The organism is Flavobacterium sp. GNP011 (assembly GCF_056428925.1).
The window spans coordinates 1-57,671 of sequence record NZ_JBWJVJ010000019.1 but is presented as its reverse complement, the minus strand read 5'-3'; the positions used below and the strand labels follow the sequence as shown (position 1 = coordinate 57,671).

Sequence of the window (57,671 nt, the reverse complement as noted above, 5' to 3'; positions counted from 1 at the left end):
GTGAATAATATCTGGATCAAGTCCAGCATCATTTACGGTTGTTAAACCATAATCAAACATTACTTTTTCAGCGTCTAATAAAGCTGCTATTTGAATTTTACGAGTTGGTTTAGGTATAATTTTAAAAATCAATTCCATCGGATTGTCTACTAAAATTCCTGTAGGCTCACCGTTTACAATTTCTATTTGACCACCTTCGGCATTCGTATCTTTTGTAATTCCTGCAAGTGCAAGAGCTTTACTGTTTACAATAATGGCGTGACTGTCTACTCGGTTTAAAACTACTGGAATATCAGGAAATGCAACATCAAGATCAGCCTTTGTTGGATATTTTTTTACGTCCCAATCGTTTTGGTCCCAACCATTACCAACAATAAACGCAGGATTTTTTTCTTTTTGAAAAGCTTTTAAACGACTTATGATGTCTGCCATACTCGTTGTTCCACGCAAATCAACCTCTTGTAAGCTCAATCCATAGGTGTAAAAATGGCAATGTGCATCTATTAATCCCGGATAAATGAACTTCCCATCAGCCTTTGTAATGTTTTTAGACTGGTATTTATTTTCAATATCAGTATCTGTCCCAATTGCAACAATTTTACCTTTATCAATTGCCATAGCGGTAGCTTTCTCAAAGGTGTTGTTTACGGTGTAAATGGTAGCATCAGTAATTATGGCATCCACCATAATTTTTTCGTTTTGGTTACATGAAATTAAAAATAGTGTAGAAAAAAGTAAAGCAAAAGCTCTCATAAGTTATAATTTAGTCACGCTAATATAAAAAACTGTCCTGAAATAGAGCGCATTAATTTAGAATTAAAACCATTTTAAGGTTTAATGTTATTTTTATACATAAAAAAACGCACTCCTTTCGGGTGCGTTTCCTTTACTAATTATTAAGCTATTTTGCTACACTTTTGCGTAAGCATCATCATGAACACTTGCTACAGCCCTACCCGATGGATCATTCATGTTCTTGAAAGCTTCGTCCCACTCTAAAGCTATTTTAGTACTACAAGCTACGCTGGCTTCTTGAGGTACACACAAGGCGGCGGCATCACTAGGAAAATGGTCGTGAAAGATAGAACGGTAATAATATTCTTCTTTTGATGTAGGCGTTTGCAACGGAAACTTATATTTGGCATTTGCCAATTGTTCGTCAGAAACCTCAACGGCAACAACTTCTTTTAAAGTATCAATCCAGCTGTACCCTACACCATCACTAAATTGCTCTTTTTGTCTCCATGCCACACTTGGAGGCAACATATCTTCGAAAGCTTTACGAACCACCCATTTTTCCATAGGATGTTCTTTGTTAATCATTTTATCTTGCGGGTTGATACGCATGGCCACATCCATGAACTCTTTGTCAAGGAAAGGAACACGGCCTTCGATTCCCCACGCCGCTAAACTTTTATTGGCACGCAAACAATCGTACATGTGCAGCTTACTTAGTTTACGTACATTCTCTTCGTGAAATTCCCTTGCATTTGGCGCTTTATGAAAATACAAATACCCTCCAAAAAGTTCATCAGCACCTTCACCAGACAACACCATTTTTATACCCATTGACTTAATAACTCTCGCCATCAACCACATAGGTGTTGAGGCTCTAATGGTAGTTACATCATAAGTTTCTAAGTTGTAAATGACATCTTTGACCGCATCTAAACCTTCTTGAATCGTGAATTTAATTTCGTGATGAATGGTTCCTATATGGTTTGCTACAATTTGCGCTGCTGCAAGATCTGGCGAACCTTCTAATCCTACTGAAAATGAGTGCAGTTGTGGGTACCAAGCATCGGCAGTATCACCAGACTCAATTCGTTTTTGTGCAAATTTTTTGGCTACAGCCGAAGTTATAGAGGAATCTAACCCGCCAGAAAGTAAAACACCATAAGGGACATCACTCATTAATTGTCTGTGAACGGCTGCTTCTAGAGCTACTTTTATATCTTGAATGTTTGTTTCGTTATCTTTTACAGCATCATAGTCAGTCCAGTCTCTTTTATACCATTGTACAAATTCTCCATCTTTACTAGTCATGTAATGTCCGGGAGGAAACAATTGTATTTTAGTACAATATCCTTCTAGGGCTTTCAATTCAGAAGCAACATAAAACGTACCGTGCTCATCCCAACCGATGTACAAAGGAATAATTCCCATGTGATCCCTTGCAATGAAGTATTCATCTTTCTCTACATCATAAATGGCAAAGCCAAAAATTCCGTTCATTTCATCAATAAAATGAGGTCCTTTTTCTTTATAAAGTGCCAAAATAACTTCGCAATCACTTTCTGTTTGAAAGTTGTATTTCCCTTCGAATTGTTTGCGCAATATTCTGTGGTTGTAAATCTCACCATTGGCAGCTAAGATAAGTTGTTTGTCTTCGCTAAATAAAGGTTGTTTTCCTGATGCTGGGTCCACAATTGCTAAACGTTCATGCGATAAAATGGCTTTTTCGTTGCTGAAGATTCCACTCCAGTCTGGTCCACGATGGCGAATTATTTTTGACATTTCTAAAACCTTAGGTCTTAAAACTTCTGCTTTTTGTTTCAGGTCGAAGGCACATACTATTCCACACATAATGCTATATTTTATAAATAAATTTATTTATTTTGATAAAGCAAAGATGTGATTATAGTTTCATCTGTAAAACACAAAGCCAATATCTAGTTACATATTTAAACCAAAAATAACTAAATACTATAAAATACTAATTAAAACCTAAATAAAAAACAGAATCTACTTGTAAAGTGTAAATAGCATAAAATTTTTATTGAATTGATTTAATCACATACTTTGAACCATTAATCTCAAAAGTAAATCCTTCTTGGTTTCCCATTAACTTCGCGCCCAATGGTGATTGCGGAGAAAGTGCAATCACATTGATACCATCAACAGCAATTTTAGGAAGTGCTGCACTTACATACAAATAAATCCCATTGGCTTTGACCAAGCTTCCCACAATAATAGTTTTAGCACTTGAACTGGAATCAATTTTATCTAAAATGGCTTTTTGACCCAATACTTCTTTCAATTTATGATTGAGTTTTTCTTGCTCAAGGTGCATCATCGATAAAGCCGTTTCGTGTTTATCGCCAGCGGAACCTTTGGCATCATTTTTTGAATCCTCAGTAAGTGCCGTAATCATGTCTTTGAAGACATCTATTCGGTCTTGAACCAATTGTAAATAATGAGTATGGATTTTTTGTTTGAAAGTCATAATTTAAAATTTAACCACAAAGTTCACAAAGAAAGCGCAATGTTCACGAAGTATTTTAATTATATTTTCTGTGGTCTCTGTGCATTCGTTATGAACCGTGTGCTTCGGTAAAAAAATTAAAAATCAAACTTATAATTGGCTCCCACTAAAAATTGAAAACCTTGCACTGGGAAATTCAACCATTTTTGATAGTTGTTATTGGTTAGATTGTTTAATTTTATAAAACCCGTTAATTGATCATTGTATTTGTAACCCACATTTGCATTCACATCAAAATATCCTTCTAATATAATCGGAGTAGTTGATGGTAAAAAAGTAGTACTGTTTTGAACATCTTTACGTTCTCCTACATAAAATACATTCGCGCCAGCATACCATTTCTCTGTGATATCCACGTCAAGATTTGCTTTAAACTGAATTGCTGGTAAGTTCCAAGCCTCTTGTTGAAAATCATTTGTAAAACTGCTAAAGCTTCCGTTTATTCCAAAAGAAACATCCTTTGAAAAATCAGCTTTAAGTTCTCCGAAAAAACGAAGGGTACGCATGTCATCATACACCACTTGAAATGAGTTCCCAAAACCATAGTTCATATTTGTACTGCTCTCACTATAATCATTGCTTTTAAACAAAGCCTTGTTGCGCTCATTGTTATACGAACCTCTCAAGGTATAACTCACAGTATTGCTCAACTTTCCTTTAAGACCTGCATAGATTTCATATTGATTATCGGTTGGATTAATCAGTAAGGTTGGAGATAAAAATGGGTTTTCGGTCACAAAATCTTGATAGGAATTTTGGTTTAAATTCCCTTCGGCACCAGCATAAAATATCATCAAATCGCCCACCACTTTGTAAGACGCATTAAATTTTGGATAGACATATAAAGAGCTATTGCTATTCTTGGTATCCAAACTATAATAAATAGTAGCACCAAGGTTTAAAGTCCAATCTTTCTCTTGCATCACAAAACTTGGCGAGAGTCCAAAATTTGTAAAACCATAATCAATGGCTGCTGTATTGCTGTTATTAGTGGCAAAATTTCCGCCTACATAATCCACAATAACATCTGTTTTTACAGCATAATCCATTACTTTAAGTTCTAGCGTAGGCTTTACTACAAAACGATTTTCGGCCGATTTATAAAGATCTGTAAATCTATTGAACTTCACAGTTGCTTTATCTAATATCCCCTCGGTAAGCACTACATTCCCTGAGAAAGATAAAGTATTATACGATTGTTTAGGATCAATACTAGAAAGCAAAATTCCTTTATCAGAATTAGTTAATGAATTTCCAAAATTCATTGGCAAACCATACCAATTATATATTTGGTTATTGTAACCCAAATCCAGATTGTACGAAAGTGTTTTTTGATTTGAACCGTACATAATATCGAATGCCGTATCATAAAAACTATTATCTAAATCTATCGTGTTAATCCCGCCTTGCGAGGAGTGGTGACTGAAAATTCCACCCACATAATCAGTAGCATTTAAATCATGATTCACAAACAGTTCTCCTACCAATGTTCCATAATTACCCGCACCAAATGTGGCATAATTTTTAAAAATATGAGGTTGTTTTTCCTTTTCAACCCCTTGTGCTTTTCCTTTTGAAGGTGTAAAAGTTGATGCCACTGGGAATGAAAAAATAGCATATTTAACCGCTTCTTTTTTCGAATTAGCTTCTTCCTCAAGTTCTGGAACTTCTTTGACTTTAAAGGCATCTGAAATTTTAGGAGTAAATGGCTTGACTACGTTCACCGTTTCTGTCCCTATTTGCTCTTTTTTTTGTGACCAAGAAATTGGAATTATACCCATAAACAAAAAGCCCAATACTAACGGCTTTAAAATTCCGATTTTGCTATGATTCTGTACGTTTATAATGGATGGATTCAATGTCATTTCTGTTGTGTTTACTTCTTGTTTTTTTAATGCTTTTTTACGCAAGCTTATACTTCCCAAACTCCTTTTGCAAGAAACTGAGACTTCCCTCCTATTTTAATTTCATAATTTTCACCACTTTTTATTCCGTCAAAATAAATTTGAGATGGCCTTTGTATAAAATGCCCTTGGTGATTGACAAGTTTTATTTTTGGATTGTGGTATTGTAATAAAAATGCTTGCAAGCATGTACTGGCACTACCTGTAGCTGCATCTTCAATTAATTGATTGTTCTCTATACACATCATCCTGCTAGATAATTTTTCATTTTCTAAACAAAAAAAATAAAAAGCCCTATGTGGTGTTTTACAATTTTGGCGCAACCATTGTTCTGCTTTATTTTTATCCAAAACAATCTTGCCCAGCACCTCTTCATTTTTTACTGGTACCATCACAAATGCGCTACCAGTAGTCACCTCTTGAATAGGGAAATTTGTATCAAAATCATCTTGTGACAAAGTACTAAATGAAGAAAAATCATCTTTCAAATAAACATCTAAAAAAGTAGGTTGTGCTGCCTGAAGCCATATAAATCCATCCTGTGAGGTAACAGGAATTACTCCCACAGGAACCTGCATTGTAATAGTTGATGGATTGTTATTGAAAATTTTATTCATTAAAACCCATGATGTCCCAATGATAGGATGACCTGCAAACTGCATTTCATGTTCAGGGGTAAAAATTTTAATTTCGGCAGTATTTGTTTCCGTATTTATGTGGGTAATAAAAGTACTTTCGGCAAAGTTTATTTCCTTTGCAATTTGTTGCATATTCTCTTTGCTCAAAGTTTCGGCACCCAAAAAAACAGCAAGTTGATTGCCTGCATACTTCGCATCCGTAAAAACATCTACTATATAAAAATCTAAATTCATTTTTCTGTTTTATTAAAAATCAAACAACATTTCCAAACAATTCTGTACAGCAATTATTTATTTACAGATGAGTTTGTTTTAGCCTCTTCGGTTTTGATAATATCTAATTCTTTTTGGGCATCAGCAACAACATCTGGGAAATCAGTGAAATTCTGAATAACATTCTCTAAAATATAAGTGGCTTGAAAACTATCTTTCAATCCATAAAAATTCTTAGCCATTAGCACCAATCCTTTAGCTCCAAAATATTTATAACTAGAATAACTTTTAGCTAATTTTTGTACCGCTGTATTCGAAGCTTCATAATTAGCCTCTTTGTTTTTAAAATAGGCATCATAATACAAGGCCTCTGCTGCCAGTTCTCCTTTGGCTGTAGTCATTAATTTTGCATAAGCGCTTTTCGCTTTTACTTCGTCTCCGTTAACGATTGCAGCGCGTGCAATGATAATTTGAGCATCACTTTTTACTCCATTATCCGTTTTAGGATTTAGCAATACTTTTTCGGCATAAACACCCGAATTAGGATAGTCTTTTTTATCGTAATACAATTTCATCAAATTAGACTGAGCAAAAGTTTTGTTTTGAGACGTTTCTGCTTCGTTTTCCAATCTAGTTAGCATTGCAATTGCTTTCTCTGAATCTTTATTTTTAAGATAAATTTGAGACAATCGAGACAAAGACTGCTCTGAAAATTCATTTCGAGGCTGAGCCACAACGTACTCATAATACGGAATGGTTTTATTTTCGGCACCATCAGTAAAATACAGTTGCGCTAAATAATAATTTGCAGGTAAAGCATGAAGTCCGCGTGGAAACTGATTTACATAACTTGCAAATCCAGCAATAGCTTGCTTTGTATTGTTTTGCTGAAATTGTTTTTCGGCTGCCTCATAACTATCATTGTCTAATTCTGCATCCGTTACTGCAACAAAGTCAAGTGTTTTAACCCAGGTTGCATATTCATTTACTCGTCCCGTGTCAACATAAATTAATCGAGCTGTTGCAACAGCCTCTAGTGCCTCAGGAGTTCTAGGAAAATCAGCAGCAACTTTTTTAAATTTGACTAATGCTTGATCATCTTTATCCGTGTTGTAAAAAATTAAACCTTGACGCAAAATTGACCTAGAAGTAAATGTTCCGTTCTTAAACTCGGTATTCAATCTGTCGTAGGTCTTAATTCCTTTGTCATTTTCGTTCTCAGCAACATAGGTATTTGCTAGTTCAAACAACGCATCATCTCTATAATCAGATTTTTGATAAGCCGCTAAAAATGAATTTAAATCATTAATTTTTTTATCATTTTTACCCATAAAACCATACGAAATAGCTCTTTGAAAATAAGCATAATCAGCATCTACACTTTTTGAGTCTACCACTTTTGAATACGCTTGTAAGGCCTCCGCATATTTTGAAGTTACAAATCGACAATCCGCAAGTCTTAAATAAGAATCTTGAAAACGAACTTTATCCGCAGTAGCGTTATCAATTTGTTTTTGAAAATAATTCCCAGCTTGTTCGTATTCTTTCAACTTAAAGAACGTGTATGCTATATTGTAATTGTGATTTTTAAACTCCGGAACCGTATTTGCCTGAGCCGCATTTGTAAACTGTTTGAAAGTGAGTAAAGCCTCTTTAAAATCATTTAAAACATATTCTGTTTCTGCTTTCCAAAAAATGGTTCTTGCAGTAAAAACAGGATCTTTTTGTTCGGTTAAAGCCTTAGTAAACATTTTCAAAGCTTCATTAAAATTTGCGTCCGTGTACAATTCTAATCCTCGGTAAAAAAGAACTTTTTGGTACGCTACTTTATTTTCGGGTGACTTATTTTTTTCTAATAATACGAGCGCTTCCTTGTAATTTTTAGAAGTAATATAGGAGTCTATCAATAATTTCTCGATTTCAGTTTTATTAGCATTTTCCGGATATTTCTTTAAAAAAGCTTGTAAAACGGCGGGTACACTTTGATAGGAATTACCTAATTCATAACTTAATTTAGCATAATTTAAACTCGCATCTTCTTGAATGGCGAGATCAAAATCCATTTCAGATGCATTCTTGAAAGCGTTTAATGCTTGTTGTTTCTTATCTGTATTCAAGTAACTTTCGCCCAAATGATAGTAGGCATTTTGTGCCACAAAATCTTTCCCTCCTATTATTTTATTAAACTGACTGATTGCATTTTCAAAATCTTTTTGCTTGTAATGCGCATAGCCTAACTGGTAAAAATCTGTATTTGTCCACTTCCCTTTTTTACCTTTGTATGCTTCTAAAAAAGGGATTGCGTTGCTGTATTGTTTTAAATTAAAATGGCTTTCGCCAATGATTTTATTCAGTTCTGATTTTTCTATAGCATTTGAACCAGCCATTGCTTTTTGCCCTAAATCGATAGCTTTTTGAAAATTACCAAGCTTAAAATTCATATCGGCTTGGTAATACGACAATTTTTCTTTGTACTTCTCCTCGCCCGAAACTTCATCAAAATACTTAGTTGCTTGCTTATAATCATCGCCCTCATAAGCCATAAATCCTAAATAGTATTTGGCTTGAGATCCATATTCTTGTGAGTTAATTACTTTGTTAAAATACGTTGTTGCCTCCTTGCGTTTCTTAGCATTGAAATTCCCATATCCTTTTTGAAAATTAAACTTATCTTGATCCTTTCTACTCAAACTAGACTCGTCTACTTTATCAAACCATTGCAATGCTTGAGGATAATTTCCTTGTTTAAAGTGAAATTGCGCTACCTCAATATATGCCTGATTTTGTTTTACACTCGTGGGATAATCTGTAACAAACTGTTCCATCAACTCATCTGCATTAGACTGGTTGGTTCTAATGGCACAGTTTGCAACATAATAAGTACAATCTGATTTTAGCTCTTCGGTGGTGGCTGTTTCTTTTACTTTATTAAAAATTAATTGGGCAGATGCATATTGATCATCTTTGAATAATGAAACTGCTTTGTCAAATTCCCTGGAGTCATGAGTATATATTGCTGTTTTTTGTGCACTAAGACTAGTGGCATAGATAAAAAGGCTACCTATAAAACATTGAGAAAGTTTACGCATTGTACTTTTATTTTAATAATTCAAATGTATTATATTCTAAGTCTATAACGAATTGAATACAGGATTTATTATGATTTTTTTACAATTGCTGTTGGTTCGCATACTGTTCGAGGCTTATTATTAAAAAACAGTGGGGTTGATTTTGTTCTTTGATTTTTATCGAATTCTAAGCATTAGAATAGAATTTATTTTGAATCGTTGCGTTAACTTCTTACTTTTACCCCATAAACAAATGTAAAACATGTCACAATCCGTACTATCCTTAAAAAATGTAACTATTTATCAAGAAAACAAATCGATTTTATCTGATGTAAACTTGGAGGTAAAGCATGGCGAATTTCTTTACATCATAGGTAAAACAGGTTCTGGTAAAAGTAGTTTGATGAAAACACTATACGCTGATTTGGCTTTGACAGAGGGAGAAGGAACAATTGTTGACTTTGATTTAGCAACTTTAAAAGAAAATGACATTCCGTTTTTACGTCGAAAAATAGGAATTGTTTTCCAAGATTTTAAGTTACTACCAGATCGCACCGTAAATGACAACATGTTATTTGTGCTTAAAGCTACAGGCTGGAAAGATAACGGTGAAATGGAAGCTAAAATTGAGGAAGTTTTAAATAAAGTAGGGATGGGTGAATTTGGCAAAAAAATGCCACATCAATTATCTGGTGGAGAACAACAGCGTGTGGCTATTGCTCGTGCATTACTTAATGACCCTGAGCTAATCCTTGCTGATGAACCTACCGGAAATCTTGATCCTCAAACTAGTGCCGAAGTTCTTGAAGTACTAAAAAAGATTAATGCAATAGGAAAAACAATCATTATGGCTACCCATGATTATGCTTTATTGATGAAATTCCCATCTAAAACTTTAAAATGTGAGGATTCTAAAATATTCGAAGTGATACAGCAACGCAATTCGTAATGCTTTCTATTCTTGTTCCAATTTATAATTTCAATGCATTTCCCACAGTTCAAGAACTGCATAGACAATGCGTAGAACAAGAAATACCATTCGAAATTATTTGCCAAGATGATGCTTCACAATCTGATTTGAATCGTTTTAATGAAAAAATAAACGACTTATATAATTGTAGCTTTGTTTCCTTAAAAAATAATATTAGCCACCGCGAAAATAGAAATAATCTAGCAGCACAATCAAAATACGATTGGCTGCTTTTTTTAGATGGTGATTCTATTATCACAAACAAAAACTTTATTCGCCACTACATCAAGCAAATAAACAATTTCGACATTGTATATGGTGGCCGATTACATCCTGAAAAGTGCCCTTCAAATAATCAAAAACTGCGCTGGAAATACGGTCGTTATATGGAAGACCAAAGTGCCCCTGAACGAGAAAAAAAAGGTTATTCTGCACTTCTTTTTAACAATACACTCATCAAAAAAAGTTGTTTTGACACGGTAAAATTTGACACGAACACTACAAAATACGGTCATGATGATACCCAACTTTCCTATCGCTTGAGTCTCAAACTTTTTACTTTAAAGCATCTTGAAAATCCTGTTGAACACGGTGATATTGACACAAACTATGATTATTTAAGTAAAACCAAGCAATCTCTGGAAAATTTGCAGCAATTGTATCAAACAAAAACAATTGATTCTAAGTTTGTCAAATTGCTTTCACTATATGATTTTTTAGTTAAAACTAAACTTAAATACGGTATAGCTGTGTTTTTCAAAATATTTTCGAAAGCATTAGAGCAAAATTTAAAAAGTAACAGTCCAAAATTATTCTTTTTTAATTGTTTTAGAATGGGCTATTTATGTTCTATTTCAAACCCAAAGTCTTTAAGTTAAGGACTTTATTAATTTTTTCCATTCAGGCATAACGTGTTCTATCTGGTAAGCATTACTTGTAGCTTGCGCTTTTTTGCCCATTTCTAAACGAAGCGTTTCATTGCTCATCAACAACTGCAATTGTTTTATAAATTCATCTTGATTACCATCTTCAACGAGCAATCCATCAACACCATGATTGATAATTGCTCTTGGACCACAAGGACAATCATAAGCAACACAAGGAACTCCAGCAGCCATTGCCTCCAGTAAAACCATAGGAAAACACTCGTACCGAGACGTCATAACGTAAATGGCTGCTTCTAAATACACCTCTTGAATTGTTTTGGTTGGGTCTAAAAAAACGACCAAATCTTGTATTCCTAACTCTCGAGCTAACAACTCAAGATCTTGGTAGTTGCCACAATATAATTCTAATTTCCAGGATGGGTATGATGCTACGACTTCTTTCCAAATAGGCAACAACCTGTCAAGCCCTTTCTCATAAGTATTTCTAGCTACAGCAAGTACCTTTCGCGATGAAAGCGGCGCAACAGAATGTACAGCAAAACACAATGGATTAGGAATTATTGCTTTCTTCCTAACATTCCATTCAAGTGCACTTTCATTGGATAAAAATACAACTTTAGTATACTTTTGAGCAGCATACTTTTTGAAATGATATTGCAAATTCAGTTTCAAGGAACTGAATACAGCATGCGGAGAGGGATGTTCTTGTACATGAATGGTACTGTGAATCTCTAAAAGAAGTGGAGTTTTGCGGCGAACTAAAAAAGGCATTAAAAAAGCTTTTAATCCATTATCGCAAACCAGAATGCAATTTGGTTTAATGAGGGAAATATATTGATTTAAAGCCTTATAATATTGAAAAGCAAACAAAGGAACAGCACCTTTTAATGGCATGTCATGAAACACAATATCCTCATGAAAAGAGTAAAACAAGGGAGTATTCCCCTTATTCTGAGTTAAAATATGAACCTCAAAACCGCATTGTGTGATAAAATAATTCGTTTTCAAGGATAAGATTCTTGCAACCCCTCCTTCGTTATTGATATTTGGAACTATATAAAGTAGTTTCATTTTTTTGAGTTGATGAAAGTATCAAAATCCCTGATATAATCCTCCTCATCAAAAGTGGCTGATGCCAAGACAAGACAAACGGCACCTGATGAAAAATTTTCAAGTTCGCGCCACGTATCATTTTTAATCAATAATCCCTTGTCAGGTTTATTTAAGGTAATGGTTTTTTCTGTACTTCCATCTTTTAAAACTACATCAAAACTCCCTGAAATGGCAATTAAAACTTGTTGGAGCTTTTTATGAGAATGCCCGCCTCTTTTTGAGGAACTAGGAATATCAAACAAGTAATATACACGTTTAATGTCAAACGGAATCACCTCATTTTCTATGACTGCAATATTCCCAAGCACATTTTCAATCTTGGGTATGTCTATAATTTCTATTTGCATCTTAACTCTTCGTATTTAAATAATCAAGCCATTTATTTCCAATTTTTTCTACTGAAAACCGAAGTGCACTTGGTACACAATTCGCTTTGCAAAATACTCTCAATTCAGCATCCGTATAAAGTAAATCTATGGCTTCAACCAGTTGCGCCTTATTTTGATTTTCAACTAGCAAACCATTGAATCGGTCTGTAATAATTTCACTTGGCCCAGCAAAACAATCATAGGAAATGGCAGGAGTTCCTACTAACAAACTTTCTATAATCACATTTGAAAGTCCTTCATATTCACTAGTAACTACTGTAAAAAGAGCGTTTTTTTGGTAACAAAAAGGATCTTTTTGATAACCCAAAAACTCTACTAAATTACCTAAATTTTTCTCAGCAACAAGCCTTTTTAAATCCTCAAGATAGATTCCAGAACCAATAATTTTTAATTTTATTCCATTTTGTGGCAATACCGTTTTGGAATACGCCTCAATTAAAACATCAAATTGTTTTACCTTTTCGTTCATTCGACCCACAGCAATAATATAGGTACCATCCATTGGCATACTAGCCAGAGCTAATTCTTGAATCTTTTCAATTTCAAAAGGATTGTAAATGGTTTGAGCTTTAATATTATACTGCTGGAGCAACGCCCTTTCCAGTGCTTTACTTACGGTAACAAAATTATGTTTTCCATAAATAAAACGGGCAATCCAGGGTTTCTTTGAAATGTAATTGTGTAAAATCCCACTATGAATGGTATAAATAACACTCGTTTGATAGACATAATGTGCCATCAAAAATTCATTAATCGTATTCACGCGATAGCGAAAATCAAGTACAAAATCAAAATGATGTTCTTTAAAATAACTTCGTAACTCGTGTAATCGTTGTAACTTTTTAAAGGTTGTCGCGGTATTTTTTTTACCTAAATTCAGCACAACTCCTTTGTAATCATAAACGATATCGTCAACAAAAATAATATTGTGAACTTCAATTCCTTTGCTTTCAAAAAAACAAGATAGCACCGCATGGACACGTTCTGCACCACCGCCACCCAGTGAATCGCCCACAAGAGCAAATGTTGTTTTTTTCGGAATCATTTTTAATTTACTAATTTAGCTTCAAATATAAACACTTCTTTGTTCAAATGAATTACAATCCACTAGTTTCCGTTATCTGTCTTTGTTACAATCATGAAAAATTTGTTCAAGAAGGACTGGAATCAATTGTAAATCAAACGCATAAAAACATTGAAATTATTATTGTAGATGACTGTAGCACAGATAATTCTGTGGCAGAGATTAAAAAATGGCTCATTAACTATCCCAATGTTATTTTTATTACCAATCGTGTAAACCAAGGGAATACAAAATCTTTTAATACTGCCTTCAAGCGCTCAACTGGCTCCTATATTATTGATTTTGCAACTGATGATTTACTCCATCCCGATTGTGTAGCCACGCAACTAGAGCAGTTTAAAAATAGCACGTATCCTAATCTTGGAATTGTATACGGCAATGCCGAAATGATCTTTGAAGACAACACACATTTTAGATATTTTTTTGAGGTAGACCAAAATAAAAAACGAATACAAAGCCAACCTACAGGCGACATTTATTTAGGATTATTGCGATTAAACAATAATGTTTGTTCCGTTTCGGCAATGGCAAAAAGAGAGGTTTATGAAAAGCTAAATGGCTATAATGAAAACTTGCATTATGAAGATTATGATTTCTGGATACGAGCAGCACGCAGCTACAACTTTGATTACATAGACCAAATCCTGTTACAAAAAAGAGAATTAAAAAATTCCTTGAGTACCTACCGTTTTCGAAGATTGAATTCAAAAACACGAAAATACAACCGGTCTACTTATAAAATTGTAATCCATGCTTTAAAAATGAATACCACTACCGAGGAAAACAAGGCCATTTTAAACATGATTCACCATGAAATAGAAATAGCAATGCGAACAATCGACCCAATTTTACTTCTCAAATATATCGTGTTAGAAGCCAAAGTATTAGCCTTAATCATACTTAAGAAAAGATACCGATAATTCTTAATTGCGTTTTATAAAAAAACTTTCGTGGTAAAAAAACATCCAAAACAAATATTAGTCTGACAAAAAAACAGTGTTCACAACACTTTTTTTGCAATAACTTCACACTCGTTTAGGCAAGAATTTAGCCGTAGAACCTTATTTTTGTTATCATGAGATATTTTAAATCGGGTATAGTGCCATTTGGAATTCTTTATTTTTTACATCATCTAAATCGAATACAATGGAAACCGATACTTTTATTTTCTGTCTAGAGGCTGTAGCCGATGTAGAGGAAAATCTAGATACCGAAGTTGTCAAACATCTAGAAAAACTGGCTTCAGATCAAGGATTGACTAGTATTTATAAAACATGTGACACCATAGAAGGACTAGAAGAAAGCTTAAACACCTTACTATATGACGATCATAATTTTACCAATTATGAAATCATTTATCTGGTAATTCCTGGCGAAGCCAATACGATTTGCATCAACGAATATTTTTACAGCCTTGAAGAAATAGCCGAATTATTTGAAGGGAAAATGAGAGGAAAAATTGTTCATTTTGCAAATTCAAAAATTCTTGACTTATCACCAGATGAGGCACAATATTTTATTGATGTTACGGGTGCAAAAGCTGTCTCGGGCTATGGCGCATTCCTGCCTAATGTGAGCAGTACTGCGCTAGACCGTTTGTTTTTTGGACTGTTTGAAGAGCAAGATGATATTTTTGAAATTGTTGAAGAACTGCATCAAAAACAGTATGCTTTGTGCAAATTACTTGATTTTAGAATGTATTATTAACGCGTTTATAGAATTTTAGATATTAAAACCAGTTCAAACAAAAAGTGACTACAATAGCTTCTTAAACTATTTTTATATGTTAAAATGGCGGCATAAAGACTAATTTTTTCACAAGAAGAGATTCAACATTACATAAAATCTTTATATTTGAAATACAAAATTCAAAAATCAAAACTCATGAAAAAAATAGTATCCCTAGCTGTAATTGCTTTTTTTACACTTCAAATGAATGCACAAGAAGTTAAAGCAGTAGCCAAAGAAAAAGCAAAAAAAGAGGCTTGTTGTTCTAAAAAAGGTGGAAAAGCAGCCATGTCAGCAGCTGAAATTGAAAAATGTATGGCAGCATGCAAAGCCAAAGGAAAAAAATGTGATGCATCAAGTGCCGGTAAAAAATGCTAAAAACCGATATGTATTATACAAAAACGCCTCTTTCTAGAGGCGTTTTACTTTTATAATAGTAGGTTATTATTTTACTCTCACACTCCACTCAAAGTCCATTTCTGAAACTTGCACTCCTTTTTCATCAGTGCCAATAGATTTCATCCAAAACGTTTGCCCCTCTCCTGTAGCAATAGTTTCCTGAATTGCTTTCTCGATTAAATGTCCGTCATTACACGTAAAAGTGATGCGACCCGTGGCTTTTTTGGTAAAATTTCCTTTGTTGTTTGCAACTAACATTGATATTTTACGACCACTTTTTTGAATTTGAAACATCACGAGTGCACCAGTGGCTAACTCTGCCGCCATAGCTTGAACGGCAAAATACATGGAGTTAAACGGATTTTGATTGATCCAACGGTGTTTTACAGATACAACACATTTTTTTTCGTCAATGTTTTTTACGCGAACTCCGCAAATAAAAGCCGATGGTAATTTGAAAAGTAAAAATTTATTAAGTTTTGATGCAGTAAGTAACATAGGCTTTCTAGTTTATGAATTTTAATTACAAATGGTAATACATGGGCTGTCAGGGGTATTGTCATTTGGTATTTGGCTAAAATACAAAAAAATACTATGCACGCCTATAAAATTAAATTGTTAATATTTTGTTAATATTTGGTACTATGCGATACAAGATACTTTCTTTTAGACATATATTTGTATAAGAAATTACTAGGTAGCCTAATTAATCAAAAAATCAAATCAGTTTCAATCATCATCAGAAATCAAAAAAATCAAAAAAAATGGAAACAACTACAGAAAAAAACATTGCCACATTTACACACTTGAGTACACTGACTCAATATTTTATTCCTTTTGGGAATTACATTTTCCCAATTGTATTGTGGAGCACTAAAAAAGGAGAATCGGAATTTGTGGATCACCACGGGAAACAAGCTATTAATTTTCAGTTGAGTTTATTACTCTATTCATTAGTTTTGTTAATGATAGCAATTCCTTGTTTTTTAATCACTGTATTTAAAAACATCCCGTTGAATACCTTGCATGAGAATCACAATTTTATATTGTCTGATTTTAATTTTAGTGACAATGCTGGATTTTTGACCGTAGGAATTGTGAGTCTTTTACTCTTTTTAATTTTAAAAGTTGTTGAGTTCTTTTACATTATTTATGCTTCGATGCAAACATCTAATGGCATAGCATATAAATACCCGCTTACCATTCCGTTTTTAAAATAGACATGAGAGCTCTAGAAGTTCTGTATAGCCCTGATTGCAACGGCATCCTTTTATGGTCTCGTTTTTTAGAGACCAGAAAAGATAGAGTGAAAAGCAGGAATAAAAGTTCTTAAAAAAACGGGAGTTGACTGCTCCTAAAAAATCATCATAATAATCAATCAAGCTGGAGTAAAATCCAGAAAATCAATCAAATAACGAACAGTTTTAATCACACAAAATCAAAAAAAATGAAATTATGAACATTGAAAACACAAAAGCACAAATGCGCAAAGGTGTTCTTGAGTTTTGCATCCTATCGGTACTAAAAGAGAAAGACGCATACACATCAGAAATATTAGACACTTTAAAAAACGCAAAATTACTAGTTGTTGAGGGCACTATTTACCCTTTATTGACTCGACTAAAAAATGACGGTTTGCTCAATTATCGCTGGGAAGAGTCTACATCAGGACCACCAAGAAAATATTATGGCTTGACCGAAATAGGACAAACTTTTTTAAAAGAACTTAGTGGCACCTGGACTGAATTATCAGATGCTGTAAACCTTATAACCAACCAAAAATAATAATCATGAACAAGACTGTAAATATAAACCTAGGCGGAATGGTTTTTCATATAGATGAAAATGCATACCAAAAATTGACTCGATACTTTGATGCTATAAAACGCTCTTTATCAAACTCCTCTGGACACGATGAAATACTAAAAGACATTGAAATGCGCGTGTCTGAATTATTGCATGAAAAACAAATAAGTGACAAGCATGTTATAGGGTTGAAAGAAGTTGATGAAATGATTGCGGTTATGGGGCAACCTGAAGACTATATCATTGAAGACGAAAATGCCGAAGCAAAACCATACCAAAACACGAGCAGAAGAACTAAAAAACTGTATCGTGATAAAGAAAAAGGGATGCTAGGTGGTGTAGCACAAGGATTGGGTTACTATTTTGGGGTTGATGCTGTGTGGATCAGAATAGTACTAGTATTGCTTGTTTTTGCTGGTTTTGGAACTGGTATTTTAGCGTATATTATTTTATGGATTGTAACACCAGAGGCCGTAACAACCTCTGAAAAGCTTGAAATGACCGGAGAACCCGTTAATATATCTAACATTGAAAAAAAAGTTAGGGAAGAGTTTGAGAACGTTTCTGGAAAGCTAAAAAATGTAGATTATGACAAATACGGAAATCAAATAAGAACTGGAGCAAACAAATTAGGAAGCTCGTTTGGAGATTTTATCATGACCGTTTTTAAAGTTTTTGCAAAATTCTTAGGCATATTATTGATCTTGTCTGGAATCACGGTTTTATTCTTCTTGTTGATTGGTATTTTTACATTGGGTTCTGGATTGTTTATCGATTTCCCTTGGCAAAATTTTATTGAAGCAGGCAATTTTACAGATTATCCTGTGTGGTCTTTTGGATTGTTGATGTTTTTTGCAGTTGGGATTCCGTTCTTTTTCTTAACGTTGCTAGGGTTTAAATTACTAGCCCCAAATATGAAATCAATAGGAAATATTGTAAAATATACCTTGCTTGCTATTTGGATTATTGCAGTTTCTATTGCTATCTCAATTGGGATTAAACAAGCTAGTGCATTTGCAGTAGATGGTAGAGATGTAAAAAAAGAAACCATCAATTTAAAACCTACAGATACATTGTACATCAAATTTAGATACAACGATTATTTTGCCAAAAACGTAGATGACAATAGAAATTTTGAGGTAACTCAAGACTCCACTGGAACTAACATTATTTACTCTAATGATGTGCGTTTTAAAATTGAAAAAACAGATGAAAAACTTCCTTACCTTCAAATAGAAAAAGAAGCTAGAGGTATATCATTATCCGAAGCTAAAAAAAGAGCTCAGCAAATAAAATATGCGTATACCATCAATGGGAATCAAATTGTTTTAGATAATTACATGATTACTGAATTAAAAAATAAATACCGTGATCAAAGTGTAGATATCACCTTATTTGTTCCGGTGGGCACGTTTATTAAGCCTGATACATCTTTACAAAACTACGACAGATCTGACGATGAATTCTTTAATTTACACTACAGATCAGATAATTACGTCTACAAAGTTACAACAGATAAAATAAAATGTTTAAATTGCCCTGCCAATGAAAATGAATACAATGACTCTGAAACATATGGTGAAGAAGTCTATCATTCTGAATTTTCAAGTGAAGTTGACAGTACTTCAGTAGAGAGCAATGTAGAAAACACAAACGAAACTAAAAAAGGCTCTGAAAAAGGGTTATCAATAAACAAAGATGGAATAATTGTAAAAAATAAATAATCATGCTAAAAATTATCACACTCATTACTAAGTTTATTGTAGGTGTACTTATTGCCTTATTTTGCTCCTCTTGCCATTTCAATTTTGACGCTGTTGAAGGAAACGGAAATGTAACCACAGAAAACCGAAAAATTACAGAGCGATTTAAAAGTATCGAAGTAAATAGCGGCATTGATGTTGAAATAGAACAATCAGACAAGGTTGAAGTCATTGTAGAAACGGACGAAAACTTACAAGAATATTTGACCACTGAAGTTGAAAATGGTACGCTTGTAATCACCTTTGACAAAAATTTAATCAGTGATGCAGATGTTAAAAAAGTAATCGTAAGAATGCCAGTTATTGATGAACTTGAGGCCACAAGCGGAGCAACCATTGTGAGTAAGAACACCTTAAAAGGAGAAAACATTAGACTTAATACCTCAAGTGCAGCAACGATGGACCTGAGCATAGAAGCTGATGTTGTAAGCTGTGACACTAGTAGCGGTAGTGAAATAAAAGTAAATGGAAAAGCATTAGAGACTAAAAATTCTGCGTCAAGCGGAAGCGAAATCAACGCTTATGACTTGTTAACAAATGTAGTTAGAGCTGATGTTTCAAGCGGTGCTAGTATTAATGTGCATCCCATTGTGAGTTTAAATGCAGAGGCCTCTAGCGGTGGTGTAATTCATTATGACATACAACCCAAGTCAATCCAAAAAAACACTAGTTCAGGCGGTAGCATTAGCGCAGAATAAAAGACTTTTTCAAACAAAAAAATCATCCCTAACTAGTGGATGATTTTTTTTATATTTGTAAGTAATAAATATCAAGACATGAAAAAAAATTTCCTCTTAGTGCTACTTATAGCCACAGCAAGTGTAGCAGTTGCACAAAAATCTGATAAAGTAAAAGGTTCCAAAATTGTTACAATCGTAGAACGAAAAATTGCAGACTTTGAAACCTTACAAATTGAAAACAATCTAGAAGTACATCTAGAAAGAGGAGAAAAAGCAGGCATAAAAGTTGAAACAGACGATAATTTACAGGATGTAGTGGCACTTGACGAAAACGAAAAAACATTACGTATTTACACCAGTAAAAAAGCTACAGCTTATAAAAAATTGATTGTTCGAGTAACCTATACGGAGAATTTAAAAACAATTCAAGCCAAAGATGAAACTACTTTAAACGCCATTCAAGAATTACTATTAGATAGCGTAATCCTAAAAGCAAGCGGCACTTCTAAATTATTTTTAAACATCAATTCTAAATCAGTGGTTTACCAAGCCGATGACAAAGCAAAAGGCGAGCTTAATATCAAATCAGAAAAAACTACTATTGAAATGAGTAAAAATTCTAGTTTGAAAGCGCTGGTTACAACCGTTGATTTAAAAACAGATTTGTACCAAAAAGCTGATGCCACTATTGAAGGTGATGCCTCGAATGCTATCTTGCGTTTAGACAACAACTCCAGCTTAACAGCGAATAAATTAACGCTGAAAAATACGGAACTAACCATTGAGGGATATGCTACATGCGCCATAAATACGAGCACAACATTAAGTATTGATGCAGCTAATAAAACTGAAATCCAGTTAGTAGGAAACCCTAAAATAACCATCAAAAAGTTTGCTGACGAGACTAAATTAATCAAGAAGTTGAAGTAACAGTAACTTTACTAAAGACAAAAAAACAGGCAATTGCCTGTTTTTTTGTGCTTTTGTTTTTTTGTGGATGTCCAATCGGGAGACTTACTTGTTTACCAGTTGCTTTATCTTAATTACCCGGGTTGCAAATGCTCTGTTTTATTTTCTAAGGAATAGCTTTCATATTCAAAATTATTATTAATCAACATATTCAGGAAGAATAAATTTAGTCAATTAAAAACACTGTAGATGGATTAAATAATAAAAGAAAAAATATATTTGCAAACCCATAATTCTAAAACCTAACCTATGAATCAAGTTCTAAAAAATGCAATGCATTGTTTTTTACTATTGGCTGTTTTGTCCTTATTCACAAATTGTGAAACCGAAGTAAACTACAAAAATTACCAGCCCAATTATTTATCAAGTATTGATGCTACCAATTTACCTGCTGGTAATAAACCCATGACACTTTTTGAAGACAATGAAGACCCAGCACGTATGTATGACAAAAAAGATCGTTGGTTTCGAGTTAACCAGCCACTTCAAGTAATACTAAGAGGAAAGGATTTTGTACAAGTTTCCTTGTATTCACCTGTTGCCTTAACAGATGTAAATATCTATGCTAAACTCCCAAATTACGAAAACAAATTCGTACTCTTTCACTTTAGTAAAATTCCTGCGTTTCATCGCTCGGTACATCAAATCCCTTTAGTAGTTGGCAAAAATGATTACTTGTTAGAAAATGGTAAAACGATAACGATTGATAAAATAGAAGGATTTTCATCGGGATCTATTGAATTTTCTGTTACATCAACAGATCCATTATTTGCCAAATTTAAAAAAATAAAATCCAATCATTTAGTGCAATTTCACGATGGTTACCATATCAATGAACCAGGAAAATTTCTTCCAATGAATCCTGTTTTGGCCAAAGAAGCTATCACAATGATCATCAATTACTCCTATGTTTTAAGTCACCCACTGTATTATCAAACCTTTACCAATTTTGATAAATACAAACAAGAACAAGCGACATTAGCAGGAACAGCAATAAATGGCGCTTTAAATTGGCACAGTAACACTGATGATGTCAATGGCATTTATGATTATTACACCAAGGAAGAAATAGAAAAAATTTACTGGAATTACTTAGATTCTAGAACGGTTAACCTTGCAATGGTAGGAGGTGGAAGTGCTTGGGGAGGGGGCGAGCTGGCTTCGCAATGGGAATCAGACTACATCACTGGACATTGGTTAGGCGAAATGTCCGTTTGGTCTCACGAATATTCTCATCATATTGGATTTAGCCATAGTAGCAATTTAGCTAATAGTGGTGAAGGTGGCGGACAACAAGAAATGCTTACACACTTTTACAAATATTTGATTTACCTAAACGATCTTCCGTTTATAGATCCTGAAATACTAAAAGGATGGACAAAAACAACCTACTTAAACAAAAAAGATTACAAAAAACCCGTTTTCAAAATCAGCCCTAATAATCATTTCCTACTTAAATACAAAGGAGAAGGAAAATGGAATTAATACCACTTAATATTATGAAAAAAATTTTATATATAGCTATCTTATTTATTTTAGCTTGTTGTACTAAAGATTCTGATGCGGTTTATGAGCCTACCAATTATCAATCTTTTTACTTGAGTAACGAAACGACTATCAAGGCCAATCAAATTACTGGAGGGAAAGGCACTTTAGAAGCTAACGCTATCACTATTGCCAATAATAAATTATACATCTGCAATGGTGATGTTCTTGAAATATTTGATGCCACAACTTTATCTTATCTTTCAAGTGTCAAAAGCTATACAAAAGGGGCAACTACAATTCCATTTACAAAACTATCCTCTATTTCTATTGACAATGACCGTATTTACCTTGGTAGTATTGACTCAAGAATTTTTGTTTTGGACGAAAAAACATTAGCTGGCATCAACACGATTGGTAATGGACAATGGTGGCAAACTTTTGTTCACGTATTTGGACTAAAAGCAAAAGATGGTTTTCTTTTTGTCAAAGAAAAAGAAAATTCAATTAAGGTATTCCAAACTGCACAAATTACTGAAACCAGCAATTGGAACTTAGCTCCAATAGCTAAATTAAATACCCTGAAAGGCTACACCGAAATCTATTCGATGGATATCTCCAATGGAAATTTAATCGTTGCTGGACAAAACGCTAACGGCTTTTTGAATTATAATTTAAAAGATATTGAGAAAAACGCAACTAGCTCGTTGACTGTTCCTATTTTACCTAATACTAAAACACTAACTGACAACCTTCCATTATCTGTAGTATTTAGCGATGACTGGGCTATAACAACTGAAAAAATAAAAGGTACTAACTATATTCGACTGTATCCCAAAAACATTTTTTTAGATCAAAATTACACCCCAACTATAAACAATTCGGATATAATGGGAGAAATTACTTTTAACTCAATTACTAATTGTGCATTGCTAAAAGACCGTTTGTTTGTAGCAGATAATACCAATCAAGTAATAAGAGTTTTAAAATTAAACAAGGTAACTATTGCGGAACAAAAATAAAATATATTGATTTTCAGTTACAGCATGACTCTATTAAGTATATTAGCACTTGGCTAAACATGAGCAGCCAGTTCTAACATATTAGTAATGCCCACAAATCCAAAATCAATTAAACTCAATTTCTACTGATATATAGTCATCGTTGGTATACTTTGATATGTAACTACATTTGAGGTCTTTGAGCTTATTATCGAATGCAACTGTACTAAAACCGCTTTACAAAAAGGAGTTCTATCGAGACCTAACAGGTTTTTAAAACCTGTTAGGTCTGTAACACCTTGTACAAGTTAACGATAGACTGAATAGCCAAAATGATCCAGATTTTAAACAGAATATTGATAAAAAAAAAGTCCCTTTTGAAATAAAAGAGACTTTTTTTGAATCATAGAAAGTTGTTATTCCCTAGCTGCCAAATATCTTTCAGCATCCAATGCAGCCATACAACCAGTTCCCGCTGCCGTAATAGCTTGACGGTATACGTGATCAGCAGCGTCACCAGCTACAAAAACTCCTTCAATGTTTGTAAGTGCAGAACCTGGTGTGTTAACGATATATCCTGTTTCATCAAGAGTAATAAACTCTTTAAAAATATCTGTATTCGGTTTGTGACCAATGGCAACGAAAAATCCAGTTGCTGGAATTTCAAAAGTTTCACCTGTAGTTTTGTTTAACGCTTTTACACCTGTAACTACTTGTTCATCCCCGAGTACTTCTACAGTATCGTGGTTCATCAAAATCGTGATATTTTCTGTTTTGCGTACGCGCTCCTCCATAATTTTCGAAGCTCTAAATTTCTCGCTACGCACGAGCATAGTTACTTTTTTACAAAGTTTAGACAAATAGTGTGCCTCTTCACAAGCTGAATCTCCCGCTCCTACTATGACCACCTCTTGATTTCTATAAAAGAAACCATCACACACGGCACATGCAGAAACTCCACCTCCCATTTTTAAGTAATGTTGCTCTGATGGTAAGCCTAAATATTTAGCCGAAGCACCAGTTGAAATGATTACGGTTTCGCAATGCAATTCTTTTGTGTCGTTAATCCAAACTTTATGAATATCTCCAGAAAAATCAACTTTTGTTGCCCAACCGTCACGCACATCGGCTCCAAAGCGCTGCGCTTGAGCTTGTAAACCTACCATCATTTCTGGTCCTGTAATTCCTTCTGGATTCCCTGGCCAGTTCTCTACTTCATTTGTGGTTGTCAACTGTCCTCCTGGTTGCATTCCTTGGTATAAAACTGGATACATATTTGCTCTAGCTGCATAAATTGCTGCAGTATATCCTGCAGGTCCAGAACCTATAATAAGGCATTTAATTTTTTCGATCGTATCTGACATGGTGTGATTATTAAAATTTTCTGGTACAAAAATAAGCTTTTATTACAGTACGTAATAAAGTACTACATCAGTTTTAATTATTTGGTAATAAAAAAATCCTTCTTGAATGAACAAGAAGGATTAAGATGGGGTGGCAGGATTCGAACCTGCGGCCTTCCCGATTTGCAATCGGGACGCGATAACTGCTACTTATTTTGTAATTAATTCGACTATTTTAGTTTTACTTTTCCATTTTTTAATTTCCTGCTCTCGTGAAATTGCTAAAGACTTTTGGTCAAATAACTCCGAATAAACTATTTCTCAATCTTTGGCTCTTGCTGTAAATCCTTTGTGTGAACTTAAATGTCGTCGCAGTCTCTCTTCTAAAACCATAGAAGTAAACCTATATAATACTTGTCTTGTGATATGGAAAAAAGAATGTAAACGTGAAAATAATTTTTTTAAATAAAAAAAGCCGAACGATATCGTTCGACTTTTGTCGGGGTGGCAGGATTCGAACCTGCGGCCTCCTGCTCCCAAAGCAGGCGCGATAACCGAGCTACGCTACACCCCGAAAGCGGGTGCAAATATACAACTCTTTTTGGCTTACGCAAGAGTTTTTTTGAGAAATATAAAGTGTGCTTATTTCCTGAGTACAAAAACAAACTTTCAAAGCATTACAATAATCATAATACGAATTTTCTAGCCCAGATGGAAGCGAAAAGCGTTTCGCAAGGCATCTCTTGCTTTTTTTAGTCCTAAAAGAGCGACTAAAAGAAGCTCCTTTTAGGGCGGTAAAAAAGCAGAGACGCCTGTGAGACCTTGAAGCGTAAAGCTGGAATAGCTTTTAAATAAAAAAATAAACTAAAAAAATGAGTACCTGTAGTTGCATGCAAATTGTAGTTTCACGATTGTTAACAAAATAGATTTTCAAAAACCATAAATAATCGTATTTTTACGGTTCAAAATTTAGAAAAACAAATGGGCAAAATCATCGCGATTGCTAATCAAAAAGGAGGAGTTGGCAAAACTACAACATCAGTTAATCTTGCAGCTGCATTAGGTGTATTAGAAAAAAAAGTTCTACTTATTGATGCTGATCCTCAAGCTAATGCATCATCAGGACTTGGGATTGATGTTGAATCAGTAGAAATAGGAACGTATCAAATTTTAGAGCACAGCCATACTCCGCAAGAAGCAGTTATTAAATGCTCTGCTCCCAATGTTGACGTTATTCCATCTCACATTGACCTTGTTGCTATAGAAATAGAACTAGTCGATAAAGAAAATAGAGAATACATGCTTAAAAAAGCATTGGCTAGTGTAAAAGATGAATACGATTTCATTATCATTGACTGTGCACCATCATTAGGATTGCTAACCCTTAATGCTTTGACAGCATCAGACTCTGTAGTTATTCCTATTCAATGCGAATATTTTGCTCTGGAAGGATTGGGTAAGTTATTAAATACCATAAAAAGTATTCAAAAGATACACAATCCAGATTTAGATATTGAGGGACTTTTGTTGACCATGTTTGATTCTCGTTTGCGTTTATCTAACCAAGTTGTTGAAGAAGTTCAAAAACATTTTAATGACATGGTTTTTGAAACCATCATTCAAAGAAATGTAAAACTGAGTGAAGCGCCTAGTTTTGGCGAAAGCATAATTAATTATGATGCAACAAGTAAAGGTGCTGTAAACTACCTTCACCTTGCACAAGAAATCATAAAGAAAAACAGTAAATAATTTTATGGCACAAGCAATTAAAAAACAAGCCTTAGGAAGAGGATTATCCGCGTTATTGAAAGATCCAGAAAACGATATCAAATCTGTTGAAGATAAAAATGCCGATAAGGTTGTTGGGAATATTATTGAGCTTGAAATTGCTGCAATCGAAATAAATCCATTTCAACCCCGAAGTAATTTTAATGAGGAATCATTAAGAGAACTAGCTACTTCTATAAAAGAACTGGGTGTTATACAGCCAATTACTGTACGTAAACTAGATTATAATAAATTCCAGCTTATATCTGGAGAGCGTCGTCTTAGAGCTTCTACACTTGTAGGACTTACTACAGTTCCTGCTTACATTCGTATTGCAAACGATAATGAATCACTTGTTATGGCATTGGTTGAAAACATTCAACGTCATGACTTAGATCCTATAGAAATTGCCTTGTCTTACCAAAGATTGATAGATGAAATCCAACTTACACAAGAACAAATGAGTGACCGTGTGGGTAAAAAAAGATCTACTATTGCTAATTATTTACGCTTGTTGAAACTTGATCCTATCATTCAAACAGGAATTAGAGATGGATTCATAAGTATGGGTCATGGTAGAGCCATCATCAATATTGAAAACCAAGACATTCAGGCTGATATTTATCAAAAAATTGTTAGCCAAAATTTATCGGTACGTGATACCGAGGCATTAGTAAAAAATTATCAAGAAAGCCTAAAACCAAAACCTGAAGGAAAACCAAAAGCTAATTCGTTTGAGGTTGAGGATGCTCATAAAAATACATTTACTAATTATTTTGGCACCAAAGTAGACGTAAAAGTAACGGGCGGCGGCAAAGGTAAAATAACCATTCCCTTTCATTCAGAAGAAGATTTTAAAAGAATCATTAATCTAATAAACGACTAGTGTTAAAATCATTTTTCATCATATCCATTCTCATGTTAATGAGTTGTGGTTCTGTTTTTGCACAAACCAAAAACAATACTGAACTCATAGTTAAGGATACCTTGAAATCTTCAAATATTGACCCACTTACACCTGCTAAGGCTGCTTTTTTCTCGGCAGTATTGCCTGGTTTAGGTCAAGCTTACAATAAAAAATACTGGAAAATTCCACTTGTCTATGGCGCCATCGGTACTAGCATATACTTTTATGTAGACAATAATAAAAAATACAGACAATTTAGAGATGCCTATAAAAGTCGTTTGGAAGGAGTCATAACCGAAGATTTAAAAAGATTTGACAACAATAGATTGATTGCTGCGCAAAAATTATATCAGCGCAATAGAGATTTATCCGCATTAGTGACACTTGCTTTTTACGCTTTAAACATTATTGATGCCAATGTTGATGCAGCTTTATTGCAGTTTAATGTTGATGAAAGTTTATCACTACGACCTGCTATTTATCAAAATGATGTAACGTTCAGGACAAATGTAGGACTAACGATTAGTTATACTTTTTGAAAGATATAATAGATTTGATTTTTCATCAATAAATAATTAAGCCTTCTTGAATTATAAATAATTAGTAATTCAATTAAACGAAGTTATTGCCACAAGCAAAAAATAAAATTGTCAAATTTAATTTGGCTTTAAATTATAAAATATTACAATGAAAATTGCATTACTAGGATACGGAAAAATGGGTCAAGTGATTGAAAAAATTGCTTTGGAACGAGGTCATGAAATCGTATTAAGAAAAGATGAAACAAGTACTTTTGAAGGACTTTCCACTGCTGATGTAGCCATTGATTTTAGTGTACCGTCAGCTGCTGTTGAAAATATTTCGACTTGTTTTCACGCCAATGTTCCCGTAATTTCAGGAACAACAGGATGGCTTGAACATTACAAAACTATTGAAGCACTTTGCCTTGAAACAAAAGGTGCCTTGATTTCCAGTTCCAATTTCAGTTTAGGAGTAAACTTCTTTTTTGAGTTGAACGAATACCTTGCAAAAATGATGTCAAAATTTGACAGTTACCAAGTAAGCATGGAAGAAATTCACCATACCCAAAAGCTAGATGCACCAAGTGGCACAGCAATTTCTTTAGCCAAAGGAATTATGGAGAATAGCTCATACACTAAATGGACTTTAGACAATCCTAATAAAGGTGAAATACACATTGATGCTAAAAGAATAGGAACCGTTCCTGGAACGCACACCGTACAATATAATTCGACAGTTGACAGTATCGAAATAAAACACACGGCACACAATAGAGATGGATTTGCACTTGGAGCAGTTATCGCGGCTGAGTGGATAGTAGGAAAGCAAGGAGTTTTCTCTATGAAAGATGTATTAGATTTAAAATAAAATAAACATTATTCTCTTTGTGAAATTGCATCACAATAATTAAACAAAAACAAAAGACTATGACTGTATATCAATGGTTTGTATTTTTCTTACTGGTACAAATAATTCACTTTTTAGGAACTTGGAAATTATATGAAAGTGCGGGACGAAAAAAATGGGAAGCAGCTATTCCTGTTTATAACGCAATCGTATTAATGAAAATAATAGGTAGACCTACATGGTGGACCGTTTTACTATTTATTCCGATAATTAACTTAATCTTATTCCCAGTAATATGGATTGAAACCCTGAGAAGTTTTGGTAAAAAATCTTCCTTAGATACTTTTCTAGGAATTGTTACTTTAGGTTTTTACATCTATTATATTAATTATACTCAAAAATTAAATTACATAGCTGACAGAAGTGTTTTACCACAAAACAAAACAGCCGATACCATAAGCTCTATATTATTTGCAGTGGTAGTAGCAACTCTTGTTCATACTTATGTTATTCAACCCTTTACAATTCCTACTCCATCCCTTGAAAAATCATTGCTGGTAGGAGATTTTTTGTTTGTAAGTAAGATGAATTATGGCGCAAGAGTACCTATGACAACTGTGGCGTTGCCTATGGTTCACGACTCAATACCTTTGACTCAAAAAAAATCATATTCTTCATGGCCTTTATTGCCTTACTTGAGATTACCAGGAATTCAAAATATAAAGAGAACTGATATAGTAGTTTTTAACTGGCCAGTTGACACGGTTTATAAATTTTTTGACACCTCAAAAAGAAGAGCCTACAAACCAATTGATAAAAAATCAAACTACGTAAAAAGATGCGTAGGAGTGCCAGGCGACAACCTTTCTATTGTTAATGGAGATGTGTATATTGACGGTAAGATCCTTCAATTACCAGAAAGAGCAAAACCTCAATTTTCATATAAAATTGCGCTTGATGGAAAAACACCTATTGATCTTGAATATCTTTTTAAAGAATTAGACATTACAGATAGAGCCTTCTTTACTAACGAAACTAAGCGAGACACTATTTACCTTAGTGCTTTAACAGAAGAAGGTGCTCAGGTTTTTAAAAATACTCCCGGCGTAACAGCAGTAGTGAAACAAATTGCCAAAGGCGTTGATCAGGCAAATTTTGGCAAAGGCGTTTTTCCTCACCTGAAAAAATGGAATAGCGATAATTACGGACCTATTTACATCCCAGAACAAGGAAAAACTGTTACTTTAAATATTGAAAACCTACCTTTCTACAAAACGATTATTGACGATTACGAGAACAATCAGTTGCAAGTAAACGGCAAAGAAATTCGTATAAATGGTAAAATTGCTAAAGAGTATACTTTTAAGCAAAATTATTACTGGATGATGGGAGATAACCGAAACAACTCTGAAGATAGCAGATACTGGGGATTTGTTCCAGAAAATCATATTGTAGGTAAACCAATATTTATATGGTTAAGTATAGATCCTAACGGTAAAGGAATTAATAAAATCCGTTGGGATAGAGTTTTCACAACCGTGAGTGGTGAAGGACAACCTCAATCTTATTTTCAACTATTCCTAATAGGACTAGTTGTATTTTTCATAGGAGATTATTTTTGGAAAAAAAGAAAAACAAACAAAGTTTAAATAAAAAAACTAGCGTTTAGTAGCACTAAAAACTCTAAACGCTAGTATATTACAACATCATGAATATTATCATACACCCCACCTATTTCCCATCCATAAGCCATTTTGTAGCCATTGCAAAAGCTGATTCAGTATTTTATGAGGTAGAAGATAATTTTCAAAAGCAGACCAACAGAAATAGAACTTACATTTACAGTCCAAACGGAATTCAACTTTTGAATATCCCTATAAAACATACTAAAATAAGCCATCAAAAAACAAAAGACATTCGAATAGAAAATGATTTTGATTGGCAAAAACAGCATTTCAAATCCTTAGAGGCAGCATATAGAAGCTCTCCTTTTTTTGAGTTTTTTGAAGATGATTTACAACCCATTTTCGAAAAAAAGCATGATTTCCTGATGGATTTAAACTTTGAAGTGTTGGAATTATTATCCAAGTGCATGCGCATGAAAATGGATTATTCAAAAACAACAAGTTATTTACTGGAGACCAATCCAGAACTTATTTTGGATTACAGAACATTGGTAAACGGAAAAAAAGACCAATCGCAATTTGAACCTTATCAACAAGTTTTTGATGACAAACATGGCTTTTTGAATAATTTAAGCATTTTAGATTTACTATTCAATGAAGGTAAGTTTACTGTGGATTATTTGAGAAATCAGACATTATAATCTGTTACCACGAACATCCCAAAAAAAATTCGTTTAATACCAAACATAATCTATTCATAGGATAAACGTGCCATTATAGGAAAATGATCTGAATTTATAAAATTAGAAAAGTTTTCGAATTTTTTTACCTTCATTCTTTCATCCGCAAAAATATAGTCAATCCTTGCTGGATAATATCTAAACTTATAGGTTTCACCAAAACCCTGACCTGCCTCTTCAAAACTGTCTTTCATTTTCCCTTTTATACTCCTATACACATAAGAAAATGCACTGTTATTCATATCGCCACAAATGATGACTGGATAAGTACACTTTAACTTATGCTCTCGAAACTGCTCAGCTTGTTGCTGTTGTTGTTTAAATGCCTTACTGATTCGAATAAACAGTTTTTGAGATTTATTTTGATTAATAGCATCTATATTTTCATCGATTTCATTTACGTCTGGGGAAATTTTGATAGATTGTAAGTGCATGTTATATACCCTAATAATATCTTTTCCCTTCTTTATATCCGCGTAAATGACATTATTACTGGACTTAGGAAAGATAATATTACCGTGATCAATTATAGGAAACTTAGAAAAAATAGCTTGACCCGTTTTAATTTGGTTTCCTTCGGTAAAAATATAGCGGTGTGGATATACCTTTAAATCTATTCCAGCAGTTGATGAGAACTCTTGAATACACAATATATCAGGATTTTTTTCATTGATAAAATTCAAAATATCACCAGGTACATCATCACGTTCGATCCATTTAAAAACGTTTAAGAGTCTAACATTGTAGCTCATGATGGTGAAATCTTGTTCTACTTTAGGCAATTCAACACTTGAAAATTTATAAAACTTATTTATAAATGTAATCCCTATTAATAATACAATTCCAGAAACAATCAATTGTTTTTTAAATTGTAAGGCCCAATAGAAAAAAAACAAGGTATTGAAAACAAAGAACAAAGGCATGAATAATGTAAGAACTGACAATAACGGGAAAGATTTCGGGGCCAAGAAAGGTAAAATATAAGCAATAAAAGTCACCACTGTTAGGACTATATTGAGTAGAAACATACCTTTATTAAACCAAGAAAGATTTCTCATACTTACACTTTTAAATACTAGTTACAATATACAATTTAATTCAGATTATTTTCCTACTTTAAAAAGGAATTCTTTTTCGTTTTGAGATAAACTATCATAACCAGATTGGCTTATTTTATCCAATATTTGATCTATTTGCTGCTGATTATTATCTTTTACAACAATTTTAGAAACTGTTTTTGGTGCTGGTTTTTGATGCGATTTATATACTTTTTTAAAAGGTGTAGCTTTACTTTTTTGGAACAGATTTTGGAAAAAATCTATAAAACCCGAAATTATTTTACTTAGATCAGTCCCATTTTCAAGTAGTTTAATGAATAAAAAACCAAATAAAGCTCCTGCAAGATGAGAAATATGCCCACCCATATTACCGGAACGCAATTGCATTAAATCAATAAACAGAATAATAGCTGTTACGTGCCAAAGCTTTACAGTTCCAAATATCAACATTCGGAGCTCCATCAATGGATTGTATGTTGCAACTGCAACCAAAATAGCCATTATAGCCGCAGAAGCCCCAACAATAGGTGCATCTATTGCCAAGATATAAAAAACTAAAACATACACTATTCCAGCAAAAATAGCTCCCAAAACATACAAGCCAAACAACTGCTTGCCTGTAAAATAAGTCATAAATAATCTTCCTGCGAAATTAAGAACAATTAAATTAAAAAGAATATGCATGATTCCAGTATGAAAAAAAGCATAGCTCAAAATAGTCCAAGGCTGGCTTATAAAAACAGTGGGGTTTGATGATAAGCTTACATATTGTAAATAATCAATTGTTATTCCCATTTTAGATAATAGAAAAAAAACTAAAAAAGGAATCACAAATAAAGCGATATTCCAAAAAATAAGACGAATAACAATTCCTCCCATTTTGTATTGCAATTTAAAATCATCAATAATGTTCATATACCAATTCTTTTATACCTATTAAAAATGTACTCGATCTGCATTGTATTAATTCCAGCGGTTTCTATTAAACTGGTTTTTTTTCCAATACCACATCATTAAAAAACCAAAGAGTGCTCCACCCACATGCGCAAAATGCGCTATTCCTCCACCACCAAATATAGATTTACCTGAGATACCCAAGTATAAATCTACAAGAACTAATCCGGGAACAAAATATTTAGCTTTAATAGGTACGGGAATAAACATAAGCGCCAGTTCAGCATTAGGAAACATAAACGCAAAAGCTACTATAATTCCGTAAATAGCTCCGGAAGCTCCCACAGCAGTCCCAGCATAAGCGCTAGTGAAATTAGAAAAATCAGAGGCGTTTATAAATTGCTGCCAACGAGTATCTATTTTACCTTCATTTAAAAGCTGTAAAATATCTTGCTTATTAAAGCCATTTGCTGTCAAGGTAGTAATAGCATCATTAAAATAATAATAATTTACACCCGTATGCAACAAAGCTGCACCTAAACCACAAGAAATATAAAAAAACAAAAACTTTTTTCCGCCCCATATTTGCTCTAAAGCTGATCCAAAAGAATACAAAGCAAACATATTGAAAAAAATATGCATGACACCGCCGTGCATAAACATGTGGGATAGCGGTTGCCAGTATTGAAAATTTGGATTCTCTGGAAAAAATAAAGCCAAGACTTTATAAACAACATCTCCTAAAAGGTATGTCCCTATAAAAAATATAATGTTAACAATTATTAATTGCTTAACAACTTCGGTTACGTTTCTCATACTGCAAATTTTTTATCTAAATCTTCCACACGCATAGTTATGAAAGTGGGTTTATGAAATGGCGACACATTAGGATCCTTACACGCAAAAAGTCCGTTAACTAAATTTTCCTGCTCTTTCTCTGTAAGATGCGTTCCTGTTTTTACGGCTAAACTTTTGGCCATTGACTTGGCAATAGTATCGTTTTGACTAAAACTGCTCTCAGGAATTCCATCTTGAAGATCGCTTATTAATTGCTCTAAAACTATAGAAACTTCACTCTCGGTGATGTTTACGGGTATTCCAGAAATTACAATATGATCTGTATTGTTATCTTCAAAAACAAAACCAGTGTTTTTTAGCGCTTGTTGCAACTCAGTGATAACTTCCATTTCGCTTGACGAATAAAACAAATTTAAAGGAAATAATAGTTGCTGACTTGATGCTTGCTGTACCGTCATATTTACCAAAAACTGCTCATACAAAACGCGTTGGTGTGCACGCTGCTGATCAACAATTACCATTCCTGATTTGATAGACGATACAATGTATTTTTTATGAATTTGATAGGTTTTATGCACCGCATGCTCCACTTCTTCATCGTTAAAAAGTGACGATGTGACTTCCTCGTTTTCAAAAGTTACTTGCTCTACATCAAAAACATCCTGTTTTAAACCGACATACAAACTGTCCCATTTTGAAGTGCTTTCTGGTTTTTTATAACTAGAAAATTGTTTGCTAGGAGTTTCGTTAGAAAAAGGATTAAAAGTCCCGTCAACTTGAATTGATGGAACTTCACCAGATAAATCTTTGTAATGATAAGGCGTATCCAGATTTGAATCTCTATCAAAATCCAAAACTGGAGCTACATTAAATTGTCCTAAACTGTGTTTTATAGAAGCACGAAGAATAGCGTATAAAGCATGCTCGTCATCAAATTTAATTTCAGTTTTAGTAGGATGAATGTTAATATCAATTGTGTTTGGCGGTACTGAAAGATATAAAAAATAACTCGGTTGAGCTCCGTCTTTTAAGATTCCGTCATAGGCAGCCATAACCGCATGATGTAAGTATCCGCTTTTTATAAAACGATCATTAACAAAGAAAAACTGTTCGCCCCTACTCTTTTTTGCAAATTCGGGCTTACTTACAAATCCTTGAATAGTAACAATATCTGTTTCCTCTTGAACGGGAACCAATTTTTCATTTGTTTTTCCCGAAAATATAGACACAATACGTTGTCTTAACGTAGCTGGAGGCAAATTAAACATTTCGCTTCCGTTGTGGTAAAAAGTAAATTGAATATTAGGGTGAGCCAATGCTACTCGTTGAAATTCATCAACAATATGGCGGTATTCCACAGTATCTGATTTCAAAAAATTTCTCCTAGCCGGAATATTAAAAAACAAGTTTTTGATTGCAAATGAAGTTCCTTGTGGTAAAACAGCAAGCTCCTGCGCTATAAATTTACTTCCTTCAATAATGATGTGATGTCCTAACTCATCCTGTTCTTGACGTGTTTTCATTTCAACATGAGCAATAGCAGCAATGGATGCTAATGCTTCGCCTCTAAACCCTTTGGTAAACAAGGAAAACAAATCTTCGGCTTGACGTATCTTTGAAGTAGCATGACGTTCAAAACACAAGCGAGCGTCAGTTACATTCATTCCTAAACCATTATCAATCACTTGTACAAGCGCCTTACCAGCATCTTTAATGATTAACTTGATATCTGTAGCCCGTGCATCTACTGCATTTTCCAAAAGTTCTTTTACTACTGATGCAGGACGTTGAACAACCTCTCCCGCTGCAATTTGATTTGCAACATGATCAGGCAGCAATTGTATAATACTCGACATTAAAAAAAATTAGATTTAAAAAATGGTTTTTGGTTCAAAACCAAGTTGTACAAATTTAGTGATTTTACAAAGGTAATACAGTAAAAACACTCATAAATTAAACTAAAAAAACCTATACAATGATTAAAGTATAGGCTTTTTTTGAAAAAATTATTTTTTCTTTATTCTGTTAATCCTAGTGGTACATTCTCTATTTGTAAGGTACCTGAAGACAAGAATTGTTGATTATTAAAAGTACTATTTAATGATGCTTGTTGACGAATGTATGCCATTTTAATAGCAGCAATAGCAGCTTCTGTTCCTTTGTTACCATGAATACCACCGCTTCTGTCAATAGACTGTTGCATGGTATTATCTGTAAGTACACAAAAAATCACAGGAATATCGGTTTGAATGTTTAAGTCTTTAATTCCTTGGGCAACCCCTTCGCATACAAAATCAAAATGTTTTGTTTGCCCTTGAATTACACACCCAATTGCGATTACTGCATCCACGTTTTGTGTTTGTAACATTTTCTTTGAACCATAAATAAGTTCAAAACTTCCTGGAACGTTCCATCGAATAATATTTGTTTCGGGAACATCATTCTCAACTAAAGCGGTAAACGCTCCGTTGAATAATCCCTCTGTAATAGTATCATTCCATTCAGCAACAACAATTCCAAAACGAAAATTTTTCGCATTTGGAATGGCGTTTTTATCGTATTCAGATAAATTTTTATTCTCGGTAGCCATCTTATTTTAGATTTCAGTATTAAGTTGCAATATACAGTTTCTCAAAACGGTATCCTGCAACCTGTGTACTTTTTATTTTTATTGAGACAGACCTATTAAAACATCAACAGATGCAGCCTCTGGAGATGATTCGTAATTTTCTTTGATATCTGTAAAATATTTCAGTGCATCAGCTTTGTTACCTAATGAAAGCGCTACTTTACCAGCTTTTAATAAAAAACGAGGTGTTGTAAAATCGTTTTTGTTAGTTCCAGCTGCGTTGATGTAATTTCCTAAGGCTTCTTTTGGTTGGTTTTTTTGAGCATAAGCATCACCAATAGCACCTTTTGCAAGAGCGCTTAACATGATATCATCTGATTTGAATTTTGATAAATAATCAATTGCCTCAGTATATTTTCCAGTATTTAAGTAAGCAATACCAGCATAGTAATTAGCTAGATTTCCAGCATCAGTACCAGAATATTCGTCTGCAATTTTTAGAAAACCAAATTTCCCTTCAGATCCGTTTAAAGACAATTTATATAACGAGTCACTTGAAACTCCATCTGTAGCTTTTTGAAAATTTTGTTGTGCAACAAACATTTCATTAGCAGCTTCTTCTTGTGCAGGAGCAGCAACTAAACGTTGGTATGCTAAATAACTAAGTGTTGCAAGTGCAGCAGCAGCAACTAATCCTATAATAACTTTTTGATTTTTAGCAACAAAGTCTTCAGTTCTTGATGCGGTTTCATCTAATTTAGAAAATACTTCGGCAGTGGTACTGTCTTTTTCATCAATAACTACTGCTTCTACCGCTTCTTCTTTTACTTCTTTTTCTTTTGGTGCTTTATATCCTCTTTTATTATAAGTTGCCATTTAAATTTAATTTAGTGAATCGCAAAAATAAAATTTTTATTCAAACCCACATAAAAAAAAGGATTTAATATTAAAAAAAAATAAAGTTGTAATGGGACGCTTCATTTTTGATAAAATATTTCAAAATTGAAAAACTACAAAAGCGGGTTATGTGGATATTTTTCAATAATTTGCACCCTTATAAAAAACTCCTTTCCAAAAACCTTGATCGCCTTTGTAGCAAGACTTTCTCATGTATTTAAAAAAAATTTCGCTCTTCAATTATAAAAATTTTTCAGAGGCTAGCTTTGATTTTGACCATAAAATAAATTGTTTTGTAGGTAAAAACGGCATTGGTAAAACCAATGTTCTAGATGCAATTTATCATTTGTCTTATGGCAAAAGTTATTTTAACCCACTAGCAGTTCAAAATATCAAACACGGTGAGGAATTTTTTGTCATTGATGCTGAATTTGAAAAAAATGAAAGAACGGAGCAAATAGTTTGTAGCCTAAAAAAAGGACAAAAAAAAATACTCAAACGCAACGGTAAGAATTACGATAAATTTTCAGACCACATCGGTTTTATACCACTTGTTATCATTTCGCCAGCGGATAGAGATTTGATTGTTGAAGGTAGTGAAACTAGAAGAAAGTTTACGGATAGTGTCATATCGCAACTGGATGCGCACTATCTTCAGGAATTAATACATTATAATAAGGTAATAAGCCAACGCAATGCTTTGCTTAAATATTTTGCTCTCAATCATGTCTACGATGCAGACACCCTTTCTATATATAATGAACAATTAACTGGATTAGGGAATTCGATTTTTGAAAAACGAAAAGATTTTGTAACTCAATTTCTACCTATTTTTATTGCTCATCACAAAGCAATCACTGGATCAGAGGAAACCGTTCAGTTGCTATATGAAAGTCACTTATCTCAAAAAGGTTTTTTATCCTTGCTAGAAGAAAGCATTATAAAAGACCGAGCATTACAATATACTAGTGTGGGCATCCATAAAGACGATTTAGTTTTTCAAATTGACGAGCATCCCATTAAAAAATTTGGGTCACAAGGACAGCAAAAATCATTTTTGATTGCCTTAAAACTGGCTCAGTTTGAATTTTTAAAAAAACAAAGTGGTGTGAAACCCATTTTACTTTTTGATGATATTTTTGACAAACTTGATGAAAGTAGAGTTAGTAAAATTATCGAAATGGTAAATAGTGCTACTTTTGGACAATTATTCATAACAGACACACATTCAGACCGTACAGAGGCTATTGTTAAATCTACTCATCAGTCCTATAGAATTTTTAATCTATAAACTTATTATAAACCAAAATCAAACCAAATGATTCATTTTAAAAACAGGAAAATAGTACACATATTTCTTTTTATTTCTATCATTACTTTGCAAATTGTAGCATTTAATTTTTGGTATTCTGAAACAAAAATTCAAAATAATATTTACAACTCCATAGATGTCCTTGCAAAGCCCAATGAAGCTTTGACCTTGTCTAATGAAGCTATAAAAAGTTATTTTGAAGCTAATAATGCCTTCAATGAATATTTAAATACTAATTCAACGCAACGGTATATAAAATATCAAGAAGCCATAAAAAAGATGATTAATGATCTTGAAAAGCTAAGCGGCTTAACTCAAAAAAATGTTGCTTTCAAAACCATCATTAAATCAAAATTAGGATTAGAAAGTGATATGGGCAAACTGCGGAATGAGTTTGATGCCATCATAAATTCAAATCTCAATAAAACATCTCCAAATGATTTAAACTTCAAATTAAAATCATACAATTATGAAAAAGTTCTAAGTTCTATAAGTTACGATACCACAAAAACAGCTGTTGTAACAAAAAAGAAAGGTTTTTTTGGCAGACTTGGAAATGCTATTGCCGGTAAAAATGATGTTGACAAAGAGGAAGTAAAATCCGTTATAAAAATGGTTTTTAACAACCAAGAAAAAGCAGGCTCCTTTGAAGAGCAATTGAAAAATATTTTTCAGGTTACTGAGAATTATTACAAAAACGAAGTGTCTAAATTGCAAAAAGTTCATTTTGCACTCAAAGAAAAAGACAATGAACTCATTAAAATTAATAAAAACATATTAACAAAGAGTCAAGAAATTGTCTTGATTTATTCTAGTTCAGCTCAAGAGTTGAATAAAATAGAATACTTAGAGAACATAAAGGAATACAATTTTAAACTAGTTGAAAAGAAACAATTTATTTTTAACTTATTAATTGCCATAAGCTTAATTACTATTTTATTACTAATATACACCATATACTCATACATACTGGAAAAGAATTTGATCAAACAAAGACAAAATGCCGAAATTAGTCTAGACAAAAAGAATCAATTAATTGGAATGATCAGTCATGAAATGAGAGCGCCATTGAACATTATTTCAAACTTTTCTAGAAAAATTAAAAATTCAAACACAGACCCATCATTAAATGCACCTATTGATTCCCTATATTTTACTGCTAACTCCTTGCAAATAACAGTAAGTCAAATTTTGGATTTTTTTAAAAATGAAAACAACACACTTCTCCTGTACAATACAAAGATGAACTTAAAAACAGAGGTCAGTGCTATTTTAGAATCTTTAAAAGCGCTGGCTGAATTGAAACAACTCGAAATCATATATACTATACCTAGAGAGATAGACAAAAGTGTTTGGGCAGATAATGTAAAAATCCATCAGCTTTTTTATAACATCATAGGCAATGCTATAAAATTTACTAAAAAAGGTTCAATTACAGTGGCAACATCACTCCAAAAAATAGGTGAAAACTATAGATTTGATGTAAAAATCACCGATACAGGAGCTGGAATTCCTGCAGAGGAAGTAGATAAAATTTTTGATAAGTTTTACCAAAGTAAAGCCCATCAAGAGCAAATCAGTTTTGGAGCAGGACTTGGACTCACATTATGCAAAAATATCATTTCACTTTTTAAAGGAGAAATATCAGTAAAAAGCGAACTCAATGTAGGAACCGAAATTTCGTTCTTCTTGATGCTTGAACCATCAAATGAAGAGCAAGAAACTAGCGAAACAAAACTATTAAACCAATTTAAAGACAAAACTACAGAAGTTGTTGTAGTTGATGACGACCCAATGACATTGCTACTTTTGAAAAAATTAATCGAAAAAATACACTTCAAAGCAACCACTTTTCAAGATGTAGAATCGGCTAAAACGTATTTAAAAACAAATGAAGCTAATCTAATACTTACAGATTTACAAATAAGTGAATACTCTGGATTTGACTTTGTAGAAGACATCAAAAAAATACCTAATAAAAATGCCGAAGTACCAATCCTAGTGATTACAGGTGACTCATATATGAATACGGCAAACTTAAAAGAATTACAAGTAGATGATATTTTGATAAAACCAATAAACAAGGAAGAATTATTTTTTAAAATACATTCCTTATTAAACAAGCACTAAAATCTGGAACTGAGCTAACATAAATCTAGGAAACTCTGATTATTAAAAAAAACAGCACTAATCCATTTTTAAATTATATTAAAAATCTAAAAAATACTGCAGAAATTAAGTATTTTTGATCAACATAAAACATTCCTAATGAAACCATTTAAATACATAGTTATTCTAGCATGCGCTGTATTTTTCATCTCATGTAACGCACAAGAAACTACAAAAACTATTGATGCGAAGGCTTTTAGCGACAAAATAGCCCAAACATCTAACCCACAAATTATAGATGTGCGTACACCCGAAGAATTTTCGTCCTACCATTTAGATAATGCTATCAACATAGACTGGCTTGGTAACAGTTTTGAAAAAGAAGTAGCCAAATTAGACCCTAAAAAACCTGTTTTTATTTATTGCAAAGCTGGAGGAAGAAGTCAAAGTGCACATGAAAAACTCAACCAATTAGGATTTACTACCGTTTATGAAATGAAAGGCGGCATCCTAAAATGGGAAGCTGCAGGATTAGCAAAATCAAGTGACAAAGTGATAGGCATGACAAGGGAGGAATTCATTAAAATTACTAGTAGTGATAAGAAAGTTCTCGTAAATTTCTATGCTGAATGGTGTGCTCCTTGTAAAAAAATGGCTCCTTACATAAAAACAATGCAAACAGAACTTGCTAACGACGTTACCATCATAAGACTTGATGCTGATAAAAATAAAACGCTCATGAGCGAACTAAAAATTAGTGAACTTCCTACCTTACTATTATACGAAGGCGCAAAAGTAAAATGGCAAAAATCAGGATACATAACAGAAGTTGATCTAAAAAAACAAATCCAATAACGTATATGCTCACAAAAGAATCACTTGAATTTCTGGTTGATTTAAAATCCAACAATAATAGAGATTGGTTTTTAGACCAAAAAAAAAGATATGAAGCTTTTAAGACAGATTATAAAAGATTTGTTAATGACTTGCTTGACACTTTAAAACCATTAGACCCAAGTCTAGAACTACTTGAAGTTAAAAATTGCACTTTTAGAATCAATAGAGACATCCGATTTTCAAAAGATAAAACACCATATAAATCCCATTTAGGCATCTGGATTTCATCTGGTGCAAAAGGTCATAATAGATCTGGTTATTACATTCATCTTGAAAAAGGAAGCAGTTTTATAGCTGGAGGATTGTATTGTCCAGAAGCTGAAGACGTAAAAAAAATACGAAAAGAAATAGCATTTTTCCATGAAGATTTAGAAGATATACTGGCCGAGAAAAAATTCAAAAAAGAATTTGGTGATCTTGATAGAAACGAAAAAGATCTTTTAAAAAATCCACCACGTGGTTATGATAAAGACCATCCAGCAATAGATTTATTAAAACTTAAAAGCTTTGAATCGTCACATAAAATTGATTATGATGATGCCTCAAAAGAAGATTTTACAACAACAATTTGTCAAAAATTAATTCTTTTGAAACCGCTGAATGATTTTATCAATCGTGCCCTAACGACCGAGTAACGTGAAACAACGAAAAATTCTTTTTTTAGGAGAAACCTACCGTGCAGATGCCATCACTTGGATTAATGGGTTGGAGGAATTTGGTGGTTTTAAAATCATAACTTGGGAGTTACAAAAACCAAGTAATAATTTAAAAAATAGAATTTTACGACTGTTAGAATACACCACAGCATTACACCAGATTAAAAAAATTATTCGGGTTGAAAAACCAAATATGATCATTGCAGAAAGAACTACAAGTTATGGCTTTCTTGCAGTTTTATGTGGGATTAAACCCGTAGCAATTGCGCAACAAGGACATACTGATTTATGGCCAAGAAATTCCATTCTATATCCTTTAAAAAAAAGAATGCAGCAATATGCTTTTAAAAATGCTACATTAATTCATGCTTGGGGTCCTGTAATGTCACATTCCATGCAAAAAGCAAATGTTAACATGAGTAAAGTTTTGGTTTTACCAAAGGGTATTGACTTCCAAAAATTTAACTGTCCTAACAAAACTTTTTCAGAAGGAATAAATGCTATTGTCACCCGTTCCTTATCTCCTGAATATCATCATGAAGTAATATTAAAAGCCTTTGGAATTCTTGAAAGTAACAAAATAGATTTTCAACTAACAATTGTAGGTGACGGCAAAGAACTTTTTAATTTAAAAAAACTAGCGCAAGATTTACATATTTCATCAAAAGTTCATTTTACGGGAAGAATTTTAAATACACAGTTACCTAACTACCTTGATAAAGCAAATCTGTATATTAGCATGCCAGTAACTGAGGGGGTTTCGGCATCACTTTTTGAAGCAATGGCTACACGTTGCTATCCTATTGTAAGTGATATTCCTGGAAATAAAAGCTATATTAAACATAAAAAAAATGGACAACTTGTACCTGTGGGTGATTATAACAAACTTGCACAAGAGATTTTATGGACCATAAAAAACAAGAATACAATTGAAACTGCAACTGTTAATAATTACAATTATTGCTTTCAAAAAGCTAATTACAAAATAAATATGAAGGAAATTGCAGATAAATACCAAGATTTAATGAATAAAAAAATGATTTGAATTAGATAAATAATCATTCGCAGCAAACCCATAACTTCAAATTAATAGTACATTTGAACCGTTTACAACATTGAAAAAAGCATATCATCATGAACATACTTCCCCACTTTTCACTAAAAAAACACAACACTTTTGGCATTGATGCTTTCGCAAAAAAATTTATAGCTGTACATACTGTAGCAGAATTAGCAATAGTATTAAACCAGAATCAAAATACTGAATTATTTATTTTAGGTGGAGGCAGCAACATGCTACTAACACAAGATATTGACGCTCTGGTAATACATGTGGATTTAAAAGGCAAAAAAATCATCAAAGAAAATGATGACTTTGTGTGGGTTGAAAGTCAAGCAGGTGAAAACTGGCATGAATTTGTATTATGGACTATTAATCAAGATTTTGGAGGATTAGAAAACATGTCCCTTATTCCTGGTAATGTAGGCACAACTCCTGTTCAGAATATTGGGGCTTATGGTGCCGAAATAAAAGATACTTTTGCTTATTGTGAAGCAATGAACATTGAAAACCAAGAAATTAAAACGTTCACTAAGGATGAATGTAACTTTGGTTACCGAGAAAGTATTTTTAAACATGAGGTGAAAAATCAATTCGTAATTACATCCGTAGTTTTTAAACTCACCAAGAAAAACCATAAAATAAACATTTCATATGGAGATATTTCAGGTGAATTAGACAAAAAAAATATCACAAATCCTACTCTTGTAGACGTTAGTAATGCTGTTATTACGATCCGAAAAAGTAAACTACCCGACCCTAAAGAATTGGGCAACAGCGGTAGTTTTTTTAAAAACCCAATAGTTTTAAAATCTGATTTTGAAAAAATACACCAACGCTTTCCTGAAATGAAATTCTATGAAATTTCAGATACTGAGGTTAAAGTTCCCGCGGGTTGGCTGATTGAGCAAGCAGGTTTTAAAGGCAAACGTTTTGGTGATGCGGGTGTACATAAAAACCAGGCTTTAGTTCTTGTAAATTATGGCAATGCTAGCGGAAAAGAAATATTAAATGTAGCGCATGAAATTCAAGATGCCGTGTTTAAACTTTTTGGAATTCGTATTGAAGCAGAAGTTAACATTATATGATACACGAATTCCTTTATTAGTATCAACTATAAAATAAAATCAATCCATGTATATTCCTGATATTTACAGAAACGAAAATGCAGCAGAAATAAAAAAATTTCTTTACGAAAACAGTTTTGGTATACTCATCAATCAGTCTAATAGTAAACTGTGTGCTACTCATATTCCATTAGAACTAGAAACTAACAGTGAAGGAAAAGAAATTTTATGCGGACATCTGTCTAAAGAAAATCCACAATGGAAAGGATTTTTAGAAAATGACGAAGTTTTAGCAGTATTTTCAGGACCTCACAGTTACATATCTTCTTCATGGTACGATCATGAAAATGTGCCAACTTGGAATTATATTGCAGTTCAAATACATGGGAAAATCAAAATAATTGATCACGAAGCAGCTGTAGAATCCTTAAAAAGGTTAGTAGATAAATACGAAAAAGGTTCAGAAAACCCAATTCGTATTGAAGATTTATCAGCAAAAACAATGCGACAAGCAAAGGGAATTGTAGCCTTTGAGATTGAAATTACAGAAATTAATGCTACTAAGAAAATGTCTCAAAATAGAGACCAAAAAAATTATCAAAACATTATTGAAGCGTTAGAAAAAGTAAATACTCCACAAGCCATTGCAACTGCAACTGAAATGAAAAAATGTCCTATTTAATTTCTTTGGAAAATTACAATTAGTATTTAACATTTAGAGATTCTATTCATACCTTTGCAGCCTTATTTATACACGCCTTGTAACGAATATTAATACTCATAAAACACAAATGCTTATATTACTATTTTACTTTTTTATTTTTATTGTAGCCGTTCAAATACTCTATTATTTAGGGGTTTTTAGGGTTTTTGCTTTCGCCAAAGATCAAAAGAGTACTCCAAAAAAAATTCCAGTATCTGTAATAGTTTGTGCTAAAAATGAAGAAGAAAACGTAGCGCAATTTATACCCTTATTAGCAGCACAAGAATACCCTGACTTTGAAATAGTTCTAATTGATGATGCATCAAGTGATAAAACACTAGATATTTTTGAAGAATTTGAAAAGCAATATTCAAACATTCGACTTGTAAAAGTAGAAAATAATGAGGCTTTTTGGGGAAATAAAAAATACGCTTTAACGTTAGGTATTAAAGCAGCATCAAAAGACTATTTATTATTTACAGATGCAGATTGTTACCCTACCTCAACAAACTGGATAGCTACCATGACCGCACAATTCACCATGCAAAAAACTATCGTTTTGGGTTATGGTAAATACGAACGAATTACAAATTCCTTTTTGAATAAAATAATTCGATATGAAACATTATTAACAGCGGTTCAATATTTTTCATGGGCCAAGTTAGGAAAGCCGTACATGGGAGTTGGTAGAAATTTAGCTTATAAAAAAGACGAATTCTTTAAAGTAAACGGATTTATTGAGCACATGCGCATTCGTTCAGGAGATGATGATCTATTTGTAAATCAAGCTGCAACAGCAAAAAATACTACAATAGCTTTTGAGCCAGATAGTTTTACGCTTTCTAAACCTAAAACTTCCTTTAATGATTGGGTATCACAAAAAAGAAGACATGTTGCAACTGCTAACCATTATACTTTTTTTGATCAATTTCAATTAGGTGTTTTTTATAGTTCTCAATTATTATTTTTACTTGTACCTGCTGTTTTGCTGGCGTTTCAATTTGAATGGATTATTGTTACCAGTTTAATAGCCTTTCGTTATCTCGTGGCATGGATTATGATAGGTTCATCTGCAAGGAAACTTGATGAGCATGATTTAAAATTTTGGTTTCCAATTGTTGAAATTGTCTTAATCTTGATACAAATCAATATCTTTATCATTAATCTATTCTCAAAACCAGCACAGTGGAAATAAACAATCAAATAGAAAAAGCAAAACAAGGTGATCAAGTTGCCTTTACTTTTCTATTGAATCACTACTGGAATGAGGTGTATGGGTTCATGCTAAAAAGAACCGAAAATGAAACTACAGCCGAGGACATTACCATTGAAACTTTTTCTAAAGCATTTGACAAATTAACCACTTATAATACTGAATTTCAATTCAATACTTGGTTAATAGCTATTGCAAAAAATGTACATATTGATTTATTACGAAAGAAAAAACTAAGTCTTTTTGTTGAAATTACAGAAGACGAAAATCATCAAGCTTACAATATTGCTGACACTACACCGTCTGCTGAGGATGTATTGATCACTGAACAAAACTTATCCAGTTTATTACAATGCATTAAAGAATTAAAACCTCATTACCAAGAGGTAATTCAGCTGCGTTATTTTCAAGAAATGAGCTATCAAGAAATAGCTTTAAAAATGAATGAACCACTAAGTAATGTAAAAATTAAACTTTTACGTGCCAAGAAGTTACTAGCCGAAATAATTCAGAAAAAATAATTCCTTTATCTGTTTTGAATGGGCACAAAAAAAAGTCTGAAAAAACAGACTTTCTTTTACATTTATAAATCTCAGTTTAACGTACAATCCTTTCGGGAAAATCAGTAATGATTCCACTTACTTTTAAATCTTGTAGCATCTTGATATCAGCAGGCTCGTTTGCTGTCCAAGGAAGAATCTTGAAATTATTAGTTTTCATGATCGCAACATTTTCTGGCGTCAAGGTTTTAAAATAAGGGTTTATTGCTTGCGCATTTAATTCTTTTCCTAACTGAATCACAGTTTCAATAGGATCTTTGTAAGTCAGTAATCCAATAGCTACGTCTTTACTCAAACTTCTCATTTTTCTTAATTCATTTACTTTAAAACTAGATACAAAAAAATCTTTATTGCTCCAGCCACGCTTTTTAAAGTTTTCCATAATGGCGTAGGTATCTGCCGCCGTATTTTCTCCTTTCAATTCTATGTTGAGTACTGCTTTTCTATTCATAGTTGTAATGACCTCCTCAAGAGTTGGAATTTGATGTTTTCCAGCAACAAGTACTTTTCTCAGTTCGTCAAAAGTGTAACTCTCAATCTTTCCTTTAGCATTTGTCAATCGGTCTAAATCATCATCGTGAAAAACTACAATTTCACCTGTTTTTATTTTAAACACATCTATCTCAAGCATATCAGCTTTGAGATCAATTCCTTTTTTTATGGAGGCTATTGTATTTTCAGTTTCATGTCCCATTGCACCTCTGTGGCCGCAAACAATAAATTTATTTGAACTACAACTTAAAAAAAATAGCGACAATGCAGTCGCAATAGTTATCATTTTTGCTTTCATAAATACCTTATATATTTTTCATAAAATTATATTTAAACTCGTCAAATACCATTAACTAATCATTACGAATAAACTAAATTAAAGCTACTTTTTATGATGCAATGTTTCATAAAGCTTACCTAAAAATAGAAATAAGCACTAAAAAAGGGCGAAAATCAAAACTTTGGTTACAAAAAATTATTTTTCTAATAGTATTAATGTAACACCTTTTTTTCCATTTCTAGATTCCTTTGCAGGCATGAAACTAAACACTAAACTCATGAAAAATCTTAAAATGTTCTTATTTACGATGCTTTGGATTATCGTTATAAGCACTAAAAGTCATGCACAAACCACACAAGCCTCTATTTCTGGAACCATATCAGGCACAAATAATGAGACTATAAAAGAAGCAAATGTTACCCTAAAAAATGAATCTACTGGATTTAAAACTACTACACTTACTAACTTTAAAGGGGTTTATACTTTTAAAGAATTGCCTCTAGGCGGTCCTTACACTATTACTGTAAAAACATCTGGATATGGAGAACAACAACGATCTGGATACACGCTTAATCAAGGTGATTTAATTACAATTAACATTGAAATGCAAACCGATATGCAAACCCTAGAGGTGGTAGAAGTGGTAGGCCGAGGATTAAAAAATAAAACAGGAAATCTAGGTGCAGCAACAGCTATTACAGCCAAACTCATTAATTCTTTACCCGTAAACGGAAGAAATTTTACTAACTTAATGGATTTGTCTCCATTAACACGTGGCGGAAACATCTCGGGACAATTAGCATCGTCTACTAATTATACATTAGATGGTATGAATGCAAAAAACCCAACTTCGGCAGGAGCTACCACTAGCAGAAGTGGCGCACCCTACTCCATCTCTATTGAGGCTGTAAGAGAATTTAAAGTAGTCACAAATCAATATGATGTAGGCTATGGTCGTAGTGGTGGTGGAACTGTAAGTGCTGTTACTAAGTCTGGAACAAATGATTTTTCTGGAAGTATGTTTGCTTACAATAGAGCAGATTGGCTTTCTAGTGCTTATGACATTAGAGGAAACAGACGTCAAAATGATTTTACAACGACTCAATATGGTTTTACCTTGGGCGGACCTATTATCAAAGACAAACTACACTTTTTTGTAGCTTGGGATCATCAACAAGATTCAAGACCATTGGTCATTGCTGATGTTCAATCACCAGAGGATGAACTTAGGTTTAATGTAACTAGAGCAACGCTGGATAACTTTGTAACCATTGCCAGAAATAAATACGGCGTTTCAAGTTCACCTCAATATGGATCATTTGACAAAAAAAGAAATTCAGATGCAGCATTTGCTCGTCTTGACTGGCAATTAAACAGTAAAAACCTGATTACCATTCGAAATAACTTTACGTTTGATGACAATAAACTGGGATTGCAAGACAATACAGCAATTAATTTATATGAGTCTTTTGGTGATGATTATAATATTGATAACAGTATTTTAGCTTCATTGAGAACAACTGTAAATCCTAAAATCACAAACGAATTAAAAGTGCAACATCTTTACACTTTTCAAGACAGTAATCCTGGTGATCAATTGCCTTCTTATAACATCCCTAGAGTCATTGTAGAAAATGTAGCCTCCACAATTAATGGTGCTGTGAGGACTACCAATATTCAAATAGGAGGACACCGATTTGCACAAGAAAAATTCACCAATAATGTTTTTCAAATTGTAGATAATCTGTATTACAATACAGATAAAATAAAATACACTTTTGGATTTGATATCATGCAAACCAATTCAAAATCAGTGTATGGTAGCGAAGTAAACGGTCGTTTTCATTTTAATAGCGTTGCAAATTTTGACAATGGTACTCCTTATCGTTACTTTAGAGAAGTACCATTAGTGGCTGATCCTACTGTTAATTCGAATATATTAAATGCTGGAATATATGGACAATTACAAACAAAAGTAGCACTGGGTGTTGACCTAACTTTAGGATTACGTTTTGATTATGCAAAGTATCCAACTGCAACTTTCAACCAATTGGTTTTTGATGAATTAGGCATTAGAACCGATAACAAATTACAATCGGCTATTTTACAGCCAAGGGTGCAATTGACATGGGATTTAAATGAAAACCACAAAGATTACATACGCGCAGGAGCAGGGATTTTTGCATCAGATTTAAATAACTATGCCATCATTAACAATTTATATTTTGATGGAAAAAAAACTGCAACTGTAGATGTTAGAGCACCCAATGTTCCTATTCCTAACTTCACTGGTTACCGAAACAACTTTTCTAGCATTCCTACGCTAGATGCTTTTCAATTACCAACTATAAATTATACTGGTACCGATGCTAAAGTACCTGTGGTTTATAAAGCTAATGTATCTTACACACATTTTTTTACAGATCATTTAAAAATGGGAATTGCTGGTTATGCAACTCTAGGACGAAATAATTATGTGTATGTAGATAGAAATATGGTTAGTAATCCGTTTTTTAATTTGGCAAACGAAGGAAATCGCGGCGTATTTGTTCCAGCAAGTTCAATACCTGCAAATGGAGCTGCAGACTGGATGCAAGGTAGAATAAGTAATAAATTAGGGAGAGTTTTAGAACTTAACAGTAAAGGAAAAGTAAATCAATTTGCGCTAGTTGTTGATGCTACTTACAAATATTTTAAGGATGGAGAAATTACGGCTAGTTACACCCTAAATGACACCAAAGACAACACATCTTTTAACGGAAATGTGGCTAACACAGCAACGCTTGTATTACCAGTAGAGGATGATCCTAGAAATTTAAGTAAAATGACATATTCTGATAATCATTTTCGACACAAGGTGGTGTTTTACGGATCATTACCCACTTTTTACGGTTTTAGTGTAGGAGTTCGTTATTCTGGAATAGGAGGAACACGATATAGTTTATTATCCGGAGGAAATACAAATGGAGATTTTGTAACTGCTTCAAATGATTTAGCGTACATTTTTGACATCAACAGCCCAACCGTTCCGCAAAATATCAAAACTGGTTTGCAAACTATTTTAGATAATCCTGCAGCAAGTTCAAGCTTAAAAAATTATATCAACGCTTACTCTGGTAAAATTGCAGAGCGTAACGGTGGTATAAATGAGTTTTATGGTCTTGTTGATATTAGAATTAACAAAAAAATTAGTATTCCAAAAAAGCAATTTATAGAATTCACTGTAGATATTTTTAATGTTGCTAATTTACTTAACAAAGAATGGGGAGTTAATAAATCATTGAATACACAATCTCTTTATGCACTAGGAACACCTGCAACAGGCGGTAATCCCGCAGTTCCAGGTTTTGATAGTACTAGACAACAATTTAACTATCGTGTTAATAATGCGGGTTTACCTGCTTTATCCGGTAATCCATTTCAAATACAAATAGGTTTTAAATATGCATTCTAAGTAATTCTTTTTGAAAAATACAAGCGCATCCTGATACAGAGATGCGCTTTTTTTTGCGCAGTATTTTAATAAAATTAATTTAGTTAAATACTAAAATATAATTCAATAAATTTTTTTTAAAATTTAAAAATTAATCACAATAATAACACAATAGACACGTTATTAATAAAAAACACACTTGCTTATGATGTAAATGTACTTAACCATAAAAACCACAAATTATGTCTAAATTAAGCATTTACGAGACCGGCTGGATTGAACTTGTTTTTCAAAACAGAAATAAAGAGTATGGTGCGTACAAACTTCGTCAAGAGAGTACAAAAACGTCACTTACAGCACTTTTCATGGGAGTAACATTATTGGTGGGCGCCATAAGCATTCCTACACTTGTTTCTATTTTTAATCCTGAGACAGACTTCACTCCTATTGAGCCAGATTTTACGAAAACAATTGTCAAAATAACCGATGTTTACCAAAACAAAACACAACCTAAAAAAGCATTACCAATTCTTAAAACAAAAAGTCCCGTTAATCCAGTAAAAAGTAAGGCATTAATAAATCCTGTTATTGTTTCTACAGATCAAGCGGAACAAAATATTGCTAAAAATACTGATCAAACGGTTGTTAACACAACTTCATCTGACGGTTCAGGCACTGTGGCTGTTAATGCTAGTCCTAGCACAACTGTTCAAAGCACAGTAGAGACACCCGATACAGGAAACACAATAATAAACAGTGTAGCACTAGATAAACTTCCAGAATTTCCAGGAGGTATCAACAAGTTTTACACATATGTGGGAAATAATTTTGAAAAACAAGAAACTGAACTCAATGGAACAGTTAAAATCTTTGTTTCTTTTGTAATAGAAAGAGATGGAAGCATGACTGATGTTCAAGTAAGAAAAGATCCTGGTTACGGACTAGGAAAAGAAGCGGTTAGAGTTTTGAAATCTTTACGAACCAAGTGGACTCCAGGCATGATTGGCGGTAAAGCAGTACGTACCGCCTACACCTTGCCAATTACGGTTCAAATGAACTAAAAACACCAACATAAAAAAAGGCAGAACATAGGGTTCTGCCTTTTTTAGTTTCAAAAATTATTTTTTCTTTTTAACTGGTGCTTTTTTTGCAACAACTGGCTTTTGCTTCACATAAGGCTTATACAAACCGTCTTTTTCTGCTCTTAATTTGGCGTTTTCTGCTCTTTCTTTTGGATCAGGATGAGAACTCATCATTTTCTCCAAGAAAGAAGATTCAGCTCCTTCACTCATTTTAGCTAAGATACCAAAGGCTGATGAAACTGCATTAACATTATAGCTATTGTTTTTCATGAAATTATATGAAAACTCATCAGCCTCAGACTCTTGTTTTCTACTGTGTTTACTATCAATCATCTGACTACCCACTTTAGCCAATTGACTGTCTGTTATAGCTGCAACTTTATCAGATTGGGATGCTAATAAACCTAAAGCTGCTTCCTTTTTATAAGCAGCTTTAATTGCATCTCTTGAATCAGTATTAACCACGTGACCTATTTCATGCCCTATTACTGCTAGCAACTCATTGTCATCCATAATATCCATTAAACCAGAATAGACACGAACACTTCCGTCTGCGGTAGCAAATGCATTTACCTCGTTTAATTTATATACTTTATAATTAAGTGCAACTCCTTCTGTAGTCTTATGTTTTCCAAAAAGCTTATTTAATCGAAGAGTATATGGATCTTTAGCACCTGTAATAACATGTTCAGCATCCATTTTATCTACTGCGGCTTTTGATAATGCAGCTGCATCAGCATCACTAAAAGTGAAGCCTGCTACCCCTTTTTGAACAGCTCCAAGGGCTTTTTCACCAAAATTTATTTGTGCGTTAGCTGTTGACACCCCCAACAAAACAAACAAAGCTCCTAAAATTATTGATTTATTTTTCATGATTTCTAATTTTAATCAAAGATACTAATTTATGTTAAAAAAAATAAAACACATCAACATAGTTTTTTTTTATACGTTGAGATGCTTTATCAACTCTAACAAAGACAATACCAAAGAATTATTTTATAATTTCCAACCCAAACAATATCTTCTAAAAAATATGTTAAGTAAAATTTTATGCTTTGTATAAGTCTAATTCACGATTTGGTTTTACCCTTTTATAATTCAACTTTAGTTATCTTTGTATTCAGAAAATTGAGATATGGAAAACGTTGTAGAAAACAATTTACTAAAAGAAACCCAAACCAAGGTTGTGCACAGTACTGGTAAACCGAAATGGTTAAAAGTGAAGTTACCCATTGGACAAAAATATACAGAACTTAGAGGACTAGTTGACAAATACAGTTTAAACACTATTTGTACATCTGGAAGTTGTCCTAATATGGGAGAATGCTGGGGCGAAGGGACTGCTACATTTATGATTTTGGGTAATATTTGTACGCGCTCATGCGGTTTTTGTGGTGTAAAAACCGGTAGACCAGAAACGGTAGACTGGGAAGAACCAGAAAAAGTAGCGAGATCTATAAAGATCATGAATATCAAACACGCAGTAATCACAAGTGTTGATCGTGATGATTTGAAAGATGGTGGCTCAATCATTTGGATTGAAACAGTAAAAGCTATTCGAAGAATGAATCCAAATACGACACTTGAGACATTAATTCCTGATTTTCAAGGAAACGAAACCCATTTAGACAGAATAGTTGCTGCAAATCCCGAAGTTGTTTCGCACAATGTAGAAACAGTGAGACGATTAACTAGAGAAGTCCGCATACAAGCTAAATACGATCGTACACTTGAGGTATTGCGTTACTTAAAAGAAAAAGGCATCAATAGAACTAAATCTGGCATCATGTTAGGTCTGGGCGAGCTTGAAGAAGAGGTTTATCAAACCTTAAGAGATCTGCGAGACGCTAATGTAGATGTAGTTACTATAGGACAATATCTTCAACCGAGTAAAAAACATTTACCTGTTAAAGAATTCATAACTCCTGATCAGTTTGCAAAATATGAAGAATACGGTTTGTCATTAGGTTTTCGTCATGTAGAAAGTGGACCTCTTATTCGTTCGTCTTATAAAGCACAGAAACACATTCTTTAAAATTGTAAAAAAGATATCAATAAAACAAAATTTCATTTCAAGATTTAAAACTTGAAACTTTAAACAAAAAATATTGAAAACAAGAATTGCGATAAACGGTTTTGGAAGAATTGGTAGAAATCTTTTCCGTTTACTTTTAAATCACCCAACAATTCAAGTTGTTGCCATAAATGATATTGCCGACAAAAAAACAATGGCACATTTAGTAAAATATGATAGCATACACGGTGTGTTACCGCATGCCGTGAGCTATGATGAAAAAGGAATACTAGTTGGCGAATCTCATTTTCTTTTTTTTCACGAAAAAAATTTAAAAAACCTAGACTGGAAAAGTTGTTCCATTGATTATGTTATTGAATCAACAGGAAAATACAAGACTTTTGAGGAATTACACACGCACATTCTGGCTGGTGCCAAAAAAGTAATTTTATCTGCACCCTCAGAAACAGATGCTATTAAAACAGTTGTCCTAGGCGTTAATGAGGAAATTCTTAATGGTAGTGAAATAATAATATCAAATGCAAGTTGTACTACAAATAATGCTGCCCCAATGATCAAAGTAATCAATGACCTTTGCGGCATAGAACAAGCGTACATTACCACCATTCACTCCTACACCACAGATCAAAGTTTACACGATCAACCGCATAAAGATTTAAGAAGAGCTCGTGGTGCAAGTCAATCTATAGTTCCTACAACAACGGGAGCCGCAAAAGCTTTGACAAAAATATTCCCAGAATTTGAAGGGAAAATTGGTGGATGTGGTATTAGAGTTCCTGTTCCGGATGGTTCTTTAACAGATATTACCTTTAATGTAAAGAAAAGCGTTACTATTGAACAAATTAATCAAGCCTTCAAACGCGCTTCAGAAAGTAATCTAAAAGGAATATTAGATTATACGGAAGACCCAATTGTATCTGTAGATGTAATAGGAAATAAAAATTCATGTATATTTGATGCACAACTTACCTCTGTAATTGATAAAATGGTAAAAGTAGTAGGGTGGTATGATAATGAAATAGGGTATTCATCAAGAATTATTGATCTGATACTTTTAACATCTAAATAGTAATTTTTCAAAAAAACATGATTAATGAAATGTTTTTTCTTTTCTATATTATTTTTCAGTGGCATTGACGCATCTCATTCCCGAGTAACAACTGATAGCTTGACGTTTTATTACACGCTTAGTAACCAAAATATTCAAGATGATAATTATAGAAATGCTTTGTTTTTTACTCAAAAAGCAATTCAGTATGCAAAAAACAATAACAAGAAAAGTGAACTAGCTCTTCATGAGTACAACTTAGGCAAAATTTTTTATGATTTAAAAAAATTCGATGATGCACTGGTCTGCTTTTTAAAAAGCGCTACTGTCAACTATACGAAAATTCCCAATAAAGCTAGAGCTGAAAATTATTTTCATATAGGACTGTGCTACATAGCTAAAGAAAATTATGAACAAGCTTCGATATATCTAAACAAAGCTCAACACTTATTTGAAACTTTAAAAAGCACAAGCGGAGTTATAGCAGTTACACTACAAAAAGCTCTAATCTATCGGTCTACAGGCAAAACACATGAGGCAATGACTATATTTAAATCTTTGATTTCAAAGCCCGAAGCCTCATCTCTACACAATTTAAAAGCAGTAGCTTTATATCAATTAGGAATTATAGAATCTCAATACAATAGAAACAGCTTAGCAATCGCTTACCTAAAAAAAGCACTTTATGCTAATAAAAATACACTAAACACTGAATTAAAAGCATCTATCGTTTTAGCACTTAGTACTATTTACGAAAAAACATTAGACAAAAATTTAGCATACAGGTATTTAAAACAACACTTAGTACTAAAAGACAAACTAACTTTTCTAAATAATAAAAGATTAGGAATTGATGATTACACAAAATTCAAAGAAGCTGAACGACTTAAAGAACTGAATCAATTTAATATTCAAAAAGAAGAGGAACTAAAATCAAAAAAAATATCAAAAATTATAAGCATACTTGCTATTGCTCTGATTTCAATATTATCCTTACTAAGTCTTTCACTTTACAAAAATAACAAAATTAGAACCAAATCAAACCAACTCTTAAAGGACAAAAACAAAGAGTTAGAGATTGCTAAAAATAAAGTTGAAAAAGCATCTCAAGCTAGATCTGAGTTTCTTTCTACCGTAAGTCATGAACTTAGAACTCCACTTAATGCAATTAATGGCATTACCCATTTACTCCTTGAAGAAGACCCAAAAAAAAATCAAATTGATTACCTTTCATCTCTAAAATTCTCTGGGGATTACTTGACTAAGTTTATCAATGAAATTTTAGAAATAAACAAAATAGAATCTAACAAAACCGAAATAGAACAAATCCCGTTCAACCTAAAACAACTCTTAGTTAACATTCAACATTCCCTCAAAGAGTTAGCCATAGTAAACCATAATGATTTTAAATTAGATATTGATCATACCATTCCTGATTACCTTATAGGAGACCCAACAAAACTCTCTCAAATTATTTTAAACCTCATCAATAATGCCCTAAAATTTACAAAAAATGGAGTTGTAAATGTAGTAGCACAACTTCAAAATCTAGAGGATAAATATGCTACATTACATTTTGAAATTAGTGACACAGGAATTGGAATAGCTACTGAAAAACTAGAGAGTGTTTTCGATAGTTTCTCTCAAGGATCAATAGAAGTTAATAGAAAATACGGAGGCACTGGACTTGGATTAACAATTGTAAAAAAATTAATAACTATTTTAGGAGGCCAAATACATCTTAAAAGCACTATTGATAAAGGTTCTACCTTTTCATTTCAATTAAAATTTGCAATAGGTAAAAAACCTCTAGCAATAATCCCTTTAAATAAAGTTAATTACGAAACTAAACTGATTAACAAAAAAATATTGTTGGTTGAAGATAATAAAATCAACCAAATGATCACCACAAAAATGCTTTTTCACAAAAAAGTGATTTGTGAAGTGATTGATAATGGTGAAGAAGCTATTGAACTTTTAAAAATATCAAAATTTGATTTGATATTAATGGATGTTCACTTACCCGGAATAAATGGAACTATAGCTACTGAGACAATCAGAAAATTTGACAATCACACACCAATAATAGCACTTACAGCAATATCTCTTGATGAAAATCGAGAAATGTTATTGTCTTTTGGCATGAACGATGTAATTACAAAACCGTTCATACCCGAAGCTTTTTATACTACTATTGCTGAACATTTGTAAAAATTAATATTGCAATATCAGTTCCTTTATTAAATTACGCACCTGAGGTTCTGCTTGTTTTGCAGCTTCTAGAACTTCATCATGGGAAATTGTCCCAATACTTTCAGCATCACCCATATCTGTAATTACGGATATTCCAAAAGTTTCTAAATTCATATGTCTAGCCACTATAACCTCTGGAACAG

The 57,671-nt window shown here is 33.1% G+C and carries 52 protein-coding genes and 1 tRNA gene (1 of these 53 running past the window's edge); 32 read left to right on the top strand and 21 right to left on the bottom strand.

The window, feature by feature from the left end; genetic code table 11:
• The 6 genes from AC061E_RS14130 to AC061E_RS14105 form a co-directional block, all read right to left on the bottom strand.
• Window positions 1-753: the beginning of an amidohydrolase gene (locus AC061E_RS14130; RefSeq protein WP_478286821.1), read on the bottom strand. 873 nt of this gene lie to the left of the window's left edge; only the first 753 of its 1,626 coding nucleotides appear in the window; its start codon is at window positions 751-753; its stop codon lies off the left edge, out of view.
• 156 nt (window positions 754-909) lie between these two features.
• On the bottom strand, window positions 910-2,586 hold the full coding sequence (gene asnB, locus AC061E_RS14125; protein ID WP_478286820.1) for an asparagine synthase B: 1,677 nt from the start codon (window positions 2,584-2,586) through the stop codon (window positions 910-912).
• 190 nt (window positions 2,587-2,776) lie between these two features.
• Window positions 2,777-3,226 (bottom strand): hypothetical protein, encoded by a 450-nt coding sequence (locus AC061E_RS14120; protein WP_478286819.1) that lies wholly within the window; start codon window positions 3,224-3,226, stop codon window positions 2,777-2,779.
• A 116-nt stretch (window positions 3,227-3,342) separates the two neighbouring features.
• A complete protein-coding gene (locus tag AC061E_RS14115; RefSeq protein ID WP_478286818.1) occupies window positions 3,343-5,130 on the bottom strand; it encodes a TonB-dependent receptor in 1,788 nt (595 codons plus the stop codon).
• Between the two features lie 47 nt (window positions 5,131-5,177).
• Complete coding sequence (locus AC061E_RS14110) at window positions 5,178-6,041, bottom strand: PhzF family phenazine biosynthesis protein (RefSeq protein WP_478286817.1); 864 nt, start codon at window positions 6,039-6,041, stop codon at window positions 5,178-5,180.
• A 53-nt stretch (window positions 6,042-6,094) separates the two neighbouring features.
• Window positions 6,095-9,109 (bottom strand): tetratricopeptide repeat protein, encoded by a 3,015-nt coding sequence (locus AC061E_RS14105; protein WP_478286816.1) that lies wholly within the window; start codon window positions 9,107-9,109, stop codon window positions 6,095-6,097.
• 241 nt (window positions 9,110-9,350) lie between these two features.
• Here AC061E_RS14105 and AC061E_RS14100 point away from each other — a divergent pair, with 241 nt between their 5' ends.
• Entirely contained in the window at window positions 9,351-10,037 is a 687-nt protein-coding gene (locus AC061E_RS14100) for a cell division ATP-binding protein FtsE (protein ID WP_478286815.1), read from the top strand.
• Window positions 10,037-10,936: a glycosyltransferase family 2 protein gene (locus AC061E_RS14095; RefSeq protein ID WP_478286814.1), complete on the top strand. Its 900-nt coding sequence runs from the start codon at window positions 10,037-10,039 to the stop codon at window positions 10,934-10,936. The genes AC061E_RS14100 and AC061E_RS14095 overlap by 1 nt, the downstream gene beginning before the upstream one ends.
• Here the strand turns inward: AC061E_RS14095 and AC061E_RS14090 are convergent.
• The 3 genes from AC061E_RS14090 to AC061E_RS14080 are packed head-to-tail and all read right to left on the bottom strand — an operon-like array spanning window position 10,928 to window position 13,492.
• Complete coding sequence (locus tag AC061E_RS14090; RefSeq protein ID WP_478286813.1) at window positions 10,928-12,016, bottom strand: glycosyltransferase family 4 protein; 1,089 nt, start codon at window positions 12,014-12,016, stop codon at window positions 10,928-10,930. The two genes, AC061E_RS14095 and AC061E_RS14090, sit on opposite strands and share 9 nt — an antisense overlap.
• Window positions 12,013-12,405 (bottom strand): sugar 3,4-ketoisomerase, encoded by a 393-nt coding sequence (locus tag AC061E_RS14085; protein ID WP_478286812.1) that lies wholly within the window; start codon window positions 12,403-12,405, stop codon window positions 12,013-12,015. The genes AC061E_RS14090 and AC061E_RS14085 overlap by 4 nt, the downstream gene beginning before the upstream one ends.
• A gap of 1 nt (window position 12,406) precedes the next feature.
• Window positions 12,407-13,492, bottom strand: a complete 1,086-nt coding sequence (locus AC061E_RS14080; protein WP_478286811.1) for a glycosyltransferase — start codon at window positions 13,490-13,492, stop codon at window positions 12,407-12,409.
• Window positions 13,493-13,539: 47 nt separating this feature from the next.
• Here AC061E_RS14080 and AC061E_RS14075 point away from each other — a divergent pair, with 47 nt between their 5' ends.
• From AC061E_RS14075 to AC061E_RS14065, 3 genes are all read left to right on the top strand, one after another.
• Window positions 13,540-14,451: a glycosyltransferase gene (locus AC061E_RS14075; protein WP_478286810.1), complete on the top strand. Its 912-nt coding sequence runs from the start codon at window positions 13,540-13,542 to the stop codon at window positions 14,449-14,451.
• Window positions 14,452-14,677: 226 nt separating this feature from the next.
• Window positions 14,678-15,238, top strand: a complete 561-nt coding sequence (locus tag AC061E_RS14070; RefSeq protein WP_478286809.1) for a DUF6642 family protein — start codon at window positions 14,678-14,680, stop codon at window positions 15,236-15,238.
• Window positions 15,239-15,415: 177 nt separating this feature from the next.
• Window positions 15,416-15,637 carry a hypothetical protein gene (locus AC061E_RS14065; RefSeq protein ID WP_144893270.1) on the top strand — a complete coding sequence of 74 codons (222 nt, stop codon included), beginning with the start codon at window positions 15,416-15,418 and terminating at the stop codon, window positions 15,635-15,637.
• A gap of 66 nt (window positions 15,638-15,703) precedes the next feature.
• Here the strand turns inward: AC061E_RS14065 and AC061E_RS14060 are convergent, their stop codons facing one another.
• Window positions 15,704-16,156: a DUF4442 domain-containing protein gene (locus AC061E_RS14060; protein WP_182649238.1), complete on the bottom strand. Its 453-nt coding sequence runs from the start codon at window positions 16,154-16,156 to the stop codon at window positions 15,704-15,706.
• Between the two features lie 266 nt (window positions 16,157-16,422).
• On the opposite strand from AC061E_RS14060, the gene AC061E_RS14055 reads away from it, so the two are divergent.
• The 7 genes from AC061E_RS14055 to AC061E_RS14025 all read left to right on the top strand — a co-directional run bounded on the left by AC061E_RS14055 (window position 16,423) and on the right by AC061E_RS14025 (window position 23,383).
• Entirely contained in the window at window positions 16,423-16,878 is a 456-nt protein-coding gene (locus AC061E_RS14055) for a DUF4870 domain-containing protein (RefSeq protein WP_478286808.1), read from the top strand.
• A 235-nt stretch (window positions 16,879-17,113) separates the two neighbouring features.
• Window positions 17,114-17,443, top strand: coding sequence for a PadR family transcriptional regulator (locus AC061E_RS14050; protein ID WP_086454625.1), 330 nt, complete (start codon window positions 17,114-17,116; stop codon window positions 17,441-17,443).
• 5 nt (window positions 17,444-17,448) lie between these two features.
• Complete coding sequence (locus AC061E_RS14045) at window positions 17,449-19,188, top strand: PspC domain-containing protein (RefSeq protein WP_478286807.1); 1,740 nt, start codon at window positions 17,449-17,451, stop codon at window positions 19,186-19,188.
• Between the two features lie 2 nt (window positions 19,189-19,190).
• Window positions 19,191-19,925: a head GIN domain-containing protein gene (locus AC061E_RS14040; RefSeq protein WP_478286806.1), complete on the top strand. Its 735-nt coding sequence runs from the start codon at window positions 19,191-19,193 to the stop codon at window positions 19,923-19,925.
• 78 nt (window positions 19,926-20,003) lie between these two features.
• Complete coding sequence (locus AC061E_RS14035; protein WP_478286805.1) at window positions 20,004-20,837, top strand: GIN domain-containing protein; 834 nt, start codon at window positions 20,004-20,006, stop codon at window positions 20,835-20,837.
• Window positions 20,838-21,125: 288 nt separating this feature from the next.
• Window positions 21,126-22,361 (top strand): hypothetical protein, encoded by a 1,236-nt coding sequence (locus AC061E_RS14030; protein ID WP_478286804.1) that lies wholly within the window; start codon window positions 21,126-21,128, stop codon window positions 22,359-22,361.
• Between the two features lie 14 nt (window positions 22,362-22,375).
• Complete coding sequence (locus AC061E_RS14025; protein ID WP_478286803.1) at window positions 22,376-23,383, top strand: hypothetical protein; 1,008 nt, start codon at window positions 22,376-22,378, stop codon at window positions 23,381-23,383.
• A gap of 395 nt (window positions 23,384-23,778) precedes the next feature.
• Here AC061E_RS14025 and trxB read toward each other — a convergent pair whose 3' ends face one another.
• Both trxB and AC061E_RS14015 read right to left on the bottom strand, forming a co-directional pair.
• Window positions 23,779-24,726: a thioredoxin-disulfide reductase gene (gene trxB, locus AC061E_RS14020; RefSeq protein WP_478286802.1), complete on the bottom strand. Its 948-nt coding sequence runs from the start codon at window positions 24,724-24,726 to the stop codon at window positions 23,779-23,781.
• Window positions 24,727-25,204: 478 nt separating this feature from the next.
• Window positions 25,205-25,279: transfer RNA gene (locus AC061E_RS14015), tRNA-Pro, on the bottom strand.
• Window positions 25,280-25,686: 407 nt separating this feature from the next.
• Between AC061E_RS14015 and AC061E_RS14010 the strand changes: the two genes are divergently transcribed.
• From AC061E_RS14010 to AC061E_RS13985, 6 genes are all read left to right on the top strand, one after another.
• Window positions 25,687-26,454, top strand: a complete 768-nt coding sequence (locus AC061E_RS14010) for a ParA family protein (protein WP_144893258.1) — start codon at window positions 25,687-25,689, stop codon at window positions 26,452-26,454.
• A gap of 4 nt (window positions 26,455-26,458) precedes the next feature.
• Window positions 26,459-27,358, top strand: a complete 900-nt coding sequence (locus AC061E_RS14005; protein WP_478286801.1) for a ParB/RepB/Spo0J family partition protein — start codon at window positions 26,459-26,461, stop codon at window positions 27,356-27,358.
• Window positions 27,359-27,390: 32 nt separating this feature from the next.
• Window positions 27,391-27,918, top strand: coding sequence for a DUF5683 domain-containing protein (locus AC061E_RS14000; protein ID WP_478286837.1), 528 nt, complete (start codon window positions 27,391-27,393; stop codon window positions 27,916-27,918).
• A 148-nt stretch (window positions 27,919-28,066) separates the two neighbouring features.
• Entirely contained in the window at window positions 28,067-28,768 is a 702-nt protein-coding gene (gene dapB, locus AC061E_RS13995; RefSeq protein WP_478286800.1) for a 4-hydroxy-tetrahydrodipicolinate reductase, read from the top strand.
• A 59-nt stretch (window positions 28,769-28,827) separates the two neighbouring features.
• Window positions 28,828-30,396, top strand: a complete 1,569-nt coding sequence (lepB, locus tag AC061E_RS13990; RefSeq protein WP_478286799.1) for a signal peptidase I — start codon at window positions 28,828-28,830, stop codon at window positions 30,394-30,396.
• A gap of 59 nt (window positions 30,397-30,455) precedes the next feature.
• The gene (locus tag AC061E_RS13985; protein ID WP_478286798.1) at window positions 30,456-31,073 is read left to right on the top strand and encodes a WbqC family protein; all 618 of its coding nucleotides are present in this window, start codon (window positions 30,456-30,458) and stop codon (window positions 31,071-31,073) included.
• A gap of 50 nt (window positions 31,074-31,123) precedes the next feature.
• Here AC061E_RS13985 and AC061E_RS13980 read toward each other — a convergent pair whose 3' ends face one another.
• From AC061E_RS13980 to AC061E_RS13955, 6 genes are all read right to left on the bottom strand, one after another.
• Entirely contained in the window at window positions 31,124-32,170 is a 1,047-nt protein-coding gene (locus AC061E_RS13980; RefSeq protein ID WP_086454270.1) for an endonuclease/exonuclease/phosphatase family protein, read from the bottom strand.
• A 45-nt stretch (window positions 32,171-32,215) separates the two neighbouring features.
• Window positions 32,216-33,085: a rhomboid family intramembrane serine protease gene (locus AC061E_RS13975; protein WP_478286797.1), complete on the bottom strand. Its 870-nt coding sequence runs from the start codon at window positions 33,083-33,085 to the stop codon at window positions 32,216-32,218.
• 48 nt (window positions 33,086-33,133) lie between these two features.
• Window positions 33,134-33,880, bottom strand: coding sequence for a rhomboid family intramembrane serine protease (locus AC061E_RS13970; RefSeq protein WP_478286796.1), 747 nt, complete (start codon window positions 33,878-33,880; stop codon window positions 33,134-33,136).
• Window positions 33,877-35,718 carry a DNA mismatch repair endonuclease MutL gene (mutL, locus tag AC061E_RS13965; RefSeq protein ID WP_478286795.1) on the bottom strand — a complete coding sequence of 614 codons (1,842 nt, stop codon included), beginning with the start codon at window positions 35,716-35,718 and terminating at the stop codon, window positions 33,877-33,879. The genes AC061E_RS13970 and mutL overlap by 4 nt, the downstream gene beginning before the upstream one ends.
• A gap of 161 nt (window positions 35,719-35,879) precedes the next feature.
• On the bottom strand, window positions 35,880-36,452 hold the full coding sequence (gene ribH / locus AC061E_RS13960) for a 6,7-dimethyl-8-ribityllumazine synthase (RefSeq protein ID WP_478286794.1): 573 nt from the start codon (window positions 36,450-36,452) through the stop codon (window positions 35,880-35,882).
• Between the two features lie 78 nt (window positions 36,453-36,530).
• Complete coding sequence (locus tag AC061E_RS13955; protein ID WP_478286793.1) at window positions 36,531-37,307, bottom strand: tetratricopeptide repeat protein; 777 nt, start codon at window positions 37,305-37,307, stop codon at window positions 36,531-36,533.
• 232 nt (window positions 37,308-37,539) lie between these two features.
• Between AC061E_RS13955 and recF the strand changes: the two genes are divergently transcribed.
• The 9 genes from recF (at window position 37,540) to AC061E_RS13910 (ending at window position 46,866) form a co-directional block, all read left to right on the top strand.
• A complete protein-coding gene (gene recF, locus AC061E_RS13950) occupies window positions 37,540-38,619 on the top strand; it encodes a DNA replication/repair protein RecF (protein ID WP_478286792.1) in 1,080 nt (359 codons plus the stop codon).
• Window positions 38,620-38,646: 27 nt separating this feature from the next.
• A complete protein-coding gene (locus AC061E_RS13945) occupies window positions 38,647-40,770 on the top strand; it encodes an ATP-binding response regulator (protein ID WP_478286791.1) in 2,124 nt (707 codons plus the stop codon).
• 138 nt (window positions 40,771-40,908) lie between these two features.
• The gene (locus tag AC061E_RS13940; protein WP_478286790.1) at window positions 40,909-41,604 is read left to right on the top strand and encodes a thioredoxin domain-containing protein; all 696 of its coding nucleotides are present in this window, start codon (window positions 40,909-40,911) and stop codon (window positions 41,602-41,604) included.
• A gap of 5 nt (window positions 41,605-41,609) precedes the next feature.
• Window positions 41,610-42,281, top strand: coding sequence for a DUF2461 domain-containing protein (locus tag AC061E_RS13935; protein ID WP_478286789.1), 672 nt, complete (start codon window positions 41,610-41,612; stop codon window positions 42,279-42,281).
• A 1-nt stretch (window position 42,282) separates the two neighbouring features.
• A complete protein-coding gene (locus AC061E_RS13930) occupies window positions 42,283-43,347 on the top strand; it encodes a glycosyltransferase (RefSeq protein WP_478286788.1) in 1,065 nt (354 codons plus the stop codon).
• Window positions 43,348-43,436: 89 nt separating this feature from the next.
• Entirely contained in the window at window positions 43,437-44,450 is a 1,014-nt protein-coding gene (gene murB, locus AC061E_RS13925; RefSeq protein WP_478286787.1) for a UDP-N-acetylmuramate dehydrogenase, read from the top strand.
• 46 nt (window positions 44,451-44,496) lie between these two features.
• Complete coding sequence (locus tag AC061E_RS13920; RefSeq protein ID WP_478286786.1) at window positions 44,497-45,111, top strand: FMN-binding negative transcriptional regulator; 615 nt, start codon at window positions 44,497-44,499, stop codon at window positions 45,109-45,111.
• A 109-nt stretch (window positions 45,112-45,220) separates the two neighbouring features.
• Window positions 45,221-46,327 (top strand): glycosyltransferase, encoded by a 1,107-nt coding sequence (locus tag AC061E_RS13915; protein ID WP_478286785.1) that lies wholly within the window; start codon window positions 45,221-45,223, stop codon window positions 46,325-46,327.
• Window positions 46,318-46,866, top strand: coding sequence for an RNA polymerase sigma factor (locus AC061E_RS13910; RefSeq protein WP_478286784.1), 549 nt, complete (start codon window positions 46,318-46,320; stop codon window positions 46,864-46,866). The genes AC061E_RS13915 and AC061E_RS13910 overlap by 10 nt, the downstream gene beginning before the upstream one ends.
• 76 nt (window positions 46,867-46,942) lie before the next feature.
• On the opposite strand, the gene AC061E_RS13905 is transcribed toward AC061E_RS13910, so the two are convergent.
• On the bottom strand, window positions 46,943-47,695 hold the full coding sequence (locus AC061E_RS13905) for a glycerophosphodiester phosphodiesterase (RefSeq protein ID WP_478286783.1): 753 nt from the start codon (window positions 47,693-47,695) through the stop codon (window positions 46,943-46,945).
• Between the two features lie 259 nt (window positions 47,696-47,954).
• On the opposite strand from AC061E_RS13905, the gene AC061E_RS13900 reads away from it, so the two are divergent.
• Both AC061E_RS13900 and AC061E_RS13895 read left to right on the top strand, forming a co-directional pair.
• Window positions 47,955-51,131 carry a TonB-dependent receptor gene (locus AC061E_RS13900; protein ID WP_478286782.1) on the top strand — a complete coding sequence of 1,059 codons (3,177 nt, stop codon included), beginning with the start codon at window positions 47,955-47,957 and terminating at the stop codon, window positions 51,129-51,131.
• A 221-nt stretch (window positions 51,132-51,352) separates the two neighbouring features.
• Entirely contained in the window at window positions 51,353-52,171 is an 819-nt protein-coding gene (locus AC061E_RS13895; RefSeq protein ID WP_478286781.1) for an energy transducer TonB, read from the top strand.
• 57 nt (window positions 52,172-52,228) lie between these two features.
• On the opposite strand, the gene AC061E_RS13890 is transcribed toward AC061E_RS13895, so the two are convergent.
• Window positions 52,229-53,065 carry a M48 family metalloprotease gene (locus tag AC061E_RS13890; protein ID WP_478286780.1) on the bottom strand — a complete coding sequence of 279 codons (837 nt, stop codon included), beginning with the start codon at window positions 53,063-53,065 and terminating at the stop codon, window positions 52,229-52,231.
• 262 nt (window positions 53,066-53,327) lie between these two features.
• Here AC061E_RS13890 and lipA point away from each other — a divergent pair, with 262 nt between their 5' ends.
• The 3 genes from lipA to AC061E_RS13875 all read left to right on the top strand — a co-directional run bounded on the left by lipA (window position 53,328) and on the right by AC061E_RS13875 (window position 57,486).
• Entirely contained in the window at window positions 53,328-54,227 is a 900-nt protein-coding gene (lipA, locus tag AC061E_RS13885) for a lipoyl synthase (RefSeq protein WP_478286779.1), read from the top strand.
• A gap of 73 nt (window positions 54,228-54,300) precedes the next feature.
• Window positions 54,301-55,296, top strand: coding sequence for a type I glyceraldehyde-3-phosphate dehydrogenase (gene gap / locus AC061E_RS13880; RefSeq protein ID WP_478286778.1), 996 nt, complete (start codon window positions 54,301-54,303; stop codon window positions 55,294-55,296).
• Window positions 55,297-55,320: 24 nt separating this feature from the next.
• Entirely contained in the window at window positions 55,321-57,486 is a 2,166-nt protein-coding gene (locus AC061E_RS13875; protein ID WP_478286777.1) for a tetratricopeptide repeat-containing hybrid sensor histidine kinase/response regulator, read from the top strand.
• 3 nt (window positions 57,487-57,489) lie between these two features.
• Here AC061E_RS13875 and AC061E_RS13870 read toward each other — a convergent pair.
• Window positions 57,490-57,671 (bottom strand): phosphorylase family protein (locus AC061E_RS13870; protein WP_478286776.1); only part of this gene is annotated, 182 nt, incomplete at its 5' end.

Coding starts and splice junctions, on each gene's coding strand:
- asnB (WP_478286820.1), bottom strand. CDS start 2,586: ATGTGTGGAATAGTATGTGCCTTCGACCTGAAACAAAAAGCAGAAGTT.
- AC061E_RS14120 (WP_478286819.1), bottom strand. CDS start 3,226: ATGACTTTCAAACAAAAAATCCATACTCATTATTTACAATTGGTTCAA.
- AC061E_RS14115 (WP_478286818.1), bottom strand. CDS start 5,130: ATGACATTGAATCCATCCATTATAAACGTACAGAATCATAGCAAAATC.
- AC061E_RS14110 (WP_478286817.1), bottom strand. CDS start 6,041: ATGAATTTAGATTTTTATATAGTAGATGTTTTTACGGATGCGAAGTAT.
- AC061E_RS14105 (WP_478286816.1), bottom strand. CDS start 9,109: ATGCGTAAACTTTCTCAATGTTTTATAGGTAGCCTTTTTATCTATGCC.
- AC061E_RS14100 (WP_478286815.1), top strand. CDS start 9,351: ATGTCACAATCCGTACTATCCTTAAAAAATGTAACTATTTATCAAGAA.
- AC061E_RS14095 (WP_478286814.1), top strand. CDS start 10,037: ATGCTTTCTATTCTTGTTCCAATTTATAATTTCAATGCATTTCCCACA.
- AC061E_RS14090 (WP_478286813.1), bottom strand. CDS start 12,016: ATGAAACTACTTTATATAGTTCCAAATATCAATAACGAAGGAGGGGTT.
- AC061E_RS14085 (WP_478286812.1), bottom strand. CDS start 12,405: ATGCAAATAGAAATTATAGACATACCCAAGATTGAAAATGTGCTTGGG.
- AC061E_RS14080 (WP_478286811.1), bottom strand. CDS start 13,492: ATGATTCCGAAAAAAACAACATTTGCTCTTGTGGGCGATTCACTGGGT.
- AC061E_RS14075 (WP_478286810.1), top strand. CDS start 13,540: ATGAATTACAATCCACTAGTTTCCGTTATCTGTCTTTGTTACAATCAT.
- AC061E_RS14070 (WP_478286809.1), top strand. CDS start 14,678: ATGGAAACCGATACTTTTATTTTCTGTCTAGAGGCTGTAGCCGATGTA.
- AC061E_RS14065 (WP_144893270.1), top strand. CDS start 15,416: ATGAAAAAAATAGTATCCCTAGCTGTAATTGCTTTTTTTACACTTCAA.
- AC061E_RS14060 (WP_182649238.1), bottom strand. CDS start 16,156: ATGTTACTTACTGCATCAAAACTTAATAAATTTTTACTTTTCAAATTA.
- AC061E_RS14055 (WP_478286808.1), top strand. CDS start 16,423: ATGGAAACAACTACAGAAAAAAACATTGCCACATTTACACACTTGAGT.
- AC061E_RS14050 (WP_086454625.1), top strand. CDS start 17,114: ATGAACATTGAAAACACAAAAGCACAAATGCGCAAAGGTGTTCTTGAG.
- AC061E_RS14045 (WP_478286807.1), top strand. CDS start 17,449: ATGAACAAGACTGTAAATATAAACCTAGGCGGAATGGTTTTTCATATA.
- AC061E_RS14040 (WP_478286806.1), top strand. CDS start 19,191: ATGCTAAAAATTATCACACTCATTACTAAGTTTATTGTAGGTGTACTT.
- AC061E_RS14035 (WP_478286805.1), top strand. CDS start 20,004: ATGAAAAAAAATTTCCTCTTAGTGCTACTTATAGCCACAGCAAGTGTA.
- AC061E_RS14030 (WP_478286804.1), top strand. CDS start 21,126: ATGAATCAAGTTCTAAAAAATGCAATGCATTGTTTTTTACTATTGGCT.
- AC061E_RS14025 (WP_478286803.1), top strand. CDS start 22,376: ATGAAAAAAATTTTATATATAGCTATCTTATTTATTTTAGCTTGTTGT.
- trxB (WP_478286802.1), bottom strand. CDS start 24,726: ATGTCAGATACGATCGAAAAAATTAAATGCCTTATTATAGGTTCTGGA.
- AC061E_RS14010 (WP_144893258.1), top strand. CDS start 25,687: ATGGGCAAAATCATCGCGATTGCTAATCAAAAAGGAGGAGTTGGCAAA.
- AC061E_RS14005 (WP_478286801.1), top strand. CDS start 26,459: ATGGCACAAGCAATTAAAAAACAAGCCTTAGGAAGAGGATTATCCGCG.
- AC061E_RS14000 (WP_478286837.1), top strand. CDS start 27,391: ATGTTAATGAGTTGTGGTTCTGTTTTTGCACAAACCAAAAACAATACT.
- dapB (WP_478286800.1), top strand. CDS start 28,067: ATGAAAATTGCATTACTAGGATACGGAAAAATGGGTCAAGTGATTGAA.
- lepB (WP_478286799.1), top strand. CDS start 28,828: ATGACTGTATATCAATGGTTTGTATTTTTCTTACTGGTACAAATAATT.
- AC061E_RS13985 (WP_478286798.1), top strand. CDS start 30,456: ATGAATATTATCATACACCCCACCTATTTCCCATCCATAAGCCATTTT.
- AC061E_RS13980 (WP_086454270.1), bottom strand. CDS start 32,170: ATGAGAAATCTTTCTTGGTTTAATAAAGGTATGTTTCTACTCAATATA.
- AC061E_RS13975 (WP_478286797.1), bottom strand. CDS start 33,085: ATGAACATTATTGATGATTTTAAATTGCAATACAAAATGGGAGGAATT.
- AC061E_RS13970 (WP_478286796.1), bottom strand. CDS start 33,880: ATGAGAAACGTAACCGAAGTTGTTAAGCAATTAATAATTGTTAACATT.
- mutL (WP_478286795.1), bottom strand. CDS start 35,718: ATGTCGAGTATTATACAATTGCTGCCTGATCATGTTGCAAATCAAATT.
- ribH (WP_478286794.1), bottom strand. CDS start 36,452: ATGGCTACCGAGAATAAAAATTTATCTGAATACGATAAAAACGCCATT.
- AC061E_RS13955 (WP_478286793.1), bottom strand. CDS start 37,307: ATGGCAACTTATAATAAAAGAGGATATAAAGCACCAAAAGAAAAAGAA.
- recF (WP_478286792.1), top strand. CDS start 37,540: ATGTATTTAAAAAAAATTTCGCTCTTCAATTATAAAAATTTTTCAGAG.
- AC061E_RS13945 (WP_478286791.1), top strand. CDS start 38,647: ATGATTCATTTTAAAAACAGGAAAATAGTACACATATTTCTTTTTATT.
- AC061E_RS13940 (WP_478286790.1), top strand. CDS start 40,909: ATGAAACCATTTAAATACATAGTTATTCTAGCATGCGCTGTATTTTTC.
- AC061E_RS13935 (WP_478286789.1), top strand. CDS start 41,610: ATGCTCACAAAAGAATCACTTGAATTTCTGGTTGATTTAAAATCCAAC.
- murB (WP_478286787.1), top strand. CDS start 43,437: ATGAACATACTTCCCCACTTTTCACTAAAAAAACACAACACTTTTGGC.
- AC061E_RS13920 (WP_478286786.1), top strand. CDS start 44,497: ATGTATATTCCTGATATTTACAGAAACGAAAATGCAGCAGAAATAAAA.
- AC061E_RS13915 (WP_478286785.1), top strand. CDS start 45,221: ATGCTTATATTACTATTTTACTTTTTTATTTTTATTGTAGCCGTTCAA.
- AC061E_RS13905 (WP_478286783.1), bottom strand. CDS start 47,695: ATGAAAGCAAAAATGATAACTATTGCGACTGCATTGTCGCTATTTTTT.
- AC061E_RS13900 (WP_478286782.1), top strand. CDS start 47,955: ATGAAAAATCTTAAAATGTTCTTATTTACGATGCTTTGGATTATCGTT.
- AC061E_RS13895 (WP_478286781.1), top strand. CDS start 51,353: ATGTCTAAATTAAGCATTTACGAGACCGGCTGGATTGAACTTGTTTTT.
- AC061E_RS13890 (WP_478286780.1), bottom strand. CDS start 53,065: ATGAAAAATAAATCAATAATTTTAGGAGCTTTGTTTGTTTTGTTGGGG.
- lipA (WP_478286779.1), top strand. CDS start 53,328: ATGGAAAACGTTGTAGAAAACAATTTACTAAAAGAAACCCAAACCAAG.
- AC061E_RS13875 (WP_478286777.1), top strand. CDS start 55,321: ATGAAATGTTTTTTCTTTTCTATATTATTTTTCAGTGGCATTGACGCA.